Origin of the sequence: Luteibacter sahnii (genome assembly GCF_034063545.1) — a bacterium.
Lineage (GTDB): Bacteria > Pseudomonadota > Gammaproteobacteria > Xanthomonadales > Rhodanobacteraceae > Luteibacter > Luteibacter sahnii.
This window is the reverse complement of record NZ_JAQLOK010000006.1, coordinates 113,944-163,214: the sequence shown is the minus strand read 5'-3', so window position 1 is coordinate 163,214 and position 49,271 is coordinate 113,944. Positions and strand designations below refer to the sequence as shown.

The 49,271-nt window shown below is 67.0% G+C and carries 34 protein-coding genes (1 of these 34 running past the window's edge); 17 read left to right on the top strand and 17 right to left on the bottom strand.

The genetic code is table 11. The features are described 5' to 3' along the window. Nucleotides 1–345 precede the first annotated feature (345 nt). Entirely contained in the window at nt 346–1,947 is a 1,602-nt protein-coding gene (locus PI246_RS15505) for an ExeA family protein (RefSeq protein ID WP_320552215.1), read from the top strand. Nucleotides 1,948–1,950: 3 nt separating this feature from the next. Next, a complete protein-coding gene (locus tag PI246_RS15500; protein WP_320552214.1) occupies nt 1,951–2,634 on the top strand; it encodes a rhomboid family intramembrane serine protease in 684 nt (227 codons plus the stop codon). On the opposite strand, the gene PI246_RS15495 is transcribed toward PI246_RS15500, so the two are convergent. Then, a complete protein-coding gene (locus PI246_RS15495; RefSeq protein WP_320552213.1) occupies nt 2,623–3,360 on the bottom strand; it encodes a glutamine amidotransferase in 738 nt (245 codons plus the stop codon). The two genes, PI246_RS15500 and PI246_RS15495, sit on opposite strands and share 12 nt — an antisense overlap. Then, nucleotides 3,357–5,171: a GspE/PulE family protein gene (locus PI246_RS15490; RefSeq protein ID WP_320552212.1), complete on the bottom strand. Its 1,815-nt coding sequence runs from the start codon at nt 5,169–5,171 to the stop codon at nt 3,357–3,359. The genes PI246_RS15495 and PI246_RS15490 overlap by 4 nt, the downstream gene beginning before the upstream one ends. 67 nt (nt 5,172–5,238) lie before the next feature. Between PI246_RS15490 and glyQ the strand changes: the two genes are divergently transcribed. Next, on the top strand, nt 5,239–6,153 hold the full coding sequence (gene glyQ, locus PI246_RS15485; RefSeq protein WP_320552211.1) for a glycine--tRNA ligase subunit alpha: 915 nt from the start codon (nt 5,239–5,241) through the stop codon (nt 6,151–6,153). Beyond that, entirely contained in the window at nt 6,143–8,287 is a 2,145-nt protein-coding gene (gene glyS, locus PI246_RS15480) for a glycine--tRNA ligase subunit beta (RefSeq protein WP_320552210.1), read from the top strand. Before glyQ ends, glyS begins: the two co-directional genes overlap by 11 nt. Nucleotides 8,288–8,434: 147 nt before the next feature. Here glyS and PI246_RS15475 read toward each other — a convergent pair whose 3' ends face one another. Continuing rightward, nucleotides 8,435–9,037, bottom strand: coding sequence for a helix-turn-helix domain-containing protein (locus PI246_RS15475; RefSeq protein ID WP_320552209.1), 603 nt, complete (start codon nt 9,035–9,037; stop codon nt 8,435–8,437). A gap of 511 nt (nt 9,038–9,548) precedes the next feature. Here PI246_RS15475 and PI246_RS15470 point away from each other — a divergent pair. The 4 genes from PI246_RS15470 (at nt 9,549) to PI246_RS15455 (ending at nt 21,255) form a co-directional block, all read left to right on the top strand. Beyond that, entirely contained in the window at nt 9,549–12,557 is a 3,009-nt protein-coding gene (locus PI246_RS15470; protein WP_320552208.1) for a TonB-dependent receptor, read from the top strand. A gap of 521 nt (nt 12,558–13,078) precedes the next feature. Then, entirely contained in the window at nt 13,079–16,144 is a 3,066-nt protein-coding gene (locus PI246_RS15465) for a TonB-dependent receptor (protein ID WP_320552220.1), read from the top strand. A 443-nt stretch (nt 16,145–16,587) separates the two neighbouring features. Then, the gene (locus tag PI246_RS15460) at nt 16,588–19,644 is read left to right on the top strand and encodes a TonB-dependent receptor (protein ID WP_320552207.1); all 3,057 of its coding nucleotides are present in this window, start codon (nt 16,588–16,590) and stop codon (nt 19,642–19,644) included. Nucleotides 19,645–20,409: 765 nt separating this feature from the next. Beyond that, nucleotides 20,410–21,255: a DUF1481 domain-containing protein gene (locus PI246_RS15455; RefSeq protein ID WP_320552206.1), complete on the top strand. Its 846-nt coding sequence runs from the start codon at nt 20,410–20,412 to the stop codon at nt 21,253–21,255. Nucleotides 21,256–21,376: 121 nt separating this feature from the next. Here PI246_RS15455 and PI246_RS15450 read toward each other — a convergent pair whose 3' ends face one another. The 5 genes from PI246_RS15450 to pepN form a co-directional block, all read right to left on the bottom strand. Next, nucleotides 21,377–23,188 (bottom strand): autotransporter domain-containing protein, encoded by a 1,812-nt coding sequence (locus tag PI246_RS15450; protein ID WP_320552205.1) that lies wholly within the window; start codon nt 23,186–23,188, stop codon nt 21,377–21,379. A gap of 177 nt (nt 23,189–23,365) precedes the next feature. Continuing rightward, entirely contained in the window at nt 23,366–25,699 is a 2,334-nt protein-coding gene (locus PI246_RS15445) for a Tex family protein (protein WP_320552204.1), read from the bottom strand. A gap of 98 nt (nt 25,700–25,797) precedes the next feature. Beyond that, nucleotides 25,798–26,541 (bottom strand): RDD family protein, encoded by a 744-nt coding sequence (locus PI246_RS15440; protein WP_320552203.1) that lies wholly within the window; start codon nt 26,539–26,541, stop codon nt 25,798–25,800. Nucleotides 26,542–26,645: 104 nt separating this feature from the next. After that, nucleotides 26,646–28,520 carry a tRNA uridine-5-carboxymethylaminomethyl(34) synthesis enzyme MnmG gene (gene mnmG / locus PI246_RS15435; RefSeq protein ID WP_320552202.1) on the bottom strand — a complete coding sequence of 625 codons (1,875 nt, stop codon included), beginning with the start codon at nt 28,518–28,520 and terminating at the stop codon, nt 26,646–26,648. A gap of 488 nt (nt 28,521–29,008) precedes the next feature. Next, nucleotides 29,009–31,657: an aminopeptidase N gene (pepN, locus tag PI246_RS15430; RefSeq protein ID WP_320552201.1), complete on the bottom strand. Its 2,649-nt coding sequence runs from the start codon at nt 31,655–31,657 to the stop codon at nt 29,009–29,011. A 70-nt stretch (nt 31,658–31,727) separates the two neighbouring features. Here pepN and PI246_RS15425 point away from each other — a divergent pair, with 70 nt between their 5' ends. After that, on the top strand, nt 31,728–32,720 hold the full coding sequence (locus PI246_RS15425) for an aldose 1-epimerase (RefSeq protein ID WP_320552200.1): 993 nt from the start codon (nt 31,728–31,730) through the stop codon (nt 32,718–32,720). After that, complete coding sequence (locus PI246_RS15420; RefSeq protein WP_320552199.1) at nt 32,717–33,664, top strand: threonine ammonia-lyase; 948 nt, start codon at nt 32,717–32,719, stop codon at nt 33,662–33,664. The genes PI246_RS15425 and PI246_RS15420 overlap by 4 nt, the downstream gene beginning before the upstream one ends. Here PI246_RS15420 and PI246_RS15415 read toward each other — a convergent pair. Continuing rightward, nucleotides 33,653–34,540 (bottom strand): DMT family transporter, encoded by an 888-nt coding sequence (locus PI246_RS15415; RefSeq protein ID WP_320552198.1) that lies wholly within the window; start codon nt 34,538–34,540, stop codon nt 33,653–33,655. The two genes, PI246_RS15420 and PI246_RS15415, sit on opposite strands and share 12 nt — an antisense overlap. Before the next feature lie 90 nt (nt 34,541–34,630). On the opposite strand from PI246_RS15415, the gene PI246_RS15410 reads away from it, so the two are divergent. Next, on the top strand, nt 34,631–35,185 hold the full coding sequence (locus tag PI246_RS15410; RefSeq protein ID WP_320552197.1) for a DNA-3-methyladenine glycosylase I: 555 nt from the start codon (nt 34,631–34,633) through the stop codon (nt 35,183–35,185). Between the two features lie 30 nt (nt 35,186–35,215). Here PI246_RS15410 and PI246_RS15405 read toward each other — a convergent pair whose 3' ends face one another. Genes PI246_RS15405 through PI246_RS15390 form a run of 4 tightly spaced genes read right to left on the bottom strand, consistent with a single transcriptional unit; the run spans nt 35,216 to nt 39,560 of the window. Continuing rightward, nucleotides 35,216–36,811, bottom strand: coding sequence for an NAD(P)/FAD-dependent oxidoreductase (locus tag PI246_RS15405; protein ID WP_320552196.1), 1,596 nt, complete (start codon nt 36,809–36,811; stop codon nt 35,216–35,218). Between the two features lie 24 nt (nt 36,812–36,835). Beyond that, on the bottom strand, nt 36,836–37,576 hold the full coding sequence (locus PI246_RS15400) for a glycosyltransferase family 2 protein (RefSeq protein WP_320552195.1): 741 nt from the start codon (nt 37,574–37,576) through the stop codon (nt 36,836–36,838). Further along, complete coding sequence (locus PI246_RS15395; RefSeq protein ID WP_320552194.1) at nt 37,573–38,373, bottom strand: beta-ketoacyl synthase chain length factor; 801 nt, start codon at nt 38,371–38,373, stop codon at nt 37,573–37,575. Before PI246_RS15395 ends, PI246_RS15400 begins: the two co-directional genes overlap by 4 nt. Continuing rightward, nucleotides 38,370–39,560 (bottom strand): beta-ketoacyl-[acyl-carrier-protein] synthase family protein, encoded by a 1,191-nt coding sequence (locus PI246_RS15390; protein WP_320552219.1) that lies wholly within the window; start codon nt 39,558–39,560, stop codon nt 38,370–38,372. Before PI246_RS15390 ends, PI246_RS15395 begins: the two co-directional genes overlap by 4 nt. A gap of 133 nt (nt 39,561–39,693) precedes the next feature. Between PI246_RS15390 and PI246_RS15385 the strand changes: the two genes are divergently transcribed. Together PI246_RS15385 and hemF are read left to right on the top strand one after the other, a co-directional pair. Next, the gene (locus PI246_RS15385; RefSeq protein ID WP_320552193.1) at nt 39,694–40,398 is read left to right on the top strand and encodes a YdcF family protein; all 705 of its coding nucleotides are present in this window, start codon (nt 39,694–39,696) and stop codon (nt 40,396–40,398) included. An 81-nt stretch (nt 40,399–40,479) separates the two neighbouring features. Then, on the top strand, nt 40,480–41,382 hold the full coding sequence (hemF, locus tag PI246_RS15380) for an oxygen-dependent coproporphyrinogen oxidase (protein WP_320552192.1): 903 nt from the start codon (nt 40,480–40,482) through the stop codon (nt 41,380–41,382). 13 nt (nt 41,383–41,395) lie between these two features. On the opposite strand, the gene PI246_RS15375 is transcribed toward hemF, so the two are convergent. Beyond that, complete coding sequence (locus PI246_RS15375; protein ID WP_320552191.1) at nt 41,396–42,043, bottom strand: DUF4097 family beta strand repeat-containing protein; 648 nt, start codon at nt 42,041–42,043, stop codon at nt 41,396–41,398. 142 nt (nt 42,044–42,185) lie between these two features. On the opposite strand from PI246_RS15375, the gene gpmA reads away from it, so the two are divergent. Together gpmA and PI246_RS15365 are read left to right on the top strand one after the other, a co-directional pair. Next, complete coding sequence (gene gpmA / locus PI246_RS15370) at nt 42,186–42,926, top strand: 2,3-diphosphoglycerate-dependent phosphoglycerate mutase (protein ID WP_320552190.1); 741 nt, start codon at nt 42,186–42,188, stop codon at nt 42,924–42,926. Nucleotides 42,927–43,063: 137 nt separating this feature from the next. Beyond that, a complete protein-coding gene (locus tag PI246_RS15365) occupies nt 43,064–43,585 on the top strand; it encodes a DUF1453 domain-containing protein (protein ID WP_320552189.1) in 522 nt (173 codons plus the stop codon). 6 nt (nt 43,586–43,591) lie between these two features. Here the strand turns inward: PI246_RS15365 and glnK are convergent, their stop codons facing one another. Beyond that, on the bottom strand, nt 43,592–43,930 hold the full coding sequence (glnK, locus tag PI246_RS15360; protein WP_320552188.1) for a P-II family nitrogen regulator: 339 nt from the start codon (nt 43,928–43,930) through the stop codon (nt 43,592–43,594). A 193-nt stretch (nt 43,931–44,123) separates the two neighbouring features. On the opposite strand from glnK, the gene PI246_RS15355 reads away from it, so the two are divergent. Further along, entirely contained in the window at nt 44,124–44,378 is a 255-nt protein-coding gene (locus PI246_RS15355; RefSeq protein WP_320552187.1) for an accessory factor UbiK family protein, read from the top strand. Between the two features lie 171 nt (nt 44,379–44,549). Beyond that, a complete protein-coding gene (locus PI246_RS15350) occupies nt 44,550–46,052 on the top strand; it encodes a YifB family Mg chelatase-like AAA ATPase (protein ID WP_320552186.1) in 1,503 nt (500 codons plus the stop codon). A gap of 373 nt (nt 46,053–46,425) precedes the next feature. On the opposite strand, the gene aceA is transcribed toward PI246_RS15350, so the two are convergent. Both aceA and aceB read right to left on the bottom strand, forming a co-directional pair. Next, on the bottom strand, nt 46,426–47,712 hold the full coding sequence (gene aceA, locus PI246_RS15345) for an isocitrate lyase (protein WP_320552185.1): 1,287 nt from the start codon (nt 47,710–47,712) through the stop codon (nt 46,426–46,428). 16 nt (nt 47,713–47,728) lie between these two features. Continuing rightward, nucleotides 47,729–49,271: the 3' portion of a malate synthase A gene (gene aceB / locus PI246_RS15340; protein WP_320552184.1), read on the bottom strand. It continues 53 nt past the right edge of the window; the window shows 1,543 of its 1,596 coding nt (coding positions 54–1,596); its start codon lies off the right edge, out of view; it ends in the stop codon at nt 47,729–47,731.

Here is a 49,271-nt window from a genome sequence, read left to right as displayed (position 1 = left end):
AGAAGTGAAACGCGCATGCGCCGATGGTAGTGTGGCTCAAGCCATGCAAGAGTAGGTCACCGCCAGGGGCTTTATCCCAAAAAACCCGGTCTCGTCGAGACCGGGTTTTTTTCTTTTTTCCCAACCCCGCCCGCGTTGCTCCCCACTCGCCATCCCGGCCACAGGTCATCGGATACGGTCGTGCATCCAGCATCGCCCGTTCCGTCTTAAAAAAATCGGTCTCTTCTCGCCACCAGGGCTGGACACGTGCCCACCTTGTCGAACGGGCACTATCCCGGCATTCGCCACGATGCGGGACGACCGGGCACTAATCCGTCCGCCCGATCAATCGGTTACCCTAGGCTCATGTATCTAGAGACCTTTGGGTTGCGCGAACTTCCGTTCGGCGAGACACCGGACCTGCGCTTCGCGTGCCTGTTCACGCGTGAGCGGGACATCCTTTCGCAGGTCGAATACGAGTTCGGCACGACCCCCCAAGGCGTCACCCTGATCGTTGGCGACGTGGGCATGGGCAAGAGCCTGCTTTGCATGCTGATCGAGGCCGATGCCCCGCACCATGGGATGACCGTCGTACGTCACACCGCCGACGACTACGCGCTCGGTACGGTCGCCTGGTTGCGTTCGATGTACGCCGGATTCGGGCTCCCGCTTCCCCTAAGCGCGGAGGCAAATACCGAAGACCACCTCGTGGATGGCCTCGCTGCCGGCCTGGGCCGGCTGGCCCACCAGGTGGACAAGCGGTTCCTGCTGGTTCTCGACGACGCGGATGACCTCACGTCGGCGAACCTCAACGACATCGGGCGACTGATCGATGCCTGCGAGAAGGGCGGTGCGCCCTTCCATCTCGTGCTCGCCGGATCCCCCGAACTACGCGATCGCCTGGCCGGGGCGGTGCCGTCCGTGTTGGCCGAGCGCATCGGTAATCGCCTCGTGCTGGGTCCGCTGAACGCGGAAGAGAGCGAGCGCTACGTCCGCCATCGCCTGCACGTCGCCGGTACCGCCCGCATGCCCTTCAGCCGGCTGGGCTTGCGTAGCCTGCGTGACGATGGCAAGGGCAATCCCGCACGCCTTAACGCTCTCGCCCATCGCGCCCTGGAGCGTGCGGCCGAGCGGGGCGAGCAGTCAATTGGGGAGCGTGCGCTGGGTTTCGTCGCCCAGGAGGTCCTGCCGCAGTACGCGCGGTACTGGTTCCGGCGCTATCGCAAGGCGATCCTGCTCGCGGCGGCCGTGGCGATCGTCGCGGTGCTGGGCGGCACGGCGACGTGGTTCTTCTCCGGTCGCAGCCCCTCCCGCCCCAAGAACCTGGTGACGGTCACACCAGACCAGGCGCTGGCGAGCTTCAAGGACGCGCTGCCGCCGCCGGACGTAGGCAAAGTCCGCGTATGGGGCGAGTTGCTGGCCCGGTGGCAAGTGACCTCGAAAGAAACCTCCGTCGCCAATGCCATCCACTGCGACGCGACGATCTTTCCCGGGTTCGCTTGCGTGAGCGGGCGCGGGTCGCTCGACCAACTGCGCCGTTTCGACCGTCCGATGGTGCTCGAGCTCGACGACGCCAACGGCCACCAGCAGGTGTTGCTCATCGGTGCGGGGGACGAGGCCGTCCGCCTCTATCTCGGCGGCAAATACGTCGAACTGAGCCGCGAGGCGTTTTCGCGGATATGGAACGGGCGCTTCTACGCCGTGTTTCGCATCGACCCGGCGATGCCGGCCAAACTATCCCGTGGCGACACTGGCAAAGGCGTCGCCTGGGTCATCGCACACCTGCCCAACAAGGCGAGCGTGGCCGCCGGCGACGCCGCCTCATTCGACCGGACGGTGGAGTCGCGCGTGAGAAACGTGCAGGAGCGCTTCGGTATCGCGGCCGACGGCGTGGTCGGTCCGGAAACGATGTTTGCGCTGTCTTCGCTGGAAGCGGAAGGTCCTCACCTTGCCCGTGGCGTGCCCTGACCCATGTTCGTACGCGTGGATACCCGCCGTCGATCGCGGCTTTGCTGGGCCACCATGCTGGTGGTCGTCGTATGCGTGGTGTCCTTCGTCGGCCTGGCCCTGAGCAGTCCTGACGAGCGGTACGCCATCATGCGTCATTGGGGCACCGTTCCCGCGCATCTGTTCGGTACCGGCCTGCCGCTCTGGGAGCAGGTCAGCGACCCGGCCCTGCTGCGCCTGTTCACGGCGATCTTCATTCACGGCGGATGGCTTCACCTGCTCAGCAACCTGCTGTTCCTGGTGATCTTCAGCCTGCCGGCGGAACGGAGCCTCGGCTCACCGCGATTCCTGCTGTTGTTCCTCCTGGGCGGCGTCGTAGCCAACCTGATCGGCGCGATTTCGCTGACCGGCGCGCGGGTCGCCATCATCGGTTGCAGTGGCGCGGTGTCCGCCGTCGTCGGCGCTTACGTGACGCTGTTTCCCAGCGCGCGCCTGGGGCTGGTCGTGCCGCTGGGCCTCTACCTGGAATTCGTGCGCGTGCCGGCTTTCGTGCTGATTGGCATCTGGGCGCTCGTGCAGTTGCTTTTCAGCTATGCAGGGGCGAGTTACGGCGCTGTCGTATGGTGGACGCACATCGGTGGTTTCCTGTTCGGCATCGCGTTCGCGCTGGTGTCGCGCGGTGCGATCGAACGCCGCCTACGCGGCTGAGCGTTCGTCGTCCAGCGCCAGATGCGTGCGCGCGAAGCCGCGCAACAGGCGCGTCGCGACTGGCGTGGGAGCCACCTCCGCGAGCAACGCCTCGGGCTCGAAGCCTTCCTGCGTGAGCACGCCATGCTTGCGGCGAATGTAGGCGCGCATCACTTCGGCGGAAAACTCCGGGTGGAACTGCGTGCTGATCGCGTGCGCACCGTAGCGCACGAGGTGGTTCGGATCGCGGTCGGAACGGGCCAGGCTGACGGCATCGAGAGGCAACTCGAGCACGCTCTGCTCGTGCGTGGCGTGCGCCTTGAAGGTCTGCGGTAGCGCCGAGGCCAAGGGATCGCGTCCGGCCCCGGGACGCGTCGACAGCGACAGCGTGCCCATTTCCCGGCCGCCCGGCAGGTAGTCGACCCGGCCACCCAGCGCGTGCGACATCAACTGATGGCCATAGCACACGCCCAGCAGGGGCAGGTCGATGTCCATGGCGTCGCGGATCCACCCCGCCGTGCGTTCGCTCCACGGCAGCCGCTCGGTCACCATGGACGCCGAACCGGTGATGACCGCGCCCGCGCACTCGGAAGGTGGCGGCGGGACATCGCCCCGCTCGACGTCAACGACGCGCAGGCGATGGCCACGCAGGCGCAGGCCCAGTTGAAACCAACGTGGAAAATCGCCGTGGCGCGCGCTGATCGTGTCGGGCGCACGGCCGGTGCGGATGATGAGAACGGGTTTCATGCGGAAAGCGTGTCGTCGATGTCCGTGGGCGGAAGCACATTGAGCACTTCGCGCACCGTGGTGAGGCCGGCGGCGACCTGCGCCGCGGCGGAAATGCGCAGGGGCTTCATGCCCTCGCGCAAGGCCATGTCGGTCAGCCGCGAAAGGTCGAGCGAGGGCGTAATGGCACCGCGCACGCGCGGGGAGAGCTGCATCATTTCATAAACGCCCGTGCGGCCGAGGTATCCGGTCTTGCGGCACTCCAAGCAACCGACGGGTTCATAGACCTGCTCGGGCAGGGGCAGGTTCCAGCCATGCGTGAGCGCGGCCCAGGCGTCGGGTTCTTGCGCGGCCGGGCGCTTGCAATGGGGGCACAGGGTGCGTACGAGGCGTTGTGCCACGACCCCGGCCAGCGTGGACTGGATCAGGTAATGCGGCACGCCGAGATCGAGCAGGCGGGTAATCGCGCTCGGCGAGTCATTCGTATGCAGGGTGGAGAGCACCAGGTGGCCGGTCAGAGACGCCTGCACCGCCATCTGCGCGGTTTCCAGGTCGCGGATCTCACCGATCATGATGATGTCGGGGTCCTGGCGCAGCAACGTGCGCACGCCCGCGGCGAAATCCAGGTCGATCGCGGGTTGCACCTGCATCTGGTTGAGGTCGGGCGACACCATTTCGATGGGGTCTTCGACCGTGCAGACGTTGAGTTCCGGCCGGGCCAGGTGCTTGAGCGTGGAGTACAGCGTGGTGGTCTTGCCCGAGCCGGTGGGGCCGGTGACCAGCACGATGCCGTGCGGTCGTTCGACCATGGCGCGCCACACGCGGGCCTCCTCGTCGGCGAAGCCCAGCTGGGCGAAGTCCTTCATGACGAGGTCGGGGTCGAAGATACGCATCACCACTTTCTCGCCGAAAGCGGTGGGCATGGTGGAAATACGCAGCTCCACCTCGCGGCCACCGGCCGAGCGCGTCTTGATGCGGCCGTCCTGCGGGCGGCGTTTCTCGGCGACGTCCATGCGCGCGAGGATCTTCACGCGTGCCGTCACGGCGGTGGTCACCGGTGGCGGCAACTCGAACACCTTCTGCATGACGCCGTCGATACGGAAGCGGATCTGGCCCGCATCGCGTCGCGGCTCGAGGTGGATGTCGGATGCGCGCTGCTCGAACGCGTATTGCAGCAGCCAGTCGACGATGTGGACTACGTGCCGGTCGTCGGCACCCACCTCGCCGCCCTTGCCCAGTTCGACCAGTTGCTCGAAGTTGATGATCTTCGACGGCTCGGCGCCCTTCGCGTCCTGGGCGAGCTGGATCGACCGCTGCACGCCGTAGAACTCCAGCAGGTAGCGGTTGATGTCGATCGGGCTGGCCACCACGCGGCGCACGTCGCGGCGGAGCATGTGCGCGAGGTCGCTCGCCCAGGCCATGTCGAACGGCTCGGCCGTGGCGAACACCACCTCGCCCGGCGACGCGCTGACCGGAAGGATGCGATGGCGCTGGGCGTAGGCGCTGCTGACCACCTGGGTCACCTGCGCCACGTTGATCTTCATCGGGTCGATCTTGAGGTAGGGCAGGTCGGCCTTGCCAGCCAGCCATTCCACCAGGCCTTCCAGGCTCAGGGGGCGGCCCGGTTCGCGCTGGTTGCCCAGACGAGCGTTGGCGATCACCACGAGCGGGTTGAGCTCAATGGCGGTCTTGCCGCCCCGGGCCCCCGCGCGGACGCGCTTGGCGTCGTCTCCGGTGATGTAGCCGTCGACCACCAGCGCAGCGAGCACATCCTCGAGCTCCAGCCGCCCGCGGCGCCCCAGCATCGCGCCCGATTGCGGATTGACTGCCATGGCCTGGCGATCCCTCATGAAAGACGACGCCGCTATACTAGCCCGCTTTCTCAAGGACTCGGGAACCATGTCCGCGCCCACCTTCCAAGACGTGATCCAGACCCTCAACCGCTATTGGGCGGAGCAGGGCTGCGTGCTGGTCCAGCCCCTCGACACCGAGGTCGGCGCGGGCACGTTCCATCCCGCCACCTTCCTGCGCGCGCTCGGACCCGAACCCTGGGCCGCCGCCTACGTGCAGCCCTGCCGACGGCCCACGGACGGTCGCTACGGCGACAACCCGAACCGCCTGCAGCACTACTACCAGTATCAGGTGGTGCTCAAGCCGAACCCGGACGACATCCTGGAACGCTACATCGGCTCGCTGAAGGCGCTGGGCATCGATCCGCTGGTGCACGACCTTCGCTTCGTCGAGGACAACTGGGAATCCCCCACGCTCGGTGCGTGGGGCCTGGGCTGGGAGGTCTGGCTCAATGGCATGGAAGTGACCCAGTTCACCTACTTCCAGCAGGCCGGCGGCCTGGAGTGCCGCCCCGTTACCGGGGAAATCACCTACGGCCTCGAACGCCTGGTGATGTACCTGCAGAACGTCGACAGCATCTACGACATCGTCTGGACCAACGCACCCCACGGCGTGGTCACCTACGGTGACGTGTTCCACCAGAACGAGGTGGAGCAGAGTACCTACAACTTCGAGCACGCCAACGTGGCCGAACTGTTCCACTGGTTCGACGTCTGCGAGGGCGAGGCGGGCAAGCTGATCGCGGCCGGCCTGCCTTTGCCGGCCTACGAGCAGGTCTGCAAGGCCAGCCACGCGTTCAACCTGCTCGACGCGCGCCGCGCCATCAGTGTCACCGAGCGCCAGCGGTTCATCCTGCGCGTGCGTACGCTGGCCCGCAGCGTGGCCGAAGCCTACGTCGCCCAACGGGAAAAACTCGGTTTTCCCGGGCTCAAGAATCGCAAGGAGGCCTCCCATGGCCGATGAACGCCTGCCGCTCGTCGTCGAGCTAGGCACCGAAGAACTGCCGCCCAAGGCGCTCGACGACCTCGCCGGCGCTTTCGCGCGCGGTATCGTGGAGGGCCTTGAAAAACGCGGCGTCGCCGGCGATTACGCCGCGGCGCGCACGTATGCCTCGCCTCGCCGCCTTGCCGTGCATATCCCCGCGGTGGCCGTGGCCCAGCCCGAACAGCACGTCGAGCGTCGTGGTCCTGCCGTCGCCGCCAGCCTCGGCGCCGACGGCGAGCCGGGCAAGGCGCTGGTCGGCTTCGCCCAGTCCTGCGGCGTGGATGTTTCGGCACTGGAAAAACTCCAGACCGACAAGGGCGCGTGGTTCGTGTTCCGCGCGGTGAAGCCCGGTCAGCCGACCGCATCGCTGCTCGCCGAGGTGGTGGCCGATGCCCTCAAGGGCTTGCCGATTCCCAAGGCGATGCGCTGGGGCGATCGTGACGACACCTTCGTGCGCCCCGCGCACACGCTGCTGATGCTGCATGGCGCGGCCGTCGTCGAGGGCGAGGTGCTCGGCCTCACGAGCGGGCGCACCAGCCAGGGGCACCGGTTCCATCATCCCGCCCCGGTCACGGTCGCCGACGCGGACAGCTGGCTCGAGACCCTGCGCCAGGCAAAGGTCATGGCGGATCCCGCCGAGCGCCGCGAACGCGTGCGCGCCGAGGTCGCCCGCGTGGCGACCGGCGGCGAACCGCGACTGGGCGACGACCTGCTCGACGAGATCGCCAACCTCACCGAGTGGCCGGTTGGCATCGCCTGTACGTTCGAGCGCGATTTCCTCGACGTACCGCCGGAAGCACTCGTCACCACGATGGAAACGAACCAGAAGTTCGTCCCCGTGTTCGATGCGCAGGGCCGCCTCACCGAGCACTTCATTGGCATCGCCAACATCGAGAGTCGCGACCCCGCGGAAATCCGCAAGGGCTACGAGCGGGTCATTCGCCCGCGCTTCGCCGACGCCAAGTTCTTCTGGGACGAAGACCTCAAGACCCCGCTGGCGGGCTACCAGGACGCCCTGAAGAACGTCACCTACCAGCAGTCGCTGGGCAGCCTGTGGGACAAGACGGTGCGCGTGGCCGAACTGGCCCGGATCATCGCCAATCGCGTCGGCATCGACGCGGGCAAGGCCACGCACGCGGCGGCACTGTCCAAGTGCGACCTGCTCACCCGGATGGTCGGGGAGTTCCCGGAACTGCAGGGCGTGATGGGCCGCTATTACGCGAGCCGCCAGGGCATCGACGCCGACGTCGCCGATGCGCTGGACAGCTTCTACCAGCCGCGCTTCGGCGGCGACGCCATCGCGGCAGGCAAAGTGGGGCAGGTGCTGGCCGTGGCCGAGCGCCTGGATACGCTGGCCGGCATCTTCGCCGTCGGCCTCAAGCCGAGCGGCAACAAGGATCCGTTCGCCCTTCGACGCGCCGCGCTGGGCCTGGCGCGCACGCTCATCGAGGGCGGCCTCGCCATCGACCTGCGCGCCACCCTGACCGAGGCCCTCGAACTGGTTCCCGAGACGGCGTTGGTCGCGGGCGTCAAGCCGGGCAAGGACGGCACGCCGCCGTCGGTGGACATCGGCGCCCGTCGCCGCGAACTGGCCGACGAGATCCATGCGTTCGTGCTGGATCGCCTGCGCGGCTACTACACCGAACAGGGTTTCACGGTCGATCAGTTCGAATCCGTGCTGGCCGTCGTGCCGTCGACGTTGCCTGATTTCGACCGCCGCCTGCGCGCGGTGGCCGAGTTCGCCCGCCGCAGCGAAGCGGCCAGCCTGGCCGCGGCGAACAAGCGCGTGTCGAACATCCTGCGCAAGCGCGCCGAAGAAACCGACGCCGCGCCGTTGCCGGCCGCCGTCGACGTCGCCTACTTCGAATTCGATGCGGAACGCGAACTGCACGCGGCGCTGACCGCCGCCCGGGTGGACGCCGGTGCCCTGCTGGCGTCCGGTGATTACACGGGCGCCCTGGCTCGCCTCGCAGCGCTGCAGGGACCGGTCGACCGGTTTTTCGACGACGTGCTGGTCAACGCGGCGGATCCGGCCGTGCGGGCCAATCGCCTGTGCCTGCTTGCGCAGTTGAGCCAGACCTTCGGAACGATCGCCGACCTGTCGCGCCTCTGACAGGCGGCCGGTGGGGCACCGTCGCCATCGACGGTCGCCACGGTGCCGTGCCGTCGCGAGGCGAGCCGCTGCGTACGGTTCGCTCTGGCGCCTGACAGGCTGCGACGCTGGACGGTTCGCCCCCCGGGCGAACCGATCCTGCGCCCCTTACGCTGCTGCCGCGCTGCTCTCTTCGAGAACACGGGTCATCAGCGTATGCCGGAACGCGATCATGCGATCGGCGTAATCGGCTTCGCCGGAGCGTCCCAGGATCGAATACATCTCGGCCACGAGATCGGCGTGACGTACCGGCGAAAAGCGGCGCCCGGTCATCTCGATGTCCGACTGAAGGAGTTTCATGGCGGCGGCCAGTCGCGACGGGTCCAGCGGCGTCACGCCCTGCGACACGTGGCTCTCGCGGCCGCGCACCGACTCCGAACTTTCCGTGCGCACGAGGGCGTCTTCGTTGCTCCCGTCGAGCATCATCGGGCCTTCGCCCGCGGCGAGCCAGACGAGCGACAGTCCCAGCGTCTTCGCCATCGTGACGCAGCGGCCGCGCGACGGATCGGTGTTGCCGTCGCGCCAGCTGCGCACGACGCCTTCGGAGAAACCGCAGCGGCGAGCGATCTCGCTCACGCTACCCGACATCTTGATGACCTGCCGGACCCGGCTGGCGAACGAGGACGGCGGAACAGCGGCGTCCCCACGGCTGATGTCCATTCCTGCCCTGGCGGCGTCCGCCATCAGGGAACCCCTCGAATTGTCGTTCATGCGCTTGAAACCTCAGATAGGTGTGACGAGCCGCCCCCCGGCGTTTCGCGGTCAAACGCGCGAGGTTCGTATAGGTGTACAGCCACTTTCCTTTCGAACACCTTGCGCCTCAGAAGTTTCTTCACCCGTCGACCACGTTTCGACGCAGGAATTTGCCGAACCGTTCAGGAATCGACGTAGGAATTTTTCGTAGTCGCGGACCTGTCCATAGGCCGTTCGTCACATCTTTTCCTGATCTAAGTGCTTGATGGCGATGTGATTGAAACGTGAGGGCAGCGTTTAATTTACGTCGTAAATTATTGCCGTATTCGGCATTTTCTCCTGTTGGAATAGGCAATTACTTGCTGTAAATCTGCGCGGCGCCCCGACGTTTGTCGCCGGGTCGCCAAGAAGGGGAGACAGGCCACGCCACACGATTTGAACCGGAGTTCATCGGGCGCGTCCTGTTAAAAACGATTCGCAAGAACATACGAACTGCATCGAGGGGATGCGGTCGCCTGGGGAGACACGAATGAAATCCATGTACACCGGTGGAACCATCCGCCGTACCGCGCTGGCCGTGGCGCTGGGTCTGACGTTCGCCGGGGGAGCGGCGCATGCGCAGTCCAACGCCTCGGGCGTGATCTTCGGTCACGCCGACAACGCCGCCGGCGCGAGCGTTCGCATCGACAACGTCGACACCGGCCTGTCTCGCGAACTGCCCCTGCCGGCCGACGGTCGCTACCGCGCCACGTCGTTGCCCGTGGGTCACTACAAGGTCAGCCTCGTCCGCAGCGGCGCCGCCGTGGAGACCCGCGACGTGCAGGTGAACATCGGTACCGGTACCGACGTTTCGTTCGTGGCCGCCGCGTCCGGCAACGCCGCCACGAGCCTGGAGGGGATCAGCGTCAGTGGCACGGCCCTGCCTGCGATCGACGTCTCGTCGGTCGACTCGCGCACCGTGCTCACCGCCGACCAGTTGCAGCGCATTCCCGTGGCTTCGAACGTCAACGCGGCCGCGCTGCTCGCGCCGGGAGTCGTCAGCGGCGACTCGCGCTACGGCGGCGTCGTCTCGTTCGGTGGCGCTTCGGCGGCTGAGAACCAGTACTACATCAACGGTTTCGCGGTGACCAATCCGCTGACGGGCCTGGGTTTCGCCACGCTCCCGTTCGACGCGATCGACCAGCAGCAGATCCTCACCGGCGGCTACGGCGCGGAATACGGCCGCTCCACCGGCGGCGTGGTCAACATCACCACCAAGCGCGGCACCAACACCTGGAAAGCCGGCGCGCAGGTCCAGTGGAGCCCGCGCTCGCTGAAGTCCAACCCGCGCAACATTTACTACCCCCGCACCTCGGGCAACGTCACCGACGGCACGATCTACCAGTACCGCGAGGGCAACAAGACCGACGACCTGCTCTACGGCCTGTATGTCAGCGGCCCGCTGATCAAGGACAAGCTGTTCGTCTATGCCGCCGCCGACGTGGTCCGCACCGACAACTCGGCCGGCGTCACCAACGTGCTGACCAAGACGGCGTTCGACGGCCCCCTGAAGGCCAACCACTGGGTCGGCAAGATCGACTGGAACATTACCGACAGCCACATCCTCGAACTGACCGGCATCGGCGACACCAATCTCAACGACACCACCATCTACTCGTACGACTACGCCACGCGGTCGCGCACGCGCGTGCTCGGTAGCGAGCACCAGAAGAATATCGGCACCGCCAACTCCACGCCCGGCGGCGTGATGTACATCGGCAAGTACACCGGCTACATCACCGACTCGCTGACGATCGACGCGCTGTACGGCCACAGCAAGACCGACCACGTCGACAACGTCTCCGGTGCGGCGGGCGTGACCTGCCCGAACATCGTCGATAACCGCAACGTGCCCGCTGCCCTCAAGCGGGTGAGCTGCGCCCCGGTGCAGGGCAACCTGATCGCCCCGGGTGCGAACGACAAGGTCAAGAACTGGCGTTTCGACATCCAGTATTCGCTGGGTGACCATGACCTGCGCGCCGGTGTCGACAACCAGACGGCCGAATCCTACGGTGGCCTCGCCGTGCAGGGCGGCGCGCTGTGGACCTACAGCAACCCGCCGGCCAGCGGCAAGATCACGGGCTTCCCTGAACTCGCCATCCCGCCGGGCACCACCGAAATCGCCCGCCGCCAGATCTTCCGCGCCGCCGGCAACGTCAAGGTGGAACAGGAAGCGCAGTTCATCGAAGACCACTGGCAGATATCGCAGAACTGGCTGGCCTACATGGGCCTGCGCAACGAACAGTTCAAGAATTTCAACACCGACGGCGTCGTGTTCGTGAAACAGCGTCACCAGCTGGCGCCGCGCCTGGGCGTCACCTGGGACGTCTACGGCGATTCCACGCTGAAGGTCTACGCCAACGCGGGCCGTTATCACCTGGCCATTCCGTCCAACGTCGCCATCCGTGGTGCGGGCCCGCAGCTGTTCGAGCGCCAGTACTTCGCCTATGGCAGCGTCGATCCGACCACCAACGCGCCGATCAACCCGACCCCCATCTCGGGGATCCACTACGCCAACGGCGCCGATGGCAGCGCGCCGGATCCGAAGACGCTGTCGGCGAAGAACCTCAGCGCCTACTACCAGGACGAGTACATCCTCGGCTTCGACAAGCAGCTGGGCTCGGACTGGACCGTCGGCGCCAAGGCCACGTATCGCAAGCTGCGCAGCATCATCGACGACATGTGCGATTCCCGCCCGATCGAAGCCTGGGCCGAGCGCAACAACATCGCCATCAGCCCCGACGCGAAGATCCCGGGCTGCCTGCTGTTCAACCCCGGCAAGGGCAACACGTTTACCATCGATCTCAACAACGACGGTCGCTACGAGAACATCGCGTTGTCCAAGGCCGATCTCGGTTTTCCGGATCTCAAGCGCAAGTACCTCGCCGTGAACCTGTACGTCGAGCACCAGTTCAACCAGCAGTTCTTCGGTCGCGCCGAATACGTGTGGTCGCAGAGCTTCGGCAACTCCGAAGGCCTGCTGAAGTCGGACATCGGCCAGCTCGATCCGTCGGTCACCCAGGACTGGGATTTCCCTGAGCTGATGATCGGCTCGAACGGCCCGCTGCCCAGCGATCGCCGCCACCAGGTGAAGGCCTACGGTTTCTGGCAGGCCACGCCGGAATGGCTCTTCGGCGCCAACCTGCTGGCGCTATCGGGTCGTCCGAAGAACTGCCTCGGCATTCGTCCGCCGGATACGTTCAACTACGGTTCGTCGTATTTCTACTGCAACGGCGAGGACGCCCCGCGCGGCTCCCGTGGCCGCCTGCCGTGGACCTACCAGCTGTCGCTGAGCGCGGAATACCGTCCGTCGTTCTTCAACCACGACCTGTCGCTGAAGATGGACGTCTTCAACCTCTTCAACCAGCAGCGCGTGCAGAACATCGACGAAACCTACCAGACCGCCGATGGTCCGCTGAGCCCGACCTACGGCCGTCCGCTGAGCTTCTCCACGCCGCGTAGCGTCCGCCTCACGGCGCGTTACGACTTCTCGATGTAACGGCGCGGTATCCACCCAAGACAATAAGAAGAGTCGTAGGGATACAGGACGTGTCCCTACGATAAAGATCAAAAGCGACTCCCCGGATCGCCTCCGTGCCGACGGCACGGAGGCCTTTTTTTGCGGACTGCGCCGGATCGACATGCAAAATCTGGTAAGAAAATTTCCTAAGCCAAAGTCGTGCATGTGCCATAAGTCATTGCTAAGAATGGCCACAAGTCACTGTTCAAGCGACATTTTTTGACGCGAAAGAAATAGTGTACGCGTAAGTTGTTTCGGTGGTAATCCAAACCAATGGTAAAAATTCCGTATTGCCCTACGGGTTCGCATTACGTATATGTTTCCCCACGCCATCCGGGGAGAGGCTGGCGTACGGAAATGAAGCGGAAAAATCCGACGTTTCCGTCCTTTTTTCGATGTCGTTTGCCCAAGCCTGGCGAAGGTCAGGACGAAGGCGTTTGCCTGCCGATCGTAGAAACATTCGATCAAGGGTTAACTTTCTAGGGGAGTCCCGCAGCATGATTTCGCGTTCCTATCGAGCCTCCGTACTCGGTCGTCGTTCCACCCTCGCCCTGGCCATCGGCCTGGCCACCGTGTCCGGCGCCGCGCTTGCGCAGTCGACCACCGGCTCGATCTTCGGTTCCGCCCAGCCGGGTGCCACCATCCAGATTTCCAGCCCCTCGACCGGCGTGAACCGCCAGATCACGGCGGATGCTTCCGGTCGCTATCGCGCCAGCAACCTGCCGCTGGGCAATTACACCGTCAACGTGCTGGACGGCGGCAAGGTCGTCGACTCCCGCAAGGACATCAACCTGACCGTCGGCAGCAGCTCCGAAGTGTCGTTCGCCAGCGCCGCCGCGGGCAACGCGCAGTCGTTGGAATCGGTGACCGTGAGCGCGAACGCGCTGCCGCCGATCGATGTCTCCTCGGTCGACTCGCGCACCGTCGTGACGTCCGCCCAGCTCACCCGCCTGCCGCTGGGTCGTAACGCGGAAGCCATCGCGCTGCTCGCTCCGGGCGTCGTCACCGGTTCGGGTGACTTCGGTCGAGTGGTGTCGTTCGGCGGCGCCGGCGTCTCCGAGAACGCTTACTACATCAATGGCTACAACACGACCGACCCTCTGAAGAACCTCGGCGGCGCGAGCCTGCCGTACGGCGCGATCGACCAGCAGGAAGTCTACACGGGCGGTTACAGCGCGATGTACGGCCGTTCCGACGGCGGCGTGATCAACCAGGTCGGCAAGCGCGGCACCAATGAATGGCACTTCGGTGGCCAGGTGCTGTGGGAGCCGAAGTTCCTCGCCGAGTCTCCGCGCAACATCTTCTACCCGAATGCCACGCTGCCGAACGGCTACGAGTATGAGAACGCGGACCAGCCCGGTACCGAATACCGTCATCGCGACGGCAACAAGAAGTGGACCACGACCTACAGCGCCTACGTGGGTGGTCCGCTGATCAAGGACAAGCTGTTCCTCTTCGCCGCCGCCGAAGCGGAAAAGAGCGAAGGCGTCTCCACGAACAGCTCGGCCAGCAGCATCCAGGCCAACAACCACTACACGTTCAACCTGCCCAAGTACTACGTGAAGCTGGACTGGAACATCAACGACAGCAACATCCTCGAAGTGACGGGCATCCGTTCGCAGGATGAAGCGGAAGGCGTGTACTACGCCTACGACTACGCGACGCACACCCAGGGCGGTCAGACCGGCGCCTTCGCCGACCACACCAAGCTGACCAACACCTACACGATCGGCAAGTACACCAGCTACCTGACCGACGACCTGACGTTCTCCGCGACCTACGGCAAGGGCAAGTCGCAGGACTACTTCAACAATCCCAGCGGCGGCGGCGCGCCGTGGCTGAGCGGCGTGACCAACCAGAACCCGGCCATCACCGGCGGTACGCCGATCTCCAACCTCAACCCGACCTACGTGTCGAAGGCTCCGGATGCGCGCAGCCTGACGCACGGCCTTCGCATGGACCTCGAGTGGCAGGTCGGCGATCACCGCCTCACCGGCGGTATCGATAACATGCGCTACAACGCGTACGACGAAGGCCAGTCAATGAGCGGCCCGGGCTACGCCTGGATCTACGGGCGCGGCAACCCCACCACGCCGATCAGTCGTACGCTCGGCGTCGGCGCGCCGGGTGGCGCGGGTTACTACGTGCGCCAGTACAAGTTCATCACCACCACGAGCATGTCGGTCGATCAGAAGGCTTACTACCTCGAAGACAAGTGGCAGGTGAACGACCGCGTCAACGTGACGGTCGGCGTGCGCAACGACAAGTTCACCAACTACAACAACAACCACATCTCGTACGTCGACAGCGGCAACCAGTGGGCCCCCCGCCTCGGCGCCGCATGGGACGTGTTCGGCGATTCGACCTTCAAGGTCTACGGCAACCTCGGCCGCTACTTCCTCGCACTGCCGAACAGCGTCGCGATCCGTGGCGCCTCGTCGTCGACCCTGACCAGCGAGTACTTCACCTACACGGGTATCGCCGCGGACGGTTCGCCCACCGGACTGGCCCCGCTCGGACCGGGCCCGGTCTCCGCCAACAATGAGTACGGTCAGCCGACCGACCCGAAGGCCGTCACCGCGCGTAACCTGAAGTCGCAGTACCAGGACGAAGCCATCCTCGGTTTCGACAAGGCGTTCGGCAGCGAGTGGGTCGGCGGCGCCAAGCTGACCGTGCGCAAGCTCCAGGCCGCCATCGACGACGTCTGCGACATGAATCGCGTGATCGAGAAGCTCCAGGCCCAGGGCGTCAACACGGACAACACCACCTTCCCGGGCTGCGTGATCTTCAACCCGGGCAAGACCAACCGCTTCAGCTTCGGCAACGCCGACGGTACCCGTACCGAAGTCAGCATGTCGCGCGACGACTGGGGCTTCACCGATGGCGCGAAGCGCAAGTACTACGCGCTCGACATGTACTTCGGCCATCCGTGGGACGGCAAGTGGGAAGGTCGCATCGACTACACCTTCTCGCGCAGCTACGGCAACACCGAAGGCCAGGTGAAGTCCGACATCGGTCAGGACGACATTTCCAAGACGCAGGATTGGGATGCCGCCGCGCTGATGGAAAACTCCAACGGCCTGCTCGCGAACGACCGCCGCCACCAGATCAAGATGCGCGGCAGCTATGCGCTGACCGACGAGTGGCTGCTTTCGGGCGTGGTGCGCGTGCAGTCGGGTGGCCCCAAGAGCTGCCTCGGCTACTACGCCGGTCCGACGCTGGATAACACCGGTACGCCGGGTGGCTACGGTGCGGCCGGTACCGATCCCATCGGTTACGGCTCCTCGTACCACTTCTGCAACGGCCAGCCCTACCACCCGGGCGACCAGCGCCAGCCGTGGACGAAGAACATCGACCTGTCGGTCACCTATCGCCCGGCGTTCGCCGATCACAAGCTGGCCTTCGCGCTGAGCGTGTTCAACGTCACCGACGAGCGCAAGGTCACGCAGACCGACGCCACCTATGAGACCAACGCGGGTCCGGGTGTGGTCAGCAATACCTACAACATGGGTACGTACTTCCAGACGCCGCGCTTCGTGCGCCTGTCCGCTAGCTACGACTTCTAAGCGCACCGGCTCGGGCCGGGGGCAGGAGCCCCCGGCTTGAGAGGAAAACGGTAGAAAAACATGTCCAGGGATGGAAGCGTCTCCCCAGATTGCCACCGGCTTGCCGGTGGCCTTTTCAGGTAGGCCCGGCCAACCCGCCGGTCGGGGCCTCGGGCAGGAGCCGGGGCCTTGTAAATAATTTGTTGACACGACGCGCTCCCTGCCCCTATGTTCGGCATCGGCGAATTCTGTCGGGAAGATTTCACGAATCGTGAATCGGCCCCGTACGGTAAGAGTCGATGGACTTGTCGGGAGCAGGTCTCGTGGGGACGACGCTACTCTGGGAGGAGCAGGCGCCGAGGAAAAACCCCGGAAACGTGCACCGCCAAGGCCGAATTTTCCGGCCTTTGCCGGCTTTGCTCGTTTTTAAGGCCCGGTTGGGCCGATCTGGGGAGATTTGCATCATGAGTTCTCGCAGCATCCGGCAGGCATCCGTCCTGCGTCGTTCTTCGCTCGCGCTCGCGCTGGCGATGGGCATGGGCCTTACGGGCACCGTTTTCGCCCAGTCCACCACCGGTAGCCTGTTCGGTTCGGCCGAACCGGGTGAAACCGTTCAGATCACCAGCTCGACCGGTGTGACCCGCTCCACCACGGTCGCCGAAAACGGCCGCTACACCTTCAACAACCTTCCGCTGGGCACCTATAAGGTCAGCCTGATGAAGGGCGGTGCCACCGTCGACACGCGCGACAACGTCCAGCTCAAGGTCAACGCCGGTACCGACGTGTCCTTTGCCGCGGCCGCCGCCACGGCCACCAGCGCTGAAAACCTGTCGGCCGTGACCGTCACCGGCAACGCGCTGCCCCCGATCGACGTGTCGTCCGTCGACTCGCGCACCGTTATCACCCAGACCCAGCTCAAGCAGCTCCCGCTCGGCCGCACCGCCGAATCGATCGCGCTGCTCGCCCCGGGCGTGTCGCAGGGTGCCACCGGCACCGGCTTCGCCAGCCCGACCGGCCAGGCGCTGGTCTCGTTCGGCGGTTCGTCCGTGTCCGAGAATGCCTATTACATCAACGGCATGAACACCACCGATCCCATCTCGGGTTACGGCGGCATGGCCCTGCCGTACGGCGCGATCGACCAGCAGGAAATCCTGACCGGCGGTTACGGCGCCCAGTACGGTCGCTCCGACGGCGGCGTGATCAGCATCGTTGGTCGCCGTGGCAGCAACGAATTCCACTTCGGCGGACAGGTCCTGTGGACGCCTGAGTTCGGCAAGGCCGACCCGATCAACGCCAAGTACCCGAGCAGCTCGGTGCGCGACGGCCAGGTCTATCGCTACCGCAATCTCAACAAGGATTGGGAAGCGGTGTACTCGGCCTACGCCGGCGGCCCGCTGATCAAGGACACCCTGTTTGGCTTCATCGCCGTCGAAGGCGCCAAGCGCGAAGGTGACAGCGTCGCCCTCGCCTCGTCGAACAAGATCACGCAGTACACGTACAAAGATCCGAAGATGTACGCCAAGCTCGATTGGAACATCAACGACAACAACCTGCTTGAACTGACCGGTGCCAGCTACCAGCACAACTACACCGGCGACGTGTACAACTTCAACAACCGCACCCGTGCCTACGGCAGCTTCATCGCGCCGGATACCGCGTCGAGCACCAAGCAGCGGATGTGGATCGCGAAGTACACCAGCTACATCACCGACAGCCTGACCCTGACGGCCCAGTACGGCAAGCAGGACACGAAGCTGTTCACCCGGACCGGCACCACCGATCCGAACCTGATTCCGATCCTCGGCGCCGAGAGCCAGAACCCGGCGTACACGGCGGGCTTCCCGCAGGGCATCACCAACGCCCAGAACCTCACGGTCGTTCCCGATCCCAAGCATGAGAGCAAGGTCTCGAACTACCGCGTCGACCTCTCCTACGTGCTGGGCGACCACACGATCTCGGCGGGTATCGACAACCAGAACACCCAGGATCTGAACGACGGCCAGTCGGTCTACAACAACTTCGGCTACGAGTGGAGCTACGGCACCGTCGAGGACAGCGGCATCGCCAACGGCGCCGTCTCGTCGCCGGTCGGCACGCCGTACTACGTTTCGCAGTACCGCCAGCAGACCGCCGCCTCGGTGCGCGTGCGCCAGCGTGCCCAGTACATCCAGGACGAATGGCAGGTCTCGGACACGGTCAAGCTGTCGCTCGGCCTGCGTAACGACCAGTTCACCAACTACAACGGCAGCGGCCAGGCCTACATCACCCAGACCAAGCCGCAGTGGGCACCGCGCCTCGGCGGTAGCTGGGACGTGTACGGCGACAGCACCTTCAAGGTGTACGCCAATGCCGGTCGCTACTACCTCGCCCTGCCGCTCGTGCCGGCCCTGCGTGGCGCTTCGGGTTCCACCCAGACCAACACGTACTTCTCGTACACGGGCATCGATCCGGCCACCGGTTACCCGACTGGCCTGACCCCGCTCAACACGGTCAACGGCCCGGGCCAGCCCTACTCGCCCAACAACGAGTACGGCCAGGCGAAGGACCCGAACATCGTCAGCGCGAAGGGCCTGAAGTCCGAATACCAGGATGAGTTCATCGCTGGTTTCGACAAGACCTGGGGCGAGAACTGGGTCTACGGCGCCAAGTTGACCTACCGCGCCCTGCGTAACGCGATCGACGATTACTGCGACACCGGCGATACGCCGCCCGGCCGCCTGCAGCAGCTGTTCACCGCCAGCGGTTCCAACGTTGACCTCGCCGCTGCGGGCGTCAGCTGCTACCTGTTCAACCCGGGCCGCGCGAACACCTTCCTGGCCCCGAACGCTGCCGGCGGCTACGACCGCGTCCGCGCCACGAACGACGATCTCGGCTTCCCGCACCTGAAGCGTCACTACTACGCCGTTGAATTGCACCTGCAGCACCTCAAGGGTGACGGCAAGTGGTGGGGCAACGTCTCGTACGTCTTCTCCAAGCTCTACGGCAACAGCGAAGGCCAGACCGACTCCGATGCCGGTACGCGTAGCGATCCGTCGGTCACGCAGGCGTGGGACAACGCTCCGCTGATGGTGTATTCGAACGGCAAGCTCGCCAACGACCACACCCACGAGCTGAAGGCCTACGGTGCGTACGAGATCACGCCGGAATGGCAGGTCTCGGGCAACATCGCGATCGTCTCCGGTGCGCCGCGCAACTGCTACGGCGGTTTCGGTCCGGACCAGATCGACGCTGGCTACGGCACCACGTCGTACCACTGGTGCAACGGTCTGCCGTCGCCCCCGGGTGCCGCGGGCCGCAACCCGATCACGCACACCGTGTCGGCCGCGCTCGCCTACCGTCCGGCGTTCGCCGAAGGTCGCCTGGGCTTCACGGCCGAAGTCTTCAACCTGTTCAACGAACAGAAGAAGACGCAGTCGTACCCGTACTACGCGACCAGCAGCGCACCGCTGCCGACGTACAACGCGCCCATCGCGTTCCAGACGCCGCGTTACTTCCGTTTCGGCGTGACCTACGACTACTGATCATCGGTGGTCGACCGGCTGACACCGTCCTGTCCAGGGCCGGTGTCATTCCGACAGAAAAACCGCCCTTCGGGGCGGTTTTTTTTGATTTTTCATGGCAGTCCGGGGGCGCTGCGCGGCCACAGGCCCCGCGGTCGGTCCGAACGGTGAGGCGATGCGGCCAGCGCTTTCGGCGTCCCACTCGCTGGTCACACAGGTCTCCTGCGCGTTCGACAGGGAGGGAGCGCTTGCGCAGCCCGTGTATCGACGTGGCTTCGGCCGCTCTCTTATGCGGAACTCGCCTCGACGGTGGACACCAGGATTTCCCGCGAAACGTTCAGATGCACCGCGCTCTGGCGATACCCGGACGCAAGAGCAACGCAACTGGCCGGATCGAACCCTGCACCAGGCCGTCAGCTCGATCGTTCGGAGGGCTCCCGATACGCCGCGATGAGCCTTTTTTTATGCCTATTCCCGCACCTCCGCGAAGAACCTTTTTATGCGAGGGCGCGCAGCCAACGCTATCGCCCATGTCCCGGCGGTTCGACGCGCGCCGCTATCCGCATGAATTTGCGTAAAAAATAGCGCTACGCGTCTTCGGCATGTCTTCGATGTTTAGGGTCAACTTTGTCGCAGATCGGCCGAAAACCAGACGTTACGCCCTTGACTTTTCCATCGGCGCATTTGCCGGTATGCTCACACGTTCCCCCCGCCAGGCTCGACGCGCCGTGCGCGTGCGTATCCTGCGTGATCCGCTCTTTTTGATTCGTTACGAGGTTCAGACCCATGCGCAGGCTTTTCTTGTCGCTCGCATCCGTGACCACGCTGGCCCTCGCTGGCTGCGGTGGCTCCTCCGGTAACGGCCAGCAGGCCAACGGCGACTCCAACGCGGCCGCTGCGGCAGCCACCAACGTCACGGGCACGGTGACCCTGCGTGACGCGGGCAAGGATCTCTCGCCCAACGCCAAGCTCGAGCTCAAGCTGCTCGACGTCTCGGCCCAGGGCGCGCAGCCGCTCGCGACGAAGACGATCTCCCCGGTGACGCTGCCGCAGTCGTTCCAGCTCGACTTCAACGCGTCGGACGTCAACCCGAACGACATCTACATCATCGAGGCGTCGATGCAGGATGGCGAGCGCCATTACTCGTCGCCGCTGAAGAATCCGGTGCTCACCAAGGGCGCGAAGAACGTCGCCAACATCCAGCTGGTTGGCGAGGCCACACCGGGTGAGAAAGAACTGGCCGACTTCAACAGCGTCAAGAAGAACATCGGCGGCATGAAGATGACCCAGGGCACCGCGCTGAAGGAAGGCGAATCGCGCGGCTGGCAAATCTTCAAGAAAGGCAACGACGTCCAGTTTGTCATCGAGCTGGTCGACTACGGCGACAAGGGTTTCACCTCCACCAACTACGCCTATAAGAATGGCAAGCCGTGGGTCGTGGTGCAGGAGAAGAAGCCGAGCAAGGACGGCAAACCGACGTCCATCGAGCGCGCGGGCTGGAACGACGCGGGCGAGCTGGTGCTCAAGCAGAACGAAGTCGGCGGCAAGGTCGACGAGCTGAGCGATGCCGACGCCAACAGCCTCAAGAGCCAGGCCGAAGCCATGCTGTCCAAGGCTGGCGGCAAGAAGTAAGCGCGACACCGTATGCACCGAAAAACGCCGGCGTTTGCCGGCGTTTTTTTTGGTTCATCGTTTGCCGTAACGAAAAACGCCGGCGCGAGGCCGGCGTTTTCCGATCAGGCGAACCAGGTCATTAGAAGGCCATCTTCACGCCGAGGTTCAGGCTGTTGTAGCGCTGCGAGTCGTCGGCGAAGCGACCGCTGTAGGCGGCCCAACCGCTCCAGCGCTGGCTGAAGTCGGCGGAGATGCCGAGATCGGCGGTGGCCCAGTTCTTGTCGGGCGCGAAGCCCTGCACGCTGAAGCGACCGGACATGTTGGTCAGGCCGGCGGTCACGAAGCGATCGTCTGCGCGCCCGTCGTGGTTGTAGGCGATTTCAGCGAACGGATGCAGCGTGGTGTTGCCCGACTGCCACGAACCCTGCAGGCGCCAGCCAGCCGTTTCGATGCGGGCGTTGCGGGTCTGCTTGCCGAACTGCATCGCGGTGCTGGTGCTGCCGTACTCGGTATAGCCGAACACGCGCAGCTGCTCCCATTCCACGCTGACGAACGGACCGGTCTTAAGCGATTCGTTGCCGAACCACCAGCCGCCGCTCAGGCCACCGCCCACGTGCGAGCCATCGGTCTTGCCCGTTTCGGTACGGCGGGCCGTGCCCAGGTCGATGCGGCGATCGATGTCGGTGAAACTCAGCTGGCCGAAGCTCACGAAGCCGCCGACGTAGCCGCCGCCGTTGTGATAGAAGGCGTAGCCCGAACCAGCGACGTCCTGCAGCTTGTAACCACCGCCGCCCTTGAAATCGGCGTTGGTCTGACCCAGGCCGAGGGCGACACCGACGTTGACGTTCTCGTTGACCTTCGCATCGGCGCCGACGGTGAGGTTGACGTTGTCGCTGTCGGTGCCCGGCGAGGTGCCGGTGTTCTTGAACTTCTGCTGGCCGTAGTCGACCGATGCGAAGAAGCGCGAGTCGCCACCGAAGTTGTCGGCGAGCATCTGGTTGCGCAGCGAGCGCACGTGCGCGGCGTTCGTGGCCAGGCCGGCCTCGCCAAGCAGCGAGATCTTCTGCGGCGCCTGGATCACCGACACGGCGTACTGGCCGAGGATGGCGTGCGCGGCCGCGGTCGGGTGGATGCCGTCGGCGAACAGGTAGCTCGACGCGTTGGGGTCGCGCAGCGTGTTCGGCGAGCACGTGAGCGAACTGGCCGTGGTGCAGACCGGCACGGTCACGTTGCTGAAGCCGTAGGCCGACGGATTGGCGATGACTTCGTTGAGCAACGTGTAGGTGTCGATCGGCACGATGCCGCGCTGCGCGGAGGCGAGGCCGCCCGAGAGCACGCCGTTGTAGAGCTGCGACAGCTGGGTGAGGCCGGCGGAGGCCGCGGCGCCCTGCGACATCGCGGCGGGCGTCTTGCCGACGTCCGGCAGGTTGAACACGACGATGGTCTTCGCGCCGGCGGCCTGCAGGGCCTTGAGCTGACCGACCTCGTTCGAGGCGGCCGTGGCGACCGTCACCTGCGCGGTGGCCGGGTTCTGCACGGCGGCGAGCAGGTCGTTCGCGCCGATCCACATGGTGTAGAGCGCGTTCGGGTTGGCCTTGCCACCGTTGGCGGCGAGGTAGGTCTGGATCTGCGTGGCGGTCGACGGGGCCACCAGCGGGCCGGCGATGGTATTGGCCACGGCGGCGCGGGCATTGCCGTAGGCGTAGTCGGTGCCACCCTGCAGCGAGGGCGCCAGCGACAGGTTGAAGGCGCTGGCGATGTTCTCGACCGCGACGGTGCCCGGATTGGTGGTGAAGCGCGAGGTGGTGGGCGCGCGCAGGAGGATCGAGACGTTGCCGTTGTCGCTCAGGCTGTCGCCGAACGAGACGACCTGCTGGAACCCGTCGGCGTGTGCCCCGGCGCTGAACAGGAGGGCGGCGCCGATGGCCCCGGCGAGATGGCGGATACGCATGTGGATCACTCCCTGGGTGTTAGAGAAGCGTTACGGTAGCGGAAGCCATACGCATGCGCATGCTGCGCCGCGATAGGCGAGGGGAAGTCTTGGCATGGGGCCGTCAGGCAAGGCCCGGGGGATGACGGTCGTCGACCGGTCGCCCTCGGGCCCTGAGAACTTTCTTGCCGGTGAAGCTTACTTCTTCATGGCGCGCGACAGGGCATCGGCAAACGCGCTGTTGGCCGGTGCGGGCGTGGCCTTGGGTGGCTGGAGGCCGCGTCCGCCACCACCACCACCGCCGCGGCGATTGCCGGCGGGCGCGTCGTCGCGGGCGGGTGGCCGGCCGGTGCGTGCCTCACCGGGCACGTCGTCCAGGCGCATGCTGAGGGCGATGCGCTTGCGGGGCAGGTCGACCTCCATCACCTTGACCTTGACGATGTCACCGGCCTTCACGGCGTCGCGGGGATCCTTGACGAAGGTGTGCGAGAGCGCCGACACATGGACGAGGCCGTCCTGGTGAACGCCGATGTCGACGAAGGCGCCGAACGCGGCGACATTCGTCACGCGCCCCTCGAGCACCATGCCCACGCGCAGGTCCTTGAGGTCTTCTACGCCTTCGGCAAAGGTCGGCGCGACGAATTCCGGGCGCGGATCGCGGCCGGGTTTTTCCAGTTCCTTCAGGATGTCGCGCACGGTGGGTACGCCGAAATTCGCATCGGTGAACTCCTCCGCCTTCAACCCGCGCAGGAACCCGCTGTCGCCGATGACCTGCCTCACCTCGCGGCCGCACTTGGCAAGGATGCGCTCGACCACCGGATAGGCTTCCGGGTGCACGGCGCTGGCATCGAGCGGGTTGCTGCCGCCGCTGATGCGAAGGAAGCCCGCGCACTGTTCGAAGGCCTTGTCGCCCAGGCGCGGTACCTTGAGGAGATCCTTGCGGCTGGGGAAGGGGCCGTTGGCGTCGCGGTGCTTGACCACGTTTTCCGCGACGCTGGCGGAGAGGCCAGCCACGCGCGCAAGCAGCGGCGCCGAGGCGGTGTTGACGTCGACGCCGACGGCGTTGACGCAGTCTTCCACGCGGGCATCGAGGGCGCGGGCGAGCTTCACCTGGTTCACGTCGTGCTGGTACTGGCCCACGCCGATGGCCTTCGGTTCGATCTTGACCAGCTCGGCAAGGGGATCCTGCAGGCGGCGTGCGATCGACACCGCGCCGCGGATGGAGACGTCCAGGTCCGGGAACTCGCGGGACGCCAGTTCCGAGGCCGAATACACGGACGCGCCGGCTTCGCTGACCACGATTTTCGACAGGTTGAGGTCGGCATGCTTGCGGATGACCTCACCCGCGAGCTTGTCAGTCTCGCGCGACGCGGTGCCGTTGCCGATGGCGATGAGGTTGACGCCATGCTGGCGGCACAGCTGCGCGATGCGGGCGATGGACTGATCCCACTGGTTGCGCGGCTCGTGCGGGTAGATGGTGTCGTAGGCGAGCAGCTTGCCGGTGGCGTCCACGATGGCGAGCTTGCAGCCGGTGCGGATGCCCGGATCGAGGCCCATGACGGTCTTCGGGCCGGCGGGCGCGGCGAGGAGGAGATCCTTGAGGTTTTCCCCGAATACGCGAATGGCTTCGTCTTCCGCGGATTCACGCACGCGGCCGAAGAGATCCAGCGTGAGGTGCAGGTGCAGCTTGACCCGCCAGGTAAGGCGCACGGTTTCGCGCAGCCAGGCATCGGCCGGGCGACCGCGATCGACGATGCCCGCGCGCGCGGCGACGCGGCCTTCGCCCTCGGCGTGGCCCTGTTCGGGGTCGACGCCCGGATTGAGGTCGATTTCGAGCACGCCTTCGTTGCGGGCGCGCATGAGGGCGAGCAGGCGATGCGAGGGGATCTTCGCGACCGGCTCGACATGGTCGAAGTAATCGCGGAACTTCGCGCCTTCGGTCTCCTTGCCCGCCACGACGGCGGCACGGATCTGGCCCTTCTCCCACAGCCAGTCGCGAAGCTCGCCGACCAGGGCGGCGTCCTCGGCGATGGTTTCCATGAGGATGGCGCGGGCCCCGTCGAGGGCGGCTTTCGTGTCGGCCACGCCCTTCTCCGCATCGACGAAGCCCGCGGCGATGCTTTCCGGGTCTTGCGTGGGGTCGTCGCGCAGGCCGAGCGCCAGCGGCTCCAGCCCCGCCTCGCGGGCGATCTGGGCCTTGGTGCGGCGCTTGGGCTTGTAGGGAAGGTAAAGATCTTCCAGGCGTGCCTTGGTGTCGGCGGTGAGGATGTCGGCGCGGAGGGCGTCGGTCATCTTGCCCTGCTCGGCGATGCTGTCGAGGATCGCCGAGCGGCGGTCTTCGAGCTCGCGCAGGTAGCGAAGCCGCTCTTCGAGCAGGCGAAGCTGGGTGTCGTCGAGACCGCCGGTCACTTCCTTGCGGTAGCGCGCGATGAAGGGCACCGTGGCGCCGCCGTCGAGCAATTCGACCGCCGCGCGCACCTGGTCGGGCTTCGCGGCGATGTCCTGGGCAATACGTTGTTCGATGCTCTGCATGTCGTTCCTGTGCGTTGCTCGGCCGGCCGTGACGTCGGGCCGGGCCGCCGATGATAGCAAGCACGGGTGACCACCCCGCCCTAGGGCGGGGCGGATCGTCAGGCGTCGAAGCTGCCGGGGGAGCGGACAGGTGCCGGATCCGCCACCTTGCCGGCGCGGCCCACCAGCACGTACGTGCCGGCGACCAGGTCGTGCACACCCTGCTTGCGCTGGGTGAACGCGGTGACGAGATAGCACACGAACGGCACCAGCGTGCTGATTACGTTGACCAGGCGCACCACGTTGCGGGCCGCGGCGCGGGCGGGCGTGAGGCGCCTGCCCTCGACATCGGTGACGCGCAGGCCCAGCGCCATCTTGCCCGGGGTGGCCTGCCAATTGGAGCACTCGAAGGCCACGTAGTAGACGAAACCCAGGACCACCAGCGCGAAGCTGATCGGTCGCGTCGCGGCGCTGAAGGCGACGAAGGCTGCCGTCTGGTCGTGCTGCGCGTTGGCGAGGAACTCCGCCATCAGGCCGTTCATGCCCATCGCCATGGCGATCACGGTGAAAGGCACCATCAGGATGACGTAGTCGATGATCCATGCGCCCACGCGCGCCCAGAACGTCGCGTAGTCCGGCGCGGCCGCCTCCTGGATGCCGAGGAACGGCGGTGGTGTCGGCGGCATGCTGCCGGTGGCCGGCTGGGCCCCGGGAAACAGTTCGCCGAGCGGGCGCCAGTCGGTCATCCCCTCGTACCAGCCCAGCTCGTCGGAGCGCACCGTGCCGTCGCGCATCCACTGGCGAACCTCGTCCTCGGTATAGGGTCCGAAGCGCTCGCCGTTGCGTCCGATCCAGACTTGCATGGTTGTCCTTCCCTAAGCTCGTTGCACTGGCCGCGAATGATGCCAGATGGGTCGTGACGGTGCCGCCTGCCGGTCGGCAGGGGGCGTCCGCCCATGCGGCCCGATCAGGCCGCGCGGCGCTTGAGATGGACCAGCAGCAGCGAGATCGCGGCCGGGGTGACGCCGCTGATGCGCGATGCCTGGCCGATGGTCGCCGGGCGCGATCGCTTGAGCTTCAGGAGAACCTCGGCGGAGAGCCCGCGCACGCGGTCGTAGTCGAAGCCTTCGGGGATGGCCGTCGACTCGTGGCGACGCTGGCGCTCGATCTCGTCGCGCTGGCGCTCCAGGTAGCCCGCGTATTTCGCCTGCACCTCGACCTGCAGGGCCACCTCGGCGTCGGGCACCCGCGGGCCCAGTTCGGGCACGGCGGTCAGCGTGGCGTAGTCGAGTTCGGGACGGCGCAGAAGGTCGAGCGCGTGCGTTTCGCGGCTGACGGCGATGCCCAGGGTGCGTTCGACCGCGGCGCCCAGCGCGTTGGTGGGTGCCGCCCACAGGCCGCGCAGCCGCGCGGTTTCGCGTTCGGCGGCATCGCGCTTGGCCTCGAGTCGGCGGAAGCGGTCCTCCGGCACGACGCCGCGTGCGTACCCCTGCTCGGTGAGACGCAGGTCGGCGTTGTCTTCGCGCAGGTGCAGGCGGTATTCGGCGCGCGAGGTGAACATGCGGTAAGGCTCGATCGTGCCGTTGGTCGTGAGGTCGTCGATCAGCACGCCGATGTAGGCCTCGTCGCGTCGCGGGTACCAGGGCGCGTCGCCACGCACGGCGAGCGCCGCGTTCATCCCGGCGATGAGGCCCTGGGCGCCGGCTTCCTCGTAGCCCGTGGTGCCGTTGATCTGGCCCGCGAAATACAGGCCGGGCACGTTTTTCGTTTCCAGCCACGGATGGAGTCCGCGTGGATCGAAGTAGTCGTATTCGATGGCATAGCCGGGACGCGTGATGTGCGCGTTCTCGAAACCGGGGATCGAGCGGACGAGCGCGTACTGCACGTCGAAGGGCAGGGAGGTGGAGATGCCGTTGGGATAGATCTCGACGGTGTCGAGGCCTTCCGGCTCGACGAAGATCTGGTGCGAGGTCTTGTCGGCGAAGCGGACGACCTTGTCCTCGATCGACGGGCAGTAACGGGGACCGACGCCTTCGATCTGCCCGCTGTAGAGCGGCGAGCGGTCGAGCGAACCACGGATGAGCGCGTGCGTGGCCTCGGTCGTGTGGGTGATCCAGCAGCTGACCTGGCGGGGGTGGTCGGCGGCCGAGCCCATGAACGAGAAGTGCGGCATCGGATCGTCGCCGGGTTGCTCGTCGAGACGGGAGAAGTCGATGCTGCGGCTGTCGATGCGCGGCGGCGTGCCGGTCTTCAGGCGATCGGCTGCCACCGGCAGCTCGCGCAGGCGTGAGGCGAGGGTCGTGGCGGGCGGATCGCCGGCCCGGCCGCCGGCGTAGTGCGCGGCGCCAATATGGATCTTGCCCGCCAGGAAGGTGCCGGCAGTGAGCACGACGGCAGGGGCGTGGAAATCCAGTCCCATCTGCGTCCGGACGCCCGCGACGCGGCCACCGGCAAGGAGCAGGTCGTCCACGGCCTGCTGGAACAGCCACAGGTTGGGCTGCGTTTCGACCATGGCCCGGATCGCTGCCTTGTAAAGCGCACGATCGGCCTGGCAGCGCGTGGCGCGCACGGCCGGGCCCTTGGACGCGTTGAGCGTGCGCCACTGGATGCCGGCGCGGTCGGCGGCCCGGCCCATGGCACCGCCCAGGGCGTCGATCTCCCTCACCAGGTGGCCTTTGCCGATGCCCCCGATCGCCGGGTTGCAGCTCATCTGGCCGATGGTTTCGATGTTATGGCTCAGCAGCAGCGTGCGTGCGCCCGCTCGGGCAGCCGCCAGCGCGGCTTCGGTGCCGGCATGGCCGCCACCGACCACGATCACGTCGTAGGATTCTTGATGCAGCATGGCAGGGATATCGGGCGTTGGAGCCGGTGGCATAGTTTACGCGGGTGCCGGTCGACCTGCCGCCTGTCGGCGTGAAGAGGCCCATGGCACGAGTCATGCTTTGCTATGCATGCACTTCCACCGGGCGGACGCTGCGCGATCATCCGCGCGCCGAGGCTGGACGACAGGGGTTCGGCCGTGTGCCGGGGGAAGGAAGCGGAATACGGGCAGGGACGCCCTATTCGTTCGACGAATGAGATCTGGCGCCCGGCGGTCTCAGGAACAGGGGGAATCCAGGATGACCGTGCTGCCGGGCGCCAGAAACCGTTTGACTGGCACGAAGAGCCGCGCCCTTGGGTGCGGCTCTTTTCGTTGGTGCCAACACTACACCGTCCCAATGAACCGTGTGTGAGTTTTTTGTCAGTCAGGTGCTCGATTTCGGCACTGCCTGACGTAGAACGTCACTTTTCTTGAGCAAGTGCACGTTTTGCCTGTGACCGGGCGCACGCTTACCCCAAGGCGACGCGTCCGAGGATATCGGTCAGGTCGCGGGATAGGTCCCGTCGTGACGACAACGCCGCGATCACCGCATGGGCCGCTTCCCGGCGCACCGGTTCCAGTCGCTTCCAGCCGTTGAACGCGGTGGCGACGCGCGCGGCGACCTGGGGGTTGAGCGCATCGATCGCCAGCAGCCGGTCCGCGAGCCAGCGATAGGCGGCACCGTCCGTGCGGTGGAATCCCGTCGGATTGGCCCGGGCGAAGGTGCCGATCAGGGCCTGGACACGGTTCGGATTTTTCAGCGTAAAGGCCGGATCCGCTTCCAGTGATCGGATGCGGTCGAAGGCGCTGTCCCCGGGCAACTGCGCCTGCATGGCGAACCACTTGTCGAGCGCCAGGGCATTGCCGTCGTACCTGCGCCGGAAGTGCGCGATGGCCTCGGCCGCCGCGTCCGCATCGGCGAGCGCCAACGTGGACAGCGCCGCGAGCCGGTCGGTCATGGCGGGCGCCCGCTCGTATTGAGTACGGGCCAGGGCGCGGCCGTCGTCGGGGGAGGCCAGCGCGATGAGGTCGAGTACCCGCCGCTTGAGCTGCCGACGTGCCTGGCTGGCGGCGTCGAGGTCGCCACGGGCCATCGCGCTCAGCGCGTCGTAACGCTGGCGCAATGCCGGCACCCCGATGCGGGCGGCGAGTGCGCCGAGCATGCGCAGCCGCGCGTCGCGGATGCGCTGCGGGTCGCGTTCGGGCTGGCGTTCCACCAGTTCGATTTCGCCGGGGGGCGTGAGCAGTTCGGCGAGGAGGGCGTCGTCGACGGCCGGGTCATGGAATAGCGCGGCCAGGACGGTCGTCCACGCGTCGAGGGCCGCTCCCTGTTGGCGGCCGTCGCGTGCGTCGTCGAACGCCAGTCCGGCGAGTTGCTGGCCGGCCTCCCAGCGGTTGAACCCATCTGCGTCGTGGCGAAGCAGGAGAGCCAGTTCGTCCGGCGCGTAGTCGTATTCGAGGATGACCGGGGCGGAAAACCCGCGCAGCAGCGACGGAACCGGCGCCTGGGCGATATCTTCGAACGTAAACACCTGTTCGGCGGTATGCAGCACCACGGTGCGCTCGACGCCGTCGGGCGCGGCCTCGCCCTCCAGGCGCAGCGGCGTCGCCTGGCCGGACGGATCGAACAACGACAACCGCACGGGCACCGGCAGCGGCCGCCGTGCGGCTTGGCCGTCCACGGCGGGCGTGCGCTGGCGCAGCGTGAGGCGATAGCGGCGCTGCGCGGCATCGTAGCGGCCGTCGGCGCTGATGCGCGGGGTACCTGACTGTTCGTACCAGGCCAGGTACGGCATGAGGTCGATACCGTTCGCTTCGCCGAGCGCGCGCAGGAAATCCTCGATGGTCACCGCCTGGCCGTCGTGCCGGGCGAAATAAAGATCCGTGCCTTGGCGGAAGCCCTCGGGACCGAGCCGTCCGGCGAGCATGCGAACCAGTTCGGCCCCCTTCTCGTAGACCGTGGCGGTATAGAAATTGTTGATCTCGCTGTACTGCGACGGGCGCACGGGATGCGACAGCGGACCGGCATCCTCGGGAAACTGGGCGCGCCGGAGCAGGGCGACGTCTTCGATGCGCTTGAGCGGGGCGGAGTTCATGTCGGCCGAGAAGCTCTGCTCGCGGAACACGGTGAGCCCTTCTTTCAGGCTCAGCTGGAACCAGTCGCGGCAGGTCACGCGGTTGCCGCTCCAGTTGTGGAAATACTCGTGCGCGACCACCGCTTCGACATGCCGGTATTCGTCGTCGGTGCTGGAGTCCGGATCGGCCAGGAGATATTTGGCGTTGAAGATGTTGAGGCCCTTGTTCTCCATCGCGCCCATGTTGAAGTCGTGCGTGGCGACCACGTGGAATACGTCCAGATCGTAGTTACGGCCGTAGGCGTCTTCGTCCCAGCGCATCGAGCGGACGAGGGCATCCATGGCGTAATCGCAGCGATCGATCGCGTCGGGTTCGGCCCAGATGTGCAGGGCGACGCGTCGGCCGTCGGCGGTGACGTGATCGCGGCTGATGCGCTCAAGGCGACCGGCCACGAGGGCGAAGAGATAACTCGGTTTCGGATGCGGGTCGACGAAGCGCGCCCAGTGGCGCCCTTCCGGGAGATCGCCGGACCCGTCGGGGTTGCCGCCGGCCAGCAGCACGGGGAAACGTGCCTTGTCGGCACGCAGGGTTACCGTGTAGCGGGACAGCACGTCGGGGCGATCGGGAAAGAAGGTGATGTGGCGAAAGCCCTCGGCCTCGCACTGCGTCAACAGAAATCCCGTCTCACGACTGCCGGAGAGGTAAAGCCCCTCGAACGCGGTGTTCTCCGCGGGCCTGAGCGCCACCCGTGTCTCCACCACGCAGGTGTCGCCCGTCGCCGTGAACTCGAGCATCCCGTCGCCGAGGATATACTCGCCCTCCGAAAGCACCCGGCCGTCGACTTTCAGTTCGATCAGCTCGAGGCCCTCGCCGTTCAGGCGTATCGGCTCGTCGACCTTGCGCCGCAAGGCCAGGCGCGCATCGACCTCGGCGCGATCGATGGCGAGGTCGAAGGTGAGTTCCACCTGCTCGACGGTCCAGGCGGGTGGCCGGTAGTCCGCGAGGAGGATGGGGGCGGTGGGGGTTTCCGAACGATCGCTCATGGCGGGGAGAGCTTCAGGTGTCTGACAGGCAGGCTAACATGCGGTCGGATCCGTCAAAAGGAAGCACCCGATGTCCCGATTCACGATCACCCGTGCCAGCCTGGGCGCCCAGGAACTGCTGGTCTTGACCGATACGGCGGCCCGCCGGGAGGTGCGTATCGCGCGGCGTGGCGCCACCGTGCTGTCCATCCGCCTCGACGGGCACGACATCGCCGATGGTTTTCGCGACGAGGCCGAACTGGTGCCGCACAAGGGCTCGCGCTTCGCGATCATGACGCCGTTCGCCAATCGCGTGGACGACTCGCGCTACACCTTCCAGGGGCGCGAATACGACCTGCAGCCCGGCGCGACGGGCACGGATCGCGCGAGCCGGCATGGCTTCCTGCGCGGCGAAACCTTCGACGTGACGCACGAGGAGGCCGGCCAGTCGCACGCGCGCGTCACCTTCGCTACCCAGGCGATCCGCCCCGGCGCGCATCCCGGCTACCCGTTCGCGCTCGATGTCGGTGTCACTTTCACGCTCGACGAGCAGGGCCTCGCCCTGGAGGCTGTCACCCGCAACGTGGGTGAGCACGATGCGCCGACCTTCTTCGGCTGGCATCCCTACTTCCGCCTGTCCGACACGCCCATCGAGGGGTGGGAGCTTCACGTGCCGGCGGCACAGGTGGTCGCGACCGATGCGGGCTTCATTCCGCTGCCGGGCGACGCCGCGTGGCAGTCGATCGATGCCGCCGACCCCGCGCTCGACTTCCGCGAGCCACGCACGATCGGCGCCACCGAACTCAACCACACCTACGCGCGCCTGAAGGCGGATGCCGACGGGCGCATCCGCACGCGGCTGCGCGATCCCGGCACCGGTCGCGCCATCGCGCTGTGGCAGCGTCACGGCGTCATGCTCGCCTTTACCGCCGACACCGCCGAGCGCGACGCCCGCAAATCGGTGGCGCTCGAGCCCATGGAATGCATCCCCAACGCGTTCAACCGCGGCGATTGCCGCGAGGCCATCACCCTCGCGCCCGGGGCCGAGCGCCGCTTCGACTGCGGCGTGGAATTCACCGCGTGAGCGAGGCGCCGCGCTTCGATGACATTCGCAATGCGGCGGCGCGCATCGCGCCCTACGCCGTCGTGACGCCGACCGTGCACAGCGACGTCATCGACGCGCGCGTGGGCGGCACCGTGGTCTTCAAGTGCGAAAACCTGCAACGCGGCGGCGCATTCAAGTTTCGCGGCGCGGTCAATGCGGTGTGGTCGCTGTCCGACGACGACGCGCACCGCGGCGTGGTCACCCATTCCTCCGGCAACCACGGCAACGCCCTGGCGATGGCCGCGCGAACGCGCGGCATCCCGGCCCATGTGGTGGTGCCCGAGGGAGCGGTGAAGGCGAAGGTCGACGCCATCCTCGCGGCAGGTGCCACCGTGCACCGCTGCGCGCCCACCCCCGCCGCGCGCGAAGCCATGGCGGCGCAAGTGCAGGCCACGACCGGCGCCACGCTCGTGCATCCCTATGCGGATGCACGGGTGATGGCGGGGCAGGGCACGTTGGTGCCGGAACTGCTCCGGTGCCATCCCGGCCTGGATACGCTGTTGTTTCCGGTGGGAGGCGGGGGGCTCGCTGCAGGCTGCACCCTCGCCGCGCATGGCATCGACCCGGGCTTGCGACTGTTCGGCGTGGAGCCCGAAGGCGCCGACGACACCGTCCGGTCGCTGGAAGCCGGGGCGCGCGTCGAGCCGTTCGCTCCCGATACCCTCTGCGACGGCCTGCGTACGCTGGTCGGCGCGCCGAACTTCCAGGTGCTTCGTGACCATGCCGTCCACGTCGTGCGCGTGAGCGATGCCGAGACGATCGCCGCGATGCGTCTGCTGTGGTCCGAACTGCGCCTCGTGGTCGAGCCTTCCAGCGCGACCGTGCTCGCCGCGCTGCTGCGTTACCCCGACCGCTTCGCCGGCCGCCGCGTGGGGGTCGTTCTTACGGGAGGCAACGTCGATCTCGACGCCCTACCGTGGTGACCGCGGCAGGCGCAGGCCGCTGACCGCGGCGAGGCCCGCCGCGATGAAGCCCATGCCGATCCATTCGTTCGGCGTGGGCCGCTCGCCGAGAAATGCCCAGGCCATCAGTACGCCGAGCACCGGCACGGCGAGCGACGAGAGCGCGGCCACGGCGGTCGGCAACCGACCGACCACCCGAAGCCACAACGTCCAGGCCACGCAGGTGGCGAAGACGACGGCGTAGGCCAGGCCGCCGATCAGCGCCGGCGTCCACGCGACCGGCCGTTGCGGCACGCACAGGGCCACCACGCCCAGGGCCGCGGCGCCGAAGGTCATCTGCCACGTCGTGAAGTTGAGCGGCTCGCAGCGATGGCGTTGGAACATGCGTTTGCTCACCACCGTGCCGAGGGCCCAGCATATGCCGCCGAGCAGCGCGAAGACCGTGCTGCGTCCGCTGCCCAGGCCCTCCCAGGGGGCGATTACGGCGATCAGCCCCACCGCGGCCAGGGCGAGGCCGAGACCCTGGCGACGGGACGGGGTTTCCTTGAGGATCGGCCACGCGAGCAGTACCGCCCAAAAGGGCATCGCATACGCCAGCAAGACCACGTGGCCGGCACCGCCGGTGGTCAGCGCCCACTGGCCCAGCCCCTGGAACGCGGCCGTCTGGCTGACGCCGACCAGCATCGTGCCCGCGAGCGGCGGCGGCGCGAGCGAGCGCCGCGTCACGAGCAGCACCCCGAACATCAGCACGCCGCCGATGCCGTAACGCAGCGCGGAGAAGTCGAACGGGCCGGCGTAGGCCAGCACCTGTTTCATGACGATCCAGCTGCTGGCCCAGATGATGACGGTGAGGGCCAGTGCGACGACAGCGCCCTGCGATGACCGGGATTCATTCATTCGCACGCCACTCGCCATGAAAGGCGGACATCTTGACCGAAAGCGGCCCGATATTCTCACCGGCCCCATGGACAGGAAAGAGGTGGCGGCATGCGTTGCGATGGAACGGGCAGCACCGACGCCGAGCGGATCTACCACGACACCGAATGGGGCGTGCCGTTGCGTGACGAGGGCGCACTTTTCGAGCTGCTGGTGCTGAGGGGGGCGCAAGCCGGTCTCGCGTGGCGCACCGTACTGGCCAAGCGCGCGGCGTACCGGCGCGCCTTCCTCGACTACGATATCGACGCGGTCGCCGCGCTCGACGATGCGGCCATGGCACGCATCGCGCTGGATCGCGGCCTGATCCGCCATCGGCTCAAGCTGGCATCCGTGCGGATCAACGCGCGGGCCGTCCAGGCCATGCGACGCACGGACGGCGCCTTTGGCGATTTCCTGTGGTCTTTCGTGGATGGGCGCACGATCGTCAACCGGTTCCGACGCGACGATCCGCTACCATCGCGAAGCAGCCGTTCGGATCGCATGAGCGACGCGCTGCGCCGGCGGGGGTTCCGGTTCGCCGGCACGGCGATCTGCTACGCGCTCATGCAATCGGCGGGTCTCGTCGACGACCACCAGGTCGGCTGCTTCCGTCGTGAACGGGAATGACGCCACCGTTCACCGGCCTCGTCCCATCCGTCAGGCCGCCCATTCCTGCAGCATCGGGCGCGTGGCACCCTCGCCCATGAGCTCGCCGGCGTCGTCGACGAGCGCCGGGTGATCCGCGCTCGCGCGCTCCACGACGGCGGCGGCCAGCGCGCGCATCATGTCCACGTTGTGATGCAGGCGTGTGGCCAGGGAGGCGTCATCGAGTTGGTCATGCAGGGTGCGGTTCATGTCCGCGAACCAGCGCAGGTTGCGCTGGTCGAGCATCGTGCGCCGATTGCGGCGATCCGAATGGGCGTGCCAGCGTTGGAAGAACGCCTGCATCTGTATGTTGAGCGAGGTGGCGTCTTTGAGCACGTCGCCCATGCGGGCGATGAAGCCACTGTCGCCGAGCCGGTTCTGGAACACCAGCTGGCACAGCACGCCCCAGTAGTAGGCGTAATCCCAGATTACCTTGATCGGCAGCACTTCCGGATCGCCGAAGAGGTTGTACTGGCCCCGGTACATGCTCAGCGTGCCTTCGTAGAACGACATGAACATGCGCTCGTATTGCCTGGCATGCGACGCGAGGTTCGCGCCCTGACGATCCTGTCCCACCAGCAGCGTGATGTACGTGTTGGCGATGGCGATGAAATCGCTGCCCGGCGAATAGAACGGGTCGAGGAACGCCCCGGCTTCGCCGGTGAGGGCCCAGCGGTGGGCCGAGAACATGCGCGAGCAGCTGTAGGAGTAATCGCGGAAGAAGGCGAAATCGAGCCGCTTGTCCTTGCACTTCTCCAGCTCGCGCGCCACCACCGGCTGGTGCTTTTTCATCCAGTCGAGCGCGAGGTCGAACGTCTTCATGGTTTCCAGCGGGTGCATCGCCGCATCGGCCACGATGCCCACCGAGTGCGCGCCTGACGACAGCGGGATCAGCCACACCCAATAGCCAGGGCCGCAGAGGTGGTTGGTGGAGCGCCAGCGTTCGGGCGGGTGGCAGCGGTCCTGCCATTCGGCATCGTCGCACCAGCCGTCGATCTCCAGGCGCTCGCCGATGCGGAACCACACGGCGTTCGCGTGATGGCCATTGTCGCGCGTGAGATCGAGCTTGCGCCGGATGAGCCCCGTGCGGCCAGCGGCGTCGATCAGCCAGCGTCCCTGCAGTTCATGGGTCACGCCGTCGTCGCTGTAACGCACCACGTGGGGAGCGTCGCCCTCGCCGATGTCGAAGCCCTTGACGGTCACGCCTTCGCGGAAGTCGATGCCGCGCCGGCGGGCCTCGTCGCCCATGAAGTTTTCCAGGATGCCGCGGTCGATCTGGTAGCTGGGCGTGGGTAGCACCGCGCTGACGCCCAGTTCGGTCACGTCGGCGAGGTCGTCGCATCCGTCGGAGAAGAAGAAGCGGAAGCCGAACTTGCGGATCTGCTTATGTTCGAGGTGGTCGAGCAGGCCGAGCGTGTGCGCGAAGTAATGGGCGGCGATTTCGACGGTGGACTCGCCGACCTTGTGCGCGGCTTCCGGCAACGGGCGTTTCTGTCGCTCCAGCACGACGATGCCGATGTCGGGGTAGGCCCCTTTCAACTGCATCGCCAGCGACAGCCCGGCGAGGCCGCCGCCCATGATGATGACCTCGTGCGTCGTCCTTTCCATGCGTGGGCTCCTTGGCGCGGCGGCTCAGTGGGCGATGATGGTGGGCATGGCGCGCGAGCGCCGGTAGCTGGGCAGGATACTGCCGTAGTGGAGCAGTTGGCGGATCGTATAGGTCGTGATGCGTGTCACGTCGCGCACCGGCTTGAAGTGGCTCAGCCGGAATTCGCCGTGGTAGCGCGAGGCGATGGGCACCGAGACCACGCCGATACCCCGCTCGCGACAGGCGGTGATCAGCAGCGCTGCTTCGAAGACGAAGTTCTCGGCCGGCAGGTCGACCAGGTCGAGCACGGCCCGCGGGTAGAGTCGCTGTCCGCTCTGCGTGTCCGCGATGGGGCAGGCGCAGGCCCACGAGATGCCCCAGTCCGCTACCGCGTTGGCGCGGCGCCGCCCCTTGGGCTGCTGCTCCTTGTCGAGCAGGCGCGCCCCGATCACGATGCAGCCCGGATGCAGGCGACCGGCCTCCAGGAGGGCGGGGATGTCGGAGGCCAGGTGCTGGCCATCGCCGTCCATGGTGATCACCGCGTCGAAGTCCATCCGCAGGGCCTCGCGGAAACCGGTGCGCAAGGCTTCGCCCTTGCCCATGCGCTGGGTGTGCCGCAGGAGCGTCACCGGCAGCGACGCGACGATCTCGGGCGTGCGGTCGTCCGAGCCGTCGTCCACCACGATGACCGGGAGGCCGATCGCGAGGGCGTCGGCCACCACGTGGCCGATCGCGACTTCCTCGTTGAGGCAGGGAATCAGGATGCAGCAGCGGCCAAGGCTCATGGCGCGAACTCCACGTCGAGATGCAGGTCCAGACCGTCCGCCGCGGCGACGCGCAGCGCGGTTGTTTTCCGTCGGGCGAGCGCCAGCAACAGCGGCAGGCCGCGGGCGCTCGGGTTGCTGGTCATGATGGCGTCGAGCCACCCTTCGCCGATGGACTCGTCGCCGACGTTGCCCGGCTCGGGCGAGAGCTGCAGTCGCGCGAGGGCGCCGTCGGCCCGTGGGGAGAGCACCAAGGCACCGGCGAAGGGGCCGGTGCTGGTGGTCATGTCGCCGAGGGGGCCGCTGCCGGCGATGTCATAGCTCGCCAGCAGCACGTCGCGTTCGTCGGCGATCGCCAGCGTGGCGGCCTCGAGCAGGCCGGCGCCGAACGACGCCTCGCCGCCGCACACCGCGCTCGACGAGGCATGGCAGTGCGTGGCGATGGTCCAGTAGCCGGCGGGGGCGTTATGTACCGAGTTATGGAACTTGGTCGGCGACAACTCGCCGGGTGCCGTCGCCAGCGTGGTGCACATGTAGTCGGTGATGGCCTGGTCGCCGTGCGCCGAGGCGAACACACACGGCACGTGCGCGGCGTCGAGCCCGGCCATGCTCACCGCCTGGCCGGCGGCCGTGGCGGCCAGGAGCACGCTTTCCGGCGCGCGGCGCCGCTCGTTGGGCGGCAGCACGCTGGCGGCCGGCCGCTCGGTCGCGCCGGGCTGGCCGTTTTCCGCGACGAGGGCGCGGAACGCGTCCCACGTGGGGGCGCCCGGTGCCCACAGGCCGACGCCCTTGATCCAGAGGGTCAGGGCCGGGCTCATGCGACCGCTCCTGGGCGGGCGAAAGCAAGGCAGGCGTTGTTGCCGCCGAAACCGAAGGAGTTGCTGAGGGCATAGCGCACGTCTTGGCGCTCGCTTTCCCAGGCGAAGTGGGGGCCGCAGCCGGGGTCGGGTTTGCGCGCGCCGAGGTTGGCGGGCACGAGCCCGTCGCGCATCGCCAGCAGGGCCACGGTGGCCTCCACGATGCCGGCGGCGCCCAGGGTGTGGCCAGTGAAGCCCTTGGTCGAGCTGGCCCGCGTGGTCGCCGGGAAACTGCGCGAGATGAGCGCGGCTTCCACCTCGTCGTTCTTCTGGCTCGCGGTGCCGTGCAGGTTGATGTAGTCGACCTGGTCCGGCGCAAGACCGGCGCGCTCGAGGGCATCGCGCAGCGCGAGTTCCGCGCCGAGGCCTTCCGGGTGCGGCGTCGACATGTGGTGGGCGTCGCTGGCCTCGCCGTAGCCGATGAACAACGGCGCGTCGTCATTCTCGCGCGGACGTTCGAGCAGCGCGAAGCCAGCCGCCTCGCCCAGCGAAATGCCCTGACGGTCGGCGTCGAAGGGGCGGCAGGGTTCGGGGGACACCAGTTCCAGCGAATTGAAGCCGAACAGCACGCTGTCGCAGAGCGTGTCGGTGCCGCCCACGATGGCGGCGTCGACCAGGCCCAGGCGGATCATCCGCTCGGCGTTGGCGAACACCTTCGCACTGGACGAGCAGGCGGTGGCGATGGTGAGGCAGGGGCCTTCGAGTTCGAAAAAGCCGGCGACGAAGCCGGCCAGCGAATGCGGCGTGTGCAGCGGCGGGCGGTGCAGGTCCGCCGGCATCCGTCCGTGCTCAAGGCGGCGGTAGCCTTCCTCGGTGGCGGCAATGCTCGCCGTGGACGTGCCCAGCAGCACGGCGACACGCGACGCGCCGTAGCGATCGCGGGCGGCGCGCACGGCGTCGATGAAGCCGTCCTGGCGTAGCGCGAGCAGGGCGAGGCGGTTGTTGCGGCAGTCCCACGCGGACCATTCACCGGGCAGCGGCTCGGTGTCCAGACCGTCGACGCGGCCGATCCAGCAGGCGAGGGGCGCGCTGGTGATGTCGTTGGGCGTGAGGCCGCCGCGGGAGGCGGCGAGGGCGGTGGCGTGGGCGTCGAGCCCACGACCGAGCGAGGAGGTGGCGGTGTACGCGCGGATGGCGAGCGGAGGCATGGGATGAGGCATGCGGCGAGCCTATCCTTTTTGCCATCCAGCGTCGCGTGAATAACGCGTGCCGGCATGACGATTGCGCGTGCGTGGACGGCGGGACAGACTCCGTGTTTTCCTGCGCGACGGTCACCGGACCATGCCTGGCTTGCTCAAACCCCTGCGCCGTGGCGTGTGGCGATACCTCGGCGACGCGGACATCCTCGCCGCCGCGGTGGTCACCGTGCTGGCGTGTGCCGCGAGCGCCGGCCTGCTCTACGTCGCCCACGCGGTCCGCGTGTGGCGGATCGCCCGCCGCGCGCCGACGACGCCGGCGCGCGCGGGCACCTTGCTCGTCTTCGGTCGCCGACTGGTAAACGACCGTCCGGAGGGGGATTTCATCGCACGGCTGGAGCGCGCGCGGCACTGTGCCCTCAAGGGCCGCGCCGACCGCGTGCTGCTGCTCGGCGGTCCGGGTGGTGGGTCGCTCAGCGAGGCCGAAGCCGGACAGCGCTGGCTGCGCGACGGCGTCTGGCCGCCGGGCGTTTCGTTGGCGCTCGAACAGGCGTCCATCGATTCGCTCGAGAACCTGCGACACGCCCGCGAACTCTTGCGCGGCCCGGATCGCGAGCCGTTGCCGCGGGTCTATCTCGTGACCAGTCGCTACCACCTGGCCCGTTGCGCCTACCTCGCCCGCCGCCTCGGTTTCGATGCCCACCCGCTTGCCGCCGAAGACGCCCTGCCGATGACGCGCCGCTACCTGCTCCGGCTGGCCATGGAAGCCGGCTACCTGATGTGGATCGACACCGGTCTGCGCTGGGCCGCGCTGACCGGCAACCGGCGCGTCGTCTCGCGGGTGAGCTGATCATCCCGGCGCGGTCGCATGCCGCATGGGACCTGTCATAGGCTCTTGCTAAGCTCGGGCGCATCCTGACGAGAGCCTCCCATGTCCCAACACGCCGATCTCGCTGAAACCTTCCTGCGCGGCCTTCAGGACCGCATCTGCGCCGCTGTCGAAGCCATCGACGGGCAGGCCCGTTTCCATGAGGACGCCTGGACGCGCGATGCCGGCGGCGGTGGCCGCACGCGTGTGTTGCGCGAGGGCGGCGTGTTCGAACAGGCTGGCGTGAACTTCTCCCGGGTATCGGGCTCGCAACTGCCGCCGAGCGCCACGGCCCATCGCCCCGATCTCATCGGCGGCAGCTTCGTCGCCACGGGGGTGTCGCTGGTGCTCCATCCGCGCAACCCGTACGTGCCGACGACCCACGCCAACGTGCGCTATTTCGAGGCATCGAAGGAAGGCGTGGAGCCGGTCTGGTGGTTCGGTGGCGGCTTCGACCTGACGCCCTACTACCCGTTCGACGAGGACGTTCGCCATTGGCACACCGTGGCGCGCGACCGTTGCGCACCGTTCGGCGACGATGTCTACGCGCGCTACAAGCGGTGGTGCGACGAGTATTTCTTCCTTAAGCACCGAAACGAGACGCGTGGCGTGGGCGGGCTGTTCTACGACGACCTCAACGAGGGCGGCTTTGATCGCTGCCTGGATTTCACCCGCGCCGTGGGCGAGGGGTTTCTGGAGGCTTACCTGCCGATCGTCGAGCGGCGAAAGGACACGCCCTACGGCGAGCGCGAGCGTGAGTTTCAGTTGTATCGCCGCGGACGCTACGTGGAATTCAACCTCGTCTACGATCGCGGCACGCTGTTCGGATTGCAGTCGGGCGGCCGCACCGAGTCGATTCTCATGAGCCTGCCGCCACGCGTGCGCTTCGAATACGCCTACGCACCGGAGCCCGGTAGCGCCGAAGCGCGGCTTGCGGAGTACCTCAAGCCGCGCGACTGGATCTGACCGGGGCGGGAGCTTACGGCGCGTCGCCCGAGAACGACTTCGGGGTGGCGCCTTCGATCTTGCCGACCGTGGCCGACGAACTGACGTAGAGGTCCACCGGTCGTTCGAACGTCATCGTGCCCTGCACCACGCTGTGTGGGCCGATCACGATCTTCGGGCGGCGGTCGTCGTTGCTGTGCCAGTTCATGCGGGGTTTCTTCACCGTCAGGCCGCCTTCCACCCTCGACGCGGTGAGGGTGACGTCGGCGTTGACCGTCTCGATGCCTCCGCCCACATGGGCGTGGTCCAGTTCCATCTCGCCGTTCACATTGGAGAGGTGGCCCTTGACGTCCGCGCCAGGCTCGAGCGCCAGGCGGCCGTTGACCGTCTCCACATCCTCGTTGACCCGGGCGTCGCGGTGCAGGGTGACCGCGCCGTTGACGGTCTTGACGCTGTCGGCCGTGGCCGCGGCGCCCATGTCGACCGATCCATTGACCGTGCCGGCTTTCTCCACCACCGCGCGGTCGCCGATCTTGACCGAGCCGTTCACGGTATGCACCTCGCCGGCCTTGCCGCCGGCGTCCACGCTCGCGGTGCCGTTGACCTTGCTGATGTCGTCGGCGGCGACGGCGGTGCCGGAGACGGCCAGGGCGACCAGAAGGAACATCAGGGTACGGCGCATGGGTGCAACTCCACAGGGATGAGACCCGTAGGATGCACTTCGCGGTCGCAAGGTTTAGCGTGACCTATGGCAGGGTGCGGTCGGTTGACCGGCGCGGGATGACGTTCCACCATCGCCTTTTCCCTTCGCAGCGCCCATCGCCATGTACAAGCTCGTCATGATCCGCCACGGCCAGTCGGCCTGGAACCTCGAAAACCGTTTCAGCGGCTGGGCCGACGTCGATCTCAGCGAGCAGGGCGTGGCCGAAGCCCGCGAGGCCGGGCGTCTGTTGAAGGAGGCCGGTTTTACCTTCGACCTGGCCCACACCTCGTACCTGAAGCGGGCGGTGCGCACACTGTGGCACGTGCAGGACGCGATGGATCTCATGTGGATCCCGGTCGTCACCGACTGGCGCCTCAACGAGCGGCACTACGGCGCGCTTACCGGCCTCAACAAGGCCGAGACGGCGGCGAAGTACGGCGATGACCAGGTCAAGATCTGGCGCCGTAGCTACGACACCCCGCCCCCGGCGCTGAAGCCGGGCGAGATGTCGTTCGCCGACGACGCCCGCTACGCCGGCATCGCCGACGTCCCGCTCACGGAGTGCCTCAAGGACACGGTCGCCCGCGTGCTGCCGTATTGGCACGATGTGCTCGCCCCCGCCATCAAGGCCGGCCGCAGCGTGCTGATGGCGGCGCACGGCAACTCCATGCGCGCCCTGGTGAAGTATTTCGACGGCATTTCCGACGACGACATCGCCGAACTGAATATTCCCAACGGCATTCCGCTGGTCTACGAATTCGACGCCGAGTTGAAGCCGGTCAAGCACTACTACCTGGGCGATGCCGCGGAGATCGAAGCCAAGATGGCCGCCGTGGCCAACCAGGGCAAGGCCAAGGCCTGAGCCACCCTTGGGAACTGACAGTCGTCACCCGTAACGGGTGGCGACCGGCCATGCCCGCGACGGCGGCCCGACGCTAGGCTTTGTCCATCCGAAACGACACGAGAATCCCAATGCTTGCCCAGGCCGCCGCTTCCCCCATGCCCGTGTATGTCCCGATCGCCATCGGCGGCCTCGTGCTGTTCGCCATCTACCGTCGGGTGCGTGGCAGCTTCGGCCGGCAGCCGATCCACACCCGGCGAATGACGGCCCGGGCGGTGTTGCTGGGCGTGGGCCTCGCCCTGTCGATGCTGTCGGGCCTGCAGGACGTGCGCCTGGCCGAGGGCGTGCTGGCCGGCGGCATCGTCGGCGCCGCGCTGGCGGTGTTCGTCGGCCTGCGCCTGACCCGGTTCGAGATCGGCGCCGGCGGTCAGGACGGCTACATCCCCAACCCCTGGGTGGGCGCCGCGCTCACCGCCCTGCTATTGGGCCGCCTGGCCTGGCGCTTCCTCGTGCTGGCGCCGGTCATGGGCGGCGATGCCGCCGCGTATCACGGCCCCGCACCCGGCAACAGCCCGCTCACGATGATGGTGGTGGGGCTGACCCTGGGGTATTACCTGAGCTATTACGCCGGCGTGCTGGTGCACCACCGCCGCTTCAAGCGCATCGCGGCGGCGGTGTGATTCCGCTCAGAGCGCGTCGTTGTCCAGTTCGCCCGTGCGAATGCGAATGACCTGGTCCAGCGGGCTGACGAAGATCTTGCCGTCGCCGATCTTGCCCGTGCGGGCGGCTTGCTGGATCGCCTCGGTCACGCGCTCGACCTGGTCGTCCGCCACGGCCACCTCCAGCTTGATCTTGGGCAGGAAGTCGACCACGTATTCCGCCCCCCGGTAGAGTTCGGTGTGGCCCTTCTGCCGGCCGAAGCCCTTCACCTCCGTCACCGTGACGCCCTGTACGCCGACCTCTGCGAGGGCCTCGCGGACGTCGTCCAGCTTGAACGGCTTGATGATGGCCACGACCAGCTTCATGTAGGACTCCTGGGGGCGTGCCGGACAGCGGCAGGCGGATCCGCCATTGTGCCACCGGGTCCGGCGGGCGTCTGCCCGGGACACGCCCTCGACCCGTTTTGTAGGAAAAACCCTACACGCCGTGTAGGCATTCGCCGATAGCGCCTACAATCGGTTGTCCCAATAATTCATTCACGACATCGAGGTGCGCAAGATGGATGTGCAGGGTATCGATCAACTCGCACAGCGGTTGGCGTCGTTGGTTCCGCCAGGGTTGGCGCAAGCGCGTGAGGATTTGCACGCCAACTTCAAAGATGTTCTGGCGCAAGGACTACGCCGCCTCGATCTCGTAACCCGCGAGGAGTTCGACGTACAGAGCCAGCTTCTGGCTCGCACGCGCGAAAAACTCGACGCTTTGGAAAAGCGCATCGCCGATCTGGAAGTCAGCGCTGCGCAACGCGGCCAATAGGACGACCGCACATCCCGGGCCGCCTCCGATCCGTCACCCTCACCCCGAGAGCGGTCGGAGGCGGTTATTTTCTTAGCCGGCGCAAGGAGCGCGTATGCGAACCGGATCACGGCACTATCGCCGACGTTCGCTTTCCGGCCTGATCCGTCACCGGTTACGATACGCCTTCCCATGAGCCTCGCGGTCACTCTCTCGCGGGCCCAGGAAGGTGTCTCCGCACCACAGGTCGTGGTCGAGGTGCATCTCTCCGGTGGCCTCCCCAGCACCTCCATCGTCGGCCTGCCCGAGGCCGCCGTGCGCGAAGCGCGCGACCGCGTCCGCGTGGCCATTCAGAGCACCGCCTTCGAGTATCCCAACCGCCGGGTCACCGTGAACCTCGCGCCCGCCGAACTACCCAAGGATGGCGGTCGTTTCGATCTCGCGATCGCTCTCGGCATCCTCGCCGCTGGCGCCCAGATACCGCGCGAACGCCTCGACGACTGCGAGTTCCTGGGCGAGCTGGCGCTGTCGGGCGAACTGCGCGCCGTGCCCGGCATCCTTCCCGCCCTGATTCGTGCCCGCCGCTGCGGTCGCCGGGTGGTCGTGCCTCGTGCCAACGCCGCCGAAGCGGCGCTCATCGGCGAGGCGGACGTGCTGCTCGCCGATAGCCTCGCCGAGGTGTGCGCATGGCTGCGTGGGCAGGGCGAACTGGACATCCCCCCTGCCTCGACCGACTTCTACGACCTGCCCCAGGGCGGTCCGGACATGCGCGACATCCGTGGGCAGCACCAGGCGCGGCGCGCGCTGGAGATCGCGGCCGCCGGTGGGCACCACCTGCTCATGGTCGGGCCGCCCGGCACCGGCAAGACCATGCTCGCCGAACGCCTTGCCGGCATCCTGCCGTCGATGACCGAGTCCGAGGCGCTGGAGAGCTGTGCCGTCCGTTCGCTCGCCGGCGAGATCATCGATCCCGAGGGCTGGCGTCGCCGGCCCTTCCGCGCACCCCACCACACCGCTTCCGGCACCGCGCTGGTGGGCGGCGGCTCCACGCCGCGTCCGGGCGAGATCTCGCTGGCCCACCACGGGGTGCTTTTCCTCGACGAGTTGCCGGAGTTTCCCCGCCACACGCTCGACGTGCTTCGCGAGCCGCTCGAGTCCGGGCAGATCGTCATCTCGCGCGCAGCGCGCCAGTCGACCTTCCCGGCGGAGTTCCAACTCGTCGCGGCGATGAACCCGTGTCCCTGCGGCTTCTCCGGCGATCCCAAGCATGCGTGCCGTTGCACGCCGGATCAGGTGCAGCGCTACCGGGCGCGTGTCTCGGGGCCGCTGCTCGACCGCGTCGACCTTTGCGTCGAGGTGCCGCGCGTACCGATCGCCGCGCTCACCGCGGCGGCCTCACCGTACGACGAAGACAGCGCCACGGTACGCCAGCGAGTGGTCACGGCGCGCGAAAAAGCCCTGCTGCGCGCGGGCCAGAGCAACGCCGAACTCAGCGTGGTCAACCTCGAACGCGATTGCGCCCTGCCGCAGGCCGAGCGCGCCTGGCTTGAAGCGGCGCTGGAAAAACTCGGCGCCTCCGCCCGTGCCTACCACCGCATCCTGCGCGTGGCACGCACCATCGCCGACCTCGAGGGCGGTACCGGCTGCGTCGAGCAGTCGCACCTGGCCGAGGCGCTGCATTACCGGCGGTTCTGACGATAAAACTTATTTCATGTACTGACGGGTTGACAAATAGAGGGGTCGGGCGGAGAATCCTGTACCAGGTAGTTCGCTTAATGGCTGCCTGCCCCGCTCCGGTGCTGGATACCCCTCCCTCCCCCCGCTCCAGCACCGGGGCCCGGCCTTTAAAGACTCCATTTTTGTATTGACGGCCGGCGCATCCTTGCGCGGGCCGTTTTTTTTAGGTGCTTCGCGGGCGTCGGGGGGATGCTGCGTGGATACAGGCGTCGCCGCGGGCCCGACGGTGGGGCGGCGAGACCCGAGCCTTGGGGGGGGGCCAGGGCTCCCGCGACTCGCCGGGTCGAACCCATGCTCCGTGTCGTCAGGTCGAGGGCCGAAATGAACCTTTTCAGGCGGCCGAGGCGTGGAACTGGGTCTGCTCGGTCGAGCCGTCCAGGGCAGACAGCGAGCTCAACGATCCGGCGATGACCTGGTTGATCGCGTCGAAGTAACCCGTGCCGACCTCGCGCTGGTGTTTCACCGCCGTGTAGCCGTCCTTCTCGGCGGCGAACTCCGCTTCCTGCAGGGCCACGTACGCCGACATCTGGTGGTCGCGGTAGCCCCGGGCGAGCTGGAACATGGAGTGGTTCAGGGCGTGGAAGCCCGCCAGGGTGATGAACTGGAAGGCATAGCCCATGGCGCCCAGGCGCTTCTGGAACTCGGCGATCGTGGATTCGTCCAGGTGTTTCTTCCAGTTGAAGCTGGGCGAGCAGTTGTAGGCGAGCTTCTTGCCTGGGAACCGCGCGTGGATCGCCTCGGCGAACTGACGCGCCTGCTCGAGATCGGGCGTGGAGGTCTCGCACCAGATCAGGTCCGCATACGGCGCGTAGGCCAGGCCGCGGGCGATCGCCTGGTCGATGCCTTCGCGGCTTTCATAGAAGCCTTCCACCGTGCGCTTGCCGGTGAGGAACGGGCGATCCTGTTCGTCGATATCGGAGGTGACCAGTCCCGCGCCCATCGCGTCGGTGCGCGCGACGATGAGCGTCGGCACGCCGGCGACGTCGGCGGCCAGACGCGCCGCGATCAGCTTCTGCACGGCTTCCTGCGTCGGCACCAGCACCTTGCCGCCCATGTGCCCGCACTTCTTGGCGCTGGCGAGCTGGTCTTCGAAGTGAACGCCGGCGGCACCGGCCTCGATCATGTGCGTCATCAGTTCGTAGGCGTTGAGCACGCCGCCGAAGCCCGCCTCGGCATCGGCCACGATCGGTACCAGCCAGTCGCGATCGTCGCGGCCCTCGGCGTGGTGGATCTGGTCGGCGCGCAAGAGGGTCTTGTTGATCCGACGCACGACGTTGGGCACCGCGTCCACCGGGTACAGCGACTGATCGGGGTACATTGCACCGGCGGTGTTGGCGTCGGCGGCGACCTGCCAGCCAGAGAGGTAAATCGCCTCCAGCCCGGCCTTCACCTGCTGCATGGCCTGGTTGCCGGTGAGCGCACCGAGCGCGTTGACGTAGGGACGTTCGTGGATCGCACGCCACAGCCGTGCGGCGCCGCGGCGGGCCAACGTGTGTTCCACCGTCACGGTGCCGCGCAGTCGGGTCACATCGTCGGCCGTATAGGGTCGCTCGATACCGGACCAGCGGTCGTTGTTTGCCCAGTCCAGCGCGATCTGTTCAGCGGTGTGCATCGTCATGGTCGGTCTCCTTCGCTCAGGGCAGGCGGTCGTAGGCGGGCAGGGTGAGAAAGTCATGCAGCGTGTCGGCATGCGTGAGCGCAGCGATGAGGGCCGCCGCGTCGTCGGCGCGCGCGGCGCCAGGCAGGGTCGACTCGCGCAGGCGCTGTCGGTACTTCGCCAGGGCGTGGTCGAACAGTGCGAACGACACCGGCGCGTGGTCGCTGAACTCCACCGGGCCGTGGTGCAACCACTGCCACAGCTGCGCGCGGGCGATCTCCGCCGTGGCCGCGTCTTCCATCAGGTGGTGGATCGGCACGCAGCCCAGGCCGTCCAGCCACGCGGCGGTGTAGCGCAGGCAGACCTCCACGTTGTTGTCGAAGCCGGTGCGCGTCACGGTACCAACGGCCGGGCGGATCAGGTCCTCGCGCAACACGCTCACGTCGTCTCGCGTGACGTGCCGCTGGTTCGGCGTGGGCATGTGCGCATCGAAGATCGCGCGGGCCACCGGCACGAGCGCGGGGTGCGCGACCCAGGTGCCGTCGTGCCCGGCGGTCACCTCGCGGAGCTTGTCGGCGCGCACCTTCGCCATCGCCGCATCGTTGGCCTCGTCGTCGCCCTTGATCGGGATCTGCGCGGCCATGCCCCCCAGGGCCAGCGCCCCACGGCGATGGCATGTCTGGATCAGCAGCTCGGAGTAGGCCTTCAGGAATGGCACCGTCATGACCACCTGCCCGCGCTCGGGCAGGAGGCGGTCCGGGTGGGCGCGGAACGTCTTCAGATAGGAGAAGATGTAGTCCCACCGCCCGCAGTTCAGGCCGGCCGCGCGGCTGCGCAGGGCATGCAGGATTTCGTGCATCTGGAATGCCGCAGGCAGGGTCTCGATCAGCACCGTGGCCTTCATGCTGCCCTCGGGCAGGCCGAGCACCGCTTCGGCGTGGTCCATCACGTCGTTCCACAGCGCCGCTTCCTCCATGCTCTGCAGCTTGGGCAGGTAGAAGTAGGGGCCGCGATCCCGCGCGTGCAGCGCGGCGGCGTTATGGAACACGAACAGGCCGAAGTCCACGAGCGCGCCCGATGTCGCCTCGCCGTCCACCGTCAGGTGCCGCTCCGGCAGGTGCCAGCCACGTGGGCGAACCACGAGCACGGCGGGGTCGGGGCCCACGCGGTAGTGCTTGCCTGCCTCGTTGGTGTATTCGATGGTGCCGTTCACCGCGTCGCGCAGGTGCCGCTGGCCCTCGACCTGATTGGTCCACGTCGGCGCGCTGGAGTCCTCGAAATCGGCCATGAAGACCTTCGCCCCGGCATTGAGGGCGTTGATGATCATTTTCCGCTCCACCGGGCCGGTAATTTCCACGCGACGGTCGAGCAGCGCTTCGGGCAGCGGCGCGACGGTCCACTCGGACTCGCGGATCGCCCGGGTGTCCTCGCGAAAGTCGGGGCACTCGCCGGCATCGAAACGACGCTGCCGGGCCTCGCGTTCGGCGAGCAGGGCCACGCGCCGGGCGTCGAAGCGGCGGTGCAGGCCGGCGACGAAGGTGAGGGCTTCCGTACTCAGGATGTCGCGGTACGACTCGATC

Coding starts and splice junctions, on each gene's coding strand:
- PI246_RS15505 (WP_320552215.1), top strand. CDS start 346: ATGTATCTAGAGACCTTTGGGTTGCGCGAACTTCCGTTCGGCGAGACA.
- PI246_RS15500 (WP_320552214.1), top strand. CDS start 1,951: ATGTTCGTACGCGTGGATACCCGCCGTCGATCGCGGCTTTGCTGGGCC.
- PI246_RS15495 (WP_320552213.1), bottom strand. CDS start 3,360: ATGAAACCCGTTCTCATCATCCGCACCGGCCGTGCGCCCGACACGATC.
- PI246_RS15490 (WP_320552212.1), bottom strand. CDS start 5,171: ATGGCAGTCAATCCGCAATCGGGCGCGATGCTGGGGCGCCGCGGGCGG.
- glyQ (WP_320552211.1), top strand. CDS start 5,239: ATGTCCGCGCCCACCTTCCAAGACGTGATCCAGACCCTCAACCGCTAT.
- glyS (WP_320552210.1), top strand. CDS start 6,143: ATGGCCGATGAACGCCTGCCGCTCGTCGTCGAGCTAGGCACCGAAGAA.
- PI246_RS15475 (WP_320552209.1), bottom strand. CDS start 9,037: ATGAACGACAATTCGAGGGGTTCCCTGATGGCGGACGCCGCCAGGGCA.
- PI246_RS15470 (WP_320552208.1), top strand. CDS start 9,549: ATGAAATCCATGTACACCGGTGGAACCATCCGCCGTACCGCGCTGGCC.
- PI246_RS15460 (WP_320552207.1), top strand. CDS start 16,588: ATGAGTTCTCGCAGCATCCGGCAGGCATCCGTCCTGCGTCGTTCTTCG.
- PI246_RS15455 (WP_320552206.1), top strand. CDS start 20,410: ATGCGCAGGCTTTTCTTGTCGCTCGCATCCGTGACCACGCTGGCCCTC.
- PI246_RS15450 (WP_320552205.1), bottom strand. CDS start 23,188: ATGCGTATCCGCCATCTCGCCGGGGCCATCGGCGCCGCCCTCCTGTTC.
- PI246_RS15445 (WP_320552204.1), bottom strand. CDS start 25,699: ATGCAGAGCATCGAACAACGTATTGCCCAGGACATCGCCGCGAAGCCC.
- PI246_RS15440 (WP_320552203.1), bottom strand. CDS start 26,541: ATGCAAGTCTGGATCGGACGCAACGGCGAGCGCTTCGGACCCTATACC.
- mnmG (WP_320552202.1), bottom strand. CDS start 28,520: ATGCTGCATCAAGAATCCTACGACGTGATCGTGGTCGGTGGCGGCCAT.
- pepN (WP_320552201.1), bottom strand. CDS start 31,657: ATGAGCGATCGTTCGGAAACCCCCACCGCCCCCATCCTCCTCGCGGAC.
- PI246_RS15425 (WP_320552200.1), top strand. CDS start 31,728: ATGTCCCGATTCACGATCACCCGTGCCAGCCTGGGCGCCCAGGAACTG.
- PI246_RS15415 (WP_320552198.1), bottom strand. CDS start 34,540: ATGAATGAATCCCGGTCATCGCAGGGCGCTGTCGTCGCACTGGCCCTC.
- PI246_RS15410 (WP_320552197.1), top strand. CDS start 34,631: ATGCGTTGCGATGGAACGGGCAGCACCGACGCCGAGCGGATCTACCAC.
- PI246_RS15405 (WP_320552196.1), bottom strand. CDS start 36,811: ATGGAAAGGACGACGCACGAGGTCATCATCATGGGCGGCGGCCTCGCC.
- PI246_RS15400 (WP_320552195.1), bottom strand. CDS start 37,576: ATGAGCCTTGGCCGCTGCTGCATCCTGATTCCCTGCCTCAACGAGGAA.
- PI246_RS15395 (WP_320552194.1), bottom strand. CDS start 38,373: ATGAGCCCGGCCCTGACCCTCTGGATCAAGGGCGTCGGCCTGTGGGCA.
- PI246_RS15390 (WP_320552219.1), bottom strand. CDS start 39,560: ATGCCTCCGCTCGCCATCCGCGCGTACACCGCCACCTCCTCGCTCGGT.
- PI246_RS15385 (WP_320552193.1), top strand. CDS start 39,694: ATGCCTGGCTTGCTCAAACCCCTGCGCCGTGGCGTGTGGCGATACCTC.
- hemF (WP_320552192.1), top strand. CDS start 40,480: ATGTCCCAACACGCCGATCTCGCTGAAACCTTCCTGCGCGGCCTTCAG.
- PI246_RS15375 (WP_320552191.1), bottom strand. CDS start 42,043: ATGCGCCGTACCCTGATGTTCCTTCTGGTCGCCCTGGCCGTCTCCGGC.
- gpmA (WP_320552190.1), top strand. CDS start 42,186: ATGTACAAGCTCGTCATGATCCGCCACGGCCAGTCGGCCTGGAACCTC.
- PI246_RS15365 (WP_320552189.1), top strand. CDS start 43,064: ATGCCCGTGTATGTCCCGATCGCCATCGGCGGCCTCGTGCTGTTCGCC.
- glnK (WP_320552188.1), bottom strand. CDS start 43,930: ATGAAGCTGGTCGTGGCCATCATCAAGCCGTTCAAGCTGGACGACGTC.
- PI246_RS15355 (WP_320552187.1), top strand. CDS start 44,124: ATGGATGTGCAGGGTATCGATCAACTCGCACAGCGGTTGGCGTCGTTG.
- PI246_RS15350 (WP_320552186.1), top strand. CDS start 44,550: ATGAGCCTCGCGGTCACTCTCTCGCGGGCCCAGGAAGGTGTCTCCGCA.
- aceA (WP_320552185.1), bottom strand. CDS start 47,712: ATGACGATGCACACCGCTGAACAGATCGCGCTGGACTGGGCAAACAAC.